The organism is Paenibacillus residui (genome assembly GCF_042677205.1).
GTDB classification, from domain to species: Bacteria; Bacillota; Bacilli; order Paenibacillales; family NBRC-103111; genus Paenibacillus_L; species Paenibacillus_L residui.
Genome location: NZ_JBHTIU010000048.1, coordinates 27,665 through 85,335 on the forward strand (window position 1 = coordinate 27,665; position 57,671 = coordinate 85,335).

The 57,671-nt window shown below is 47.5% G+C and carries 53 protein-coding genes (1 of these 53 cut by a window edge); 42 read left to right on the forward strand and 11 right to left on the reverse strand.

Annotation, left to right across the window (positions count from 1 at the left end; genetic code table 11):
* The first annotated feature begins 139 nt into the window (after positions 1–139).
* The 34 genes from ACFQ03_RS15045 to argH all read left to right on the forward strand — a co-directional run bounded on the left by ACFQ03_RS15045 (position 140) and on the right by argH (position 35,039).
* Positions 140–865 (forward strand): response regulator, encoded by a 726-nt coding sequence (locus ACFQ03_RS15045; RefSeq protein ID WP_144934292.1) that lies wholly within the window; start codon positions 140–142, stop codon positions 863–865.
* 53 nt (positions 866–918) lie between these two features.
* Positions 919–1,317: a glycosyltransferase family A protein gene (locus tag ACFQ03_RS15050; RefSeq protein ID WP_379289148.1), complete on the forward strand. Its 399-nt coding sequence runs from the start codon at positions 919–921 to the stop codon at positions 1,315–1,317.
* A 27-nt stretch (positions 1,318–1,344) separates the two neighbouring features.
* Positions 1,345–3,198, forward strand: coding sequence for a DEAD/DEAH box helicase (locus ACFQ03_RS15055; RefSeq protein ID WP_379289150.1), 1,854 nt, complete (start codon positions 1,345–1,347; stop codon positions 3,196–3,198).
* A 252-nt stretch (positions 3,199–3,450) separates the two neighbouring features.
* Complete coding sequence (locus ACFQ03_RS15060) at positions 3,451–3,984, forward strand: ComF family protein (protein WP_379289152.1); 534 nt, start codon at positions 3,451–3,453, stop codon at positions 3,982–3,984.
* 214 nt (positions 3,985–4,198) lie between these two features.
* Positions 4,199–4,615, forward strand: coding sequence for a TIGR03826 family flagellar region protein (locus ACFQ03_RS15065; protein WP_379289154.1), 417 nt, complete (start codon positions 4,199–4,201; stop codon positions 4,613–4,615).
* A gap of 81 nt (positions 4,616–4,696) precedes the next feature.
* Positions 4,697–4,981 (forward strand): flagellar biosynthesis anti-sigma factor FlgM, encoded by a 285-nt coding sequence (flgM, locus tag ACFQ03_RS15070; RefSeq protein ID WP_379289156.1) that lies wholly within the window; start codon positions 4,697–4,699, stop codon positions 4,979–4,981.
* A 26-nt stretch (positions 4,982–5,007) separates the two neighbouring features.
* On the forward strand, positions 5,008–5,505 hold the full coding sequence (locus ACFQ03_RS15075; RefSeq protein WP_379289158.1) for a flagellar protein FlgN: 498 nt from the start codon (positions 5,008–5,010) through the stop codon (positions 5,503–5,505).
* Positions 5,506–5,522: 17 nt separating this feature from the next.
* Positions 5,523–7,106: a flagellar hook-associated protein FlgK gene (flgK, locus tag ACFQ03_RS15080; protein ID WP_379289160.1), complete on the forward strand. Its 1,584-nt coding sequence runs from the start codon at positions 5,523–5,525 to the stop codon at positions 7,104–7,106.
* Positions 7,107–7,132: 26 nt separating this feature from the next.
* A complete protein-coding gene (flgL, locus tag ACFQ03_RS15085) occupies positions 7,133–8,029 on the forward strand; it encodes a flagellar hook-associated protein FlgL (protein ID WP_379289162.1) in 897 nt (298 codons plus the stop codon).
* Between the two features lie 16 nt (positions 8,030–8,045).
* Positions 8,046–8,615, forward strand: a complete 570-nt coding sequence (locus ACFQ03_RS15090; RefSeq protein WP_379289164.1) for a DUF6470 family protein — start codon at positions 8,046–8,048, stop codon at positions 8,613–8,615.
* 71 nt (positions 8,616–8,686) lie between these two features.
* A complete protein-coding gene (gene fliW / locus ACFQ03_RS15095) occupies positions 8,687–9,136 on the forward strand; it encodes a flagellar assembly protein FliW (protein WP_379289166.1) in 450 nt (149 codons plus the stop codon).
* 2 nt (positions 9,137–9,138) lie between these two features.
* On the forward strand, positions 9,139–9,375 hold the full coding sequence (gene csrA / locus ACFQ03_RS15100; RefSeq protein WP_379289168.1) for a carbon storage regulator CsrA: 237 nt from the start codon (positions 9,139–9,141) through the stop codon (positions 9,373–9,375).
* Positions 9,376–9,579: 204 nt separating this feature from the next.
* Entirely contained in the window at positions 9,580–10,383 is an 804-nt protein-coding gene (locus ACFQ03_RS15105) for a flagellin N-terminal helical domain-containing protein (protein WP_379289170.1), read from the forward strand.
* A gap of 75 nt (positions 10,384–10,458) precedes the next feature.
* The gene (locus ACFQ03_RS15110; protein WP_379289172.1) at positions 10,459–12,330 is read left to right on the forward strand and encodes a glycosyltransferase; all 1,872 of its coding nucleotides are present in this window, start codon (positions 10,459–10,461) and stop codon (positions 12,328–12,330) included.
* 21 nt (positions 12,331–12,351) lie between these two features.
* A complete protein-coding gene (locus ACFQ03_RS15115) occupies positions 12,352–13,413 on the forward strand; it encodes a glycosyltransferase (protein ID WP_379289174.1) in 1,062 nt (353 codons plus the stop codon).
* Positions 13,414–13,434: 21 nt separating this feature from the next.
* Positions 13,435–15,768: a CDP-glycerol glycerophosphotransferase family protein gene (locus tag ACFQ03_RS15120; RefSeq protein ID WP_379289176.1), complete on the forward strand. Its 2,334-nt coding sequence runs from the start codon at positions 13,435–13,437 to the stop codon at positions 15,766–15,768.
* Between the two features lie 9 nt (positions 15,769–15,777).
* On the forward strand, positions 15,778–16,167 hold the full coding sequence (gene tagD / locus ACFQ03_RS15125) for a glycerol-3-phosphate cytidylyltransferase (protein ID WP_379289178.1): 390 nt from the start codon (positions 15,778–15,780) through the stop codon (positions 16,165–16,167).
* A 134-nt stretch (positions 16,168–16,301) separates the two neighbouring features.
* Positions 16,302–17,414, forward strand: a complete 1,113-nt coding sequence (locus ACFQ03_RS15130) for a glycosyltransferase (protein ID WP_379289180.1) — start codon at positions 16,302–16,304, stop codon at positions 17,412–17,414.
* A 101-nt stretch (positions 17,415–17,515) separates the two neighbouring features.
* Positions 17,516–17,905 (forward strand): flagellar protein FlaG, encoded by a 390-nt coding sequence (locus tag ACFQ03_RS15135; protein WP_379289182.1) that lies wholly within the window; start codon positions 17,516–17,518, stop codon positions 17,903–17,905.
* Between the two features lie 29 nt (positions 17,906–17,934).
* Entirely contained in the window at positions 17,935–19,449 is a 1,515-nt protein-coding gene (fliD, locus tag ACFQ03_RS15140; protein ID WP_379289184.1) for a flagellar filament capping protein FliD, read from the forward strand.
* A gap of 20 nt (positions 19,450–19,469) precedes the next feature.
* Complete coding sequence (gene fliS, locus ACFQ03_RS15145; protein WP_379289186.1) at positions 19,470–19,868, forward strand: flagellar export chaperone FliS; 399 nt, start codon at positions 19,470–19,472, stop codon at positions 19,866–19,868.
* On the forward strand, positions 19,861–20,202 hold the full coding sequence (locus ACFQ03_RS15150; RefSeq protein WP_379289188.1) for a hypothetical protein: 342 nt from the start codon (positions 19,861–19,863) through the stop codon (positions 20,200–20,202). Before fliS ends, ACFQ03_RS15150 begins: the two co-directional genes overlap by 8 nt.
* 300 nt (positions 20,203–20,502) lie before the next feature.
* A complete protein-coding gene (locus tag ACFQ03_RS15155; protein ID WP_144934259.1) occupies positions 20,503–20,700 on the forward strand; it encodes a cold shock domain-containing protein in 198 nt (65 codons plus the stop codon).
* A gap of 150 nt (positions 20,701–20,850) precedes the next feature.
* Positions 20,851–21,402 (forward strand): ribosome hibernation-promoting factor, HPF/YfiA family, encoded by a 552-nt coding sequence (gene hpf, locus ACFQ03_RS15160; protein WP_144934257.1) that lies wholly within the window; start codon positions 20,851–20,853, stop codon positions 21,400–21,402.
* 225 nt (positions 21,403–21,627) lie between these two features.
* Positions 21,628–24,135 carry a preprotein translocase subunit SecA gene (gene secA / locus ACFQ03_RS15165; RefSeq protein WP_150959398.1) on the forward strand — a complete coding sequence of 836 codons (2,508 nt, stop codon included), beginning with the start codon at positions 21,628–21,630 and terminating at the stop codon, positions 24,133–24,135.
* A 103-nt stretch (positions 24,136–24,238) separates the two neighbouring features.
* A protein-coding gene (gene prfB / locus ACFQ03_RS15170) for a peptide chain release factor 2 (RefSeq protein WP_144934253.1) occupies positions 24,239–25,364 on the forward strand; the annotation gives its coding sequence in 2 pieces (ribosomal slippage) (positions 24,239–24,310 and positions 24,312–25,364; 1,125 coding nt in all).
* A gap of 151 nt (positions 25,365–25,515) precedes the next feature.
* Positions 25,516–26,409 (forward strand): YitT family protein, encoded by an 894-nt coding sequence (locus ACFQ03_RS15175; protein WP_144934352.1) that lies wholly within the window; start codon positions 25,516–25,518, stop codon positions 26,407–26,409.
* 205 nt (positions 26,410–26,614) lie between these two features.
* The gene (argC, locus tag ACFQ03_RS15180; RefSeq protein WP_379289192.1) at positions 26,615–27,664 is read left to right on the forward strand and encodes an N-acetyl-gamma-glutamyl-phosphate reductase; all 1,050 of its coding nucleotides are present in this window, start codon (positions 26,615–26,617) and stop codon (positions 27,662–27,664) included.
* A gap of 22 nt (positions 27,665–27,686) precedes the next feature.
* The gene (gene argJ / locus ACFQ03_RS15185; protein WP_379289194.1) at positions 27,687–28,913 is read left to right on the forward strand and encodes a bifunctional glutamate N-acetyltransferase/amino-acid acetyltransferase ArgJ; all 1,227 of its coding nucleotides are present in this window, start codon (positions 27,687–27,689) and stop codon (positions 28,911–28,913) included.
* Positions 28,914–29,109: 196 nt separating this feature from the next.
* A complete protein-coding gene (argB, locus tag ACFQ03_RS15190) occupies positions 29,110–29,907 on the forward strand; it encodes an acetylglutamate kinase (RefSeq protein ID WP_144934247.1) in 798 nt (265 codons plus the stop codon).
* 84 nt (positions 29,908–29,991) lie between these two features.
* Positions 29,992–31,188: an acetylornithine transaminase gene (locus tag ACFQ03_RS15195; protein ID WP_379289197.1), complete on the forward strand. Its 1,197-nt coding sequence runs from the start codon at positions 29,992–29,994 to the stop codon at positions 31,186–31,188.
* A 117-nt stretch (positions 31,189–31,305) separates the two neighbouring features.
* Positions 31,306–32,262 carry an ornithine carbamoyltransferase gene (gene argF / locus ACFQ03_RS15200; RefSeq protein ID WP_144934243.1) on the forward strand — a complete coding sequence of 319 codons (957 nt, stop codon included), beginning with the start codon at positions 31,306–31,308 and terminating at the stop codon, positions 32,260–32,262.
* A gap of 74 nt (positions 32,263–32,336) precedes the next feature.
* A complete protein-coding gene (locus ACFQ03_RS15205) occupies positions 32,337–33,575 on the forward strand; it encodes an argininosuccinate synthase (RefSeq protein ID WP_144934241.1) in 1,239 nt (412 codons plus the stop codon).
* Positions 33,576–33,629: 54 nt separating this feature from the next.
* The gene (gene argH / locus ACFQ03_RS15210) at positions 33,630–35,039 is read left to right on the forward strand and encodes an argininosuccinate lyase (protein ID WP_144934239.1); all 1,410 of its coding nucleotides are present in this window, start codon (positions 33,630–33,632) and stop codon (positions 35,037–35,039) included.
* A gap of 86 nt (positions 35,040–35,125) precedes the next feature.
* Here the strand turns inward: argH and ACFQ03_RS15215 are convergent, their stop codons facing one another.
* The 3 genes from ACFQ03_RS15215 to ACFQ03_RS15225 form a co-directional block, all read right to left on the reverse strand.
* Entirely contained in the window at positions 35,126–36,064 is a 939-nt protein-coding gene (locus tag ACFQ03_RS15215; protein ID WP_379289200.1) for a DUF4097 family beta strand repeat-containing protein, read from the reverse strand.
* A 3-nt stretch (positions 36,065–36,067) separates the two neighbouring features.
* A complete protein-coding gene (locus ACFQ03_RS15220) occupies positions 36,068–36,604 on the reverse strand; it encodes an HAAS signaling domain-containing protein (protein WP_186328264.1) in 537 nt (178 codons plus the stop codon).
* A gap of 149 nt (positions 36,605–36,753) precedes the next feature.
* Entirely contained in the window at positions 36,754–38,172 is a 1,419-nt protein-coding gene (locus ACFQ03_RS15225; protein WP_144934233.1) for a VanW family protein, read from the reverse strand.
* A gap of 226 nt (positions 38,173–38,398) precedes the next feature.
* On the opposite strand from ACFQ03_RS15225, the gene ftsE reads away from it, so the two are divergent.
* The 5 genes from ftsE to ACFQ03_RS15250 all read left to right on the forward strand — a co-directional run bounded on the left by ftsE (position 38,399) and on the right by ACFQ03_RS15250 (position 44,185).
* The gene (gene ftsE / locus ACFQ03_RS15230; protein ID WP_144934231.1) at positions 38,399–39,085 is read left to right on the forward strand and encodes a cell division ATP-binding protein FtsE; all 687 of its coding nucleotides are present in this window, start codon (positions 38,399–38,401) and stop codon (positions 39,083–39,085) included.
* Positions 39,075–39,992, forward strand: a complete 918-nt coding sequence (ftsX, locus tag ACFQ03_RS15235; RefSeq protein WP_379289203.1) for a permease-like cell division protein FtsX — start codon at positions 39,075–39,077, stop codon at positions 39,990–39,992. Before ftsE ends, ftsX begins: the two co-directional genes overlap by 11 nt.
* A gap of 12 nt (positions 39,993–40,004) precedes the next feature.
* A complete protein-coding gene (locus ACFQ03_RS15240; RefSeq protein ID WP_144934227.1) occupies positions 40,005–41,219 on the forward strand; it encodes a murein hydrolase activator EnvC family protein in 1,215 nt (404 codons plus the stop codon).
* An 86-nt stretch (positions 41,220–41,305) separates the two neighbouring features.
* Complete coding sequence (locus ACFQ03_RS15245) at positions 41,306–42,745, forward strand: S41 family peptidase (RefSeq protein ID WP_379289206.1); 1,440 nt, start codon at positions 41,306–41,308, stop codon at positions 42,743–42,745.
* A gap of 159 nt (positions 42,746–42,904) precedes the next feature.
* Positions 42,905–44,185, forward strand: coding sequence for a PDZ domain-containing protein (locus ACFQ03_RS15250; RefSeq protein ID WP_144934223.1), 1,281 nt, complete (start codon positions 42,905–42,907; stop codon positions 44,183–44,185).
* 84 nt (positions 44,186–44,269) lie between these two features.
* Here ACFQ03_RS15250 and ACFQ03_RS15255 read toward each other — a convergent pair whose 3' ends face one another.
* Both ACFQ03_RS15255 and ACFQ03_RS15260 read right to left on the reverse strand, forming a co-directional pair.
* Complete coding sequence (locus ACFQ03_RS15255) at positions 44,270–45,019, reverse strand: OmpA/MotB family protein (RefSeq protein WP_144934221.1); 750 nt, start codon at positions 45,017–45,019, stop codon at positions 44,270–44,272.
* Positions 45,003–45,794: a flagellar motor protein gene (locus tag ACFQ03_RS15260; RefSeq protein ID WP_144934219.1), complete on the reverse strand. Its 792-nt coding sequence runs from the start codon at positions 45,792–45,794 to the stop codon at positions 45,003–45,005. Before ACFQ03_RS15260 ends, ACFQ03_RS15255 begins: the two co-directional genes overlap by 17 nt.
* A gap of 217 nt (positions 45,795–46,011) precedes the next feature.
* Between ACFQ03_RS15260 and uvrB the strand changes: the two genes are divergently transcribed.
* From uvrB to ACFQ03_RS15275, 3 genes are all read left to right on the forward strand, one after another.
* Positions 46,012–48,009: an excinuclease ABC subunit UvrB gene (uvrB, locus tag ACFQ03_RS15265; protein WP_144934217.1), complete on the forward strand. Its 1,998-nt coding sequence runs from the start codon at positions 46,012–46,014 to the stop codon at positions 48,007–48,009.
* 87 nt (positions 48,010–48,096) lie between these two features.
* Complete coding sequence (gene uvrA / locus ACFQ03_RS15270; protein WP_379289209.1) at positions 48,097–50,982, forward strand: excinuclease ABC subunit UvrA; 2,886 nt, start codon at positions 48,097–48,099, stop codon at positions 50,980–50,982.
* Between the two features lie 190 nt (positions 50,983–51,172).
* Positions 51,173–51,391 carry a hypothetical protein gene (locus tag ACFQ03_RS15275; protein ID WP_144934213.1) on the forward strand — a complete coding sequence of 73 codons (219 nt, stop codon included), beginning with the start codon at positions 51,173–51,175 and terminating at the stop codon, positions 51,389–51,391.
* Between the two features lie 255 nt (positions 51,392–51,646).
* On the opposite strand, the gene ACFQ03_RS15280 is transcribed toward ACFQ03_RS15275, so the two are convergent.
* From ACFQ03_RS15280 to ACFQ03_RS15305, 6 genes are all read right to left on the reverse strand, one after another.
* Positions 51,647–52,615 (reverse strand): sugar phosphate isomerase/epimerase family protein, encoded by a 969-nt coding sequence (locus ACFQ03_RS15280; RefSeq protein WP_379289211.1) that lies wholly within the window; start codon positions 52,613–52,615, stop codon positions 51,647–51,649.
* Positions 52,616–52,766: 151 nt separating this feature from the next.
* Positions 52,767–53,921 (reverse strand): MBOAT family O-acyltransferase, encoded by a 1,155-nt coding sequence (locus ACFQ03_RS15285; RefSeq protein ID WP_379289213.1) that lies wholly within the window; start codon positions 53,919–53,921, stop codon positions 52,767–52,769.
* Positions 53,922–54,019: 98 nt separating this feature from the next.
* Positions 54,020–54,952 (reverse strand): hypothetical protein, encoded by a 933-nt coding sequence (locus ACFQ03_RS15290; protein ID WP_379289215.1) that lies wholly within the window; start codon positions 54,950–54,952, stop codon positions 54,020–54,022.
* A gap of 14 nt (positions 54,953–54,966) precedes the next feature.
* Positions 54,967–56,166, reverse strand: a complete 1,200-nt coding sequence (locus ACFQ03_RS15295; protein WP_144934205.1) for an aminoacyl--tRNA ligase-related protein — start codon at positions 56,164–56,166, stop codon at positions 54,967–54,969.
* A 5-nt stretch (positions 56,167–56,171) separates the two neighbouring features.
* Entirely contained in the window at positions 56,172–56,423 is a 252-nt protein-coding gene (locus ACFQ03_RS15300) for an acyl carrier protein (RefSeq protein ID WP_144934203.1), read from the reverse strand.
* Positions 56,424–56,455: 32 nt separating this feature from the next.
* Positions 56,456–57,671: the 3' end of an FG-GAP repeat domain-containing protein gene (locus ACFQ03_RS15305; RefSeq protein WP_379289217.1), read on the reverse strand. The gene runs 1,934 nt beyond the window's last position; the window shows 1,216 of its 3,150 coding nt (coding positions 1,935–3,150); its start codon lies off the right edge, out of view; its stop codon occupies positions 56,456–56,458.

Here is a 57,671-nt window from a genome sequence, read left to right on the forward strand (position 1 = left end):
GCCACTACGGTCTGATAGGGATGCAGGAACGGATCGACTTGCTGGAAGGGAAAATCGACATTGAGTCGAAAAAAGGCGAAGGCACCAAAATTACAATGCTGATTCCGATTAATCCTGAGCAAAGGGAGGAATGAAATGGATGGTCATTACCGAAAACCCTAAGAAAACCGTTAAGCTGCTGCTTGCTGACGACCATCAGCTATTTCGTGAAGGTGTCAAAAGAATTATCAATATGGAAAGCGATCTCGAAGTCATTGGAGAATGCGGGGACGGTATTCAGGTCATCGAGCTGTGCAATTCGTTAAATCCGGATATTGTTCTAATGGACATTAATATGCCGGTAGAGAACGGAGTCACCGCGACCCAAAGATTGAAGGAAATTTTTCCATCGATTAAAGTAATTATCCTTTCGATTCATGATGATGAAAGCTATGTTTTTGAAACTTTGCGGAAAGGGGCTTCCGGTTATCTGCTGAAGGATATGGAAGCTGAATCTCTAATCAATGCAATCCGATCCGTCGTTTCTGGACATGCCTATATTCATCCTAAAGTAACCGGTAAACTGATTAATCAGTTGCGGCGCATGACCTACCTGGAAGATAGCGGGAATTCCTCGGACGGTTCCGTAGTTAATGAAGCAGGGGTCAAATATATTCATTCACCTAATAGTCCGCTGACGCGGAGAGAAGCGGAAGTGCTTCGATTAATGGCGGAAGGCAAGAGCAACAAGGCAATAGGGGAATTTTTATTCATTAGCGAGAAAACAGTAAAGAACCATGTGAGCAGCATTTTGCAGAAATTGGAAGTGGACGATCGTACCCAAGCGGTAATCATTGCGATTAAGAATGGCTGGGTAACGTTGTAGGAACCCGATTGCTCATGGCGGCATATACTATCTCCATAAGGAGGGTAGCCGCTATGGGGATTGGGTTGCTTTTTATAGGCGGAGTTTATGGGGCCGCTGTTTTGGTTGTCCACCTGGTCTGCTATTTCCAACAACAACGAGGAACGTCGAAGGTTACGAGGTTTATTTTCACTACGAAAAATAATGCGAACTTAATAGAGTGGTACTTATATTCCTTAGTATTTACTTCCTGGTTGAGGGGACGCCAAATTAAGGTTGCCGTATTCGACGATGGTTCGACGGATGAAACGCTGGAGATTGCCCGCAGGGTAAGAAGGAGCCGGGAGGATTTAGAAATCTATGAATCTGTCGCCGGTTTTGAGGAGTACATTCGGGCTCACCAGGAAGAGACGCTTCATATCGTATCGTTGCAGCAAAGTACGCAGAAACCATTAACAACCTTGCGTTGGTAAACGCTTACGTGGAAAAGGAAGGAATTCATGAAAGTAACTGTATACTCGGTTCAAATCCAGGGAGAATGGAGATGGAAGCTCTCGCTGGATTTTCAAATGGATGTCTCTTATTGGTTAGGCGGGCAAGGCCGTAGGGCAAATCGTTTGATTCGAATAGAGCCGGAGCTATCTGTTGGACAGGCTGCCTGGTTGATAGAGAATTTGTCGAATCAGCCGATTTCCCTTCATCAGCTTTCCTCCGCTAAGGAGGAGTTGGAGCGCCGAATCCGCAAGGAACCTGTAGGCTTGCAAATAAACCCTATTCAATTTCAGCTAATAGAAAGCGAAGAAAATGACGAAATAATAGATACGGAGATTCTTCAAATAACCAAGAAAGCGGCAGGACGGTTGCAGGGCCGGTCTCTTTTGTATGAAGAGATTCAGTCGTTGCTTGGCTACGATAATCTATTATTGGGAAAGAGGGAGCTCCGCCGCGCTATTCAGTTGGCTTATTTGCAGGGATGGATCTTGTTGGGAAATGGGATGGATAAAGTCGTTCGAAGGAAAGGCTGGAAAAAAACGCTGGGCTACCGGTGCAGAAGATGCGGAACCGATGAAAGCCGGATGTTCTGGTCCGAATGTCTCAACTGCGGACAGCCCTGTCCGTACTGCGAAGAATGTCTCAACATGGGACGAGTCCGGTTCTGTTCTTTATTTGTTCAGGGTATCCGGGTGCAAGGCAGCCCATCTGCATCGGATGATACGGTGCCTCTGGGAGATCAATTGAAGAAACACCTCCAGGAACGGTGGGGTCTAAGCCCGGCTCAAACGGAAGCCTCCTATGCCGGATTAGATTTTCTAGCATCACGATCAAGTGCTAGAAAGCATTCCAGACAACCGGAGGACAATACGTTCCTGATTTGGGCCGTCACGGGAGCCGGGAAGACGGAGATGATTTTTCCATTAATAGAATATGAGCTCCATCGAGGCCACCGGGTGCTGATAGCTACTCCGCGCAAGGATGTTGTATTGGAATTGATGCCAAGAATCCAAGCTGCCTTTCCCGAGTATTCCCTCGTCACGCTGTACGGTGGGAGCCCGCAGAAGTGGGAGCAAGGAGATATTACTTTGGCAACCACCCATCAACTTCTTCGCTTTCACGGATATTTTGACATGGCCATTATCGATGAACTCGATGCTTTTCCGTATCATAACAATCCCATGCTACAGTACGCGGCGCGCAAAGCCTTGGCTGAGCAAGGAAGAACGATATTCCTCTCAGCAACCCCTCCTCCACCGATGCAAAAGGCCGCAGCCCGCAAAAAGCTTCCACATGTCAAAGTACCTGTTCGATATCACAGACACCCGCTTCCTGTCCCGAACCTTATTCGAATGAAATCGGTGGCTTCTTGTGTTCAGAAGCAGTCGCTGCCCGCAAATTTGCTGAAGGAACTGCAATTATCCGTAGAAAGAGGGGCTCAGCTGTTTATCTTCATCTCGAAGATTAAATGGGTCGAGCCGCTAGTGAAGCTGTTGAGAGAAGCTTTCCCGAACATTGTGATCGAGGGGACCTCCTCCATGGATCCTTTTAGAGCGGAGAAGGTCATCCTCTTCCGTCAGAGCAAGATCAGAATGCTGGTGACAACGACCATTCTGGAGAGGGGAGTAACGGTTCCGCGGACCGATGTATTTATTCTGAATGCGGATGCCGAATTATTCGATGAAGCTTCCCTTGTGCAGATGGCCGGACGAGCTGGAAGATCGAAGGATGACCCAGACGGAAGGGTATTCTTCGCGGCGGAAGACAGAACCCGCTCCCAGATCGGGGCAATTCGCCAGATAAAGCAGATGAACCGATTAGCCATGTCCAAAGGGTATCTTCTTCAAACGAAAGGGGAATGAACGATGCCGCAAACTCCCGTTTCATCCTTCCGCAGCAAGCTAAAGGAGTGGATCCACAAAGCCGGAGGAATTTTGGCGCCTCCATTTGAGGTATGTTCTTATTGCAGGTCTCATACTCGTGCACAACCTAATGAGCTGGGGTTGTGTGAAGCTTGTTTTAGTCAAATCCCATGGATCATCAATGTTGAATGTGATCGTTGTGGAAGGGCGGAACAGTGTCCGGATTGTACTCGGCGTCAACAGACTTATTTTGTGAGAAATCGAAGTGCTGTAAAGTATGACACCGTGATGAAGGACTTGCTGGCGCTGTACAAATACCGGGGAGATGAACGGCTTCAAACCATTTTTTCTACGATGCTGGTTCATGCATTTCGCCTTCTTCTCCAGAGCGAGAAGCTGTCGAGTGAAGATTTCCATTGCATTACATATGTTCCGGTGAATGAGGAGCGTCTGGAGGAACGGGGATTTAATCAAGCGGAGAGGTTTGCGACCGGGCTGGCGGACAAGCTTCGGCTTCCCGTCCGGTGTACGCTTATACGTACCCGCAACACTCCCAAGCAAAGCTTTAAATCGAGGCAAGAACGGTTATCCGATCTGCAGGATGCTTTCGCCCTTCATCCGTCCGTGTACAATGATCCGTTATGGCTGGACAGTCCTTCCCAGAGGCCAATTAAAATTATATTGGTAGATGATGTGTATACAACCGGAAGCACCTTGAATCAATGCAGCCGGCTATTAGCTTCCTATAGGAACGCACAAGTATATGGTTTGACCTGGGCCAGATAGCATCGGGAGTTTGAGGGGAATCGGCAGATGGCCTAATCTGCAAATCTTTATCATAGTATATACGAACAGCTATACAAAGACGATAAAAACCGATAAACTATTTAAAAAGCGAAATTAGACTAAGTTAAAGCTGATTTAAAGAAACCTTGATCCGATAGATGGTTATCAGGACGAGAGTTAAGGGAAGGGTCGTTAAGGATGGGAGGTTGCTTCAATGGGATTGAACGTTGATAATTGTCCCCGCTGCGGCAAAATCTATGTGAAAAATTATAAAGACGTATGTCCGTCATGCATCAAAGAAATTGAAAAGCAGTATGAGACTTGCTATAACTATTTAAGGGAGAACCGGAAGGCCAATTTACAGGAGCTGCATGAGGCTACGGAAGTCCCCTATAAGCAAATTATCAGGTTTATTAAAGAAGGCCGGATATCGATTCATAATATGCCTAACATGTCTTATCCTTGCGAGGTATGCGGAACGATGATCCGCGAACATACGATGTGCGACTCCTGCCGTAGAAGGCTGGTGAAGGACATTCAGCATACACTGGCGGAAGAGAAGGAGAACGAAGACAAGGAGGCAGGGATGGGATTTAACATACAGGATCGGCTCAAGAACCGTTTTAAATAAATCTAAACTATGAAGTATTTCGTGCCGATAAAGAGGGTGAAGGGTTTATCGGCTTTTTTTATTTGCAAATGAGGTGAGATTATGAAAATTAACGATATACAGCGCATAGGAGCGATCAATCCTTATCAGAGGAATCAGAACGCCTATGCCCAAATACAAGCGGGCAAGAAGGGCAAGCCGAAGGATGAAGTTCAGATTTCACCTGAAGCGAAGGAGCTCTTAAGCTCCAGGACCGAGCCGGCCTCATCGGAGGTCAGCGAAGCCAGGAAGAAGAAGGTGGAGGATCTTAAGAACGCCGTATCTACCGGGACGTACCATGTGGATGCAGGCAAGATAGCGGAGAAGCTCTATCCTTATATTAAATAAAGCTTTATGGAGATCAGGTGAACCTTATGGCAATAAAGCAGTTAGTTCATGTATTGAACAAGCTGGACGAAATTCATGCCCTGCTTCTGGAATCCGGTGAACAGAAGAAGCAAGCCCTCATTCGGAATGATGTCGCCGCCCTCAACCAATTGGTTCATAACGAGAACAAGTTGATTAAACAGATCGGTCAGCTTGAACAGCAGAGAGCGGTTGTAACGAACGATTTTCTGTTGTCCAAAGGATATAAGCTTAATGATCGGATTACGGTAACCGAAATAGCCAAGCTCATATTTAATGCGGAGGAGAAAGGGATCCTGTTGGAAGCCCAGGAGCGGCTTGTGAATACACTGCATCAGCTTAAGCGGCTTAATGAAGTGAACCAGGAGCTGGTGAAGCAATCTTTGGCCTTCGTTGAATTCTCCATCGATGTTATGTCGGGCTCCGAGGAAGACTGGTCCTATCGGCATCCCGATCAAACAGCGTCTAAAATACAGAGATCAGGACTTTTTGACACAAGAGCGTAAAGGAGGTTGCCATCAACATGAGATCTACATTTCATAATCTGGAGACGATTCGCAGAAGTTTGTTTACCCACCAGACCGCATTGTCCACAACCGGGCATAATGTGGCGAACGTAAATACCCCGGGATATTCCAGACAAGTTGTCAATATGAGGACGTCCTTGCCGTTGGAACCGGTAGGAATGCAGCGTACGAACATTCCGGGACAATTGGGGACCGGGGTAGAGTTTGATTCAATTACCCGGGTGCGTAACCAGTTTCTGGACGACCAATTCCGCAATGAAGTCAAGCACTATGGAAGCTGGTACATACGGGCAGACGCACTAAGTAAACTTGAGGGGATCGTTAACGAGCCATCCGATACCGGATTAAGAACGGTTATCGATAAGTTCTGGAAATCATGGAACGACCTGGCCAAGGATCCCGAGAATCCGACAGGACGCAAGCTGGTTAAGGAATCGGCGATTGCGCTCGCGGATGCCTTTAACTTTGCCAGCAAGCAGCTCAAGGATCTTCATGCGGATTTAACGAGCAGCATTGAAGTAAGGGTAACCGAGATCAATTCTCTGGCTGAGGGCATTGCCAGTTTGAACCGGGAAATTCAGAGGGTTGAGGGGCTAGGTCATAATGCCAATGACTTACGGGATCAGAGAGATTTTCTGACGGACCAATTGGCGCAAATCGCCAACATCCAGGTTCAGGACGGCCCTCAAGGGTATACCATTGATTTGGCCGGGGCTAATTTGGTTCAATACAACAATGTGACTCCGACGACTGCTGCTAATTTGGAAGCGGCTTTCGCTTCCGGAGCGCTGAACGGCGGAGAGGTTCACGGGATGATTGTTTCCCGCGACCGGTATGTTGCTGACTATCTGAATCAATTGGACCAGCTTGCCAATACGATCGCAAACGGAGAAGTTACGATCACCCTTCCCGAAGGATCCGTGCTTCCGAATAATACGACCGTTAATCGAGTAATGCCGGACGGTTCAGTGCAGCCGGTTACTCTGACAGGTGCCAACAGAGAGATCGGTCCGGGCGGGATGAAGATTGTCGTCAATGGGCTTAACGGCTTGCACAAGCTTGGCTATACGCTAGGTGACCCGATTCAGACAGGTGGAGATTTCTTCACCTCCAAGGATGGCGGGCCGATTACAGCGGAGAGCTTCCAGCTCAATCCGGATATTGCCGCTAACCCCGAGAAAATTGCCTCCTCCCTACGGACGGATACATCAGGCGGAAGCGAGAAAGTGATCAAAGGGAACAATACTCTGGCTCTGCTGATGAGCGGCTTGCGAGAAGCCTCTTTTCAATTCGGGACGGGGGCCAATGCCTCTTCCGGTTCGATAGACGAACATTATCGCTCCATTGTAGGGCAATTGGGTGTTCAAGCCCAGGAAGCGAACCGTTACCTGGATAACCAGATTTCGAAGGTGGCCCAGATTGATGGGGGCCGGCAATCTGTCAGCGGGGTATCCATTGATGAAGAACTGGGCGACATGATTCGTTTCCAGCATGCTTATACGGCCGCAGCGCGGATGATGACGGCTTTCGACGAGATGTTGGACAAGGTGATCAACGGCATGGGAGTCGTTGGCAGATAACAGTTTAAGATGAAGGAGGGAATGGAATGTCCTTGAGAATTACACAAGGCATGATGAATACTCAGCTCATGCGCGACCTGAATCGGAACCTGGGCCGGATGCAGAAGCTGCAGGAACAAATGAACAGCGGCATGAAAATCAACCGACCGTCTGACGACCCGGTAGGAATTACCTACGGCTTGAGATACCGGAGTGAGCTGTCCACCAATGAGCAGTATAAGGAAAATGTCAATATGGCAAACTCCTGGCTTGAATTTTCCGACAAGATGCTAACTCAGACCGAGAACGTATTTCACAGATTAAAGGAATTAACCATTAAAGCATCGACAGGAACTAATAATGAGGGAGCACTGGATGCGATCAAAGTAGAGGTAGAGGAGCTTAGAGAGCAATTATTAGATATCGCAAACAGTAAATTAAACGGGAAATATGTGTTTAACGGGCAGCTTACCGATCAGCCGCCATATACGTCAGCCAACGCAGCCAACGATATAACAGATGACCGTCGAATCCCGTTAACGCTAGGTGCTGAGGTCCAAGTTCCGATTAATATTTCCGGAAATGAGATTTTTGGCCAACCCGGAGCGGATGATAACGCCTTTAAAATCTTTGACGATTTGATCACTGCACTAGGTGACAAGGATTTCGCCGCGATCTCTGCAACGCTGGACAAACAGGAGCAGAGGATGGATGAAGTTCTGGCGATGCACGCCGAGATCGGAGCCAGAACCAACCGTGTAGATTTAATTGAAAACCGGCTTAAGGATTTAGGTCTGAATTTGGAGTCCATGCAGTCTAAAGTTGAGGATGCCGATTACGCAGAGTTGATCATCAAATCAAAGATTAACGAAAGCATCTACAACGCCTCATTGTCTGTGGGGGCAAAGATTATTACCCCCAGCCTGGTGGATTTCCTGAGATAGGAAGGGCTGATTCATTTTGATTCCTTTTCCATCTATACAAATACGCCAACAGTTTGGCAAAATCGGAATAGATGCTGATTTGGGCCAGTATACGATCCGACAGCCTAAAGCCACTATGGAGATTCAAACAACTCCGTCACGCTTGGACATTGAGAGCCCACCTATAGAGTTTGGGGTCGATCAGAACCGAGCTTGGGATGCCATCAATGGAGGAAAATTTGAGAGGTTCAATAATCGGATTTATTCCCAGATGCAGGATATTTGGCTTGAAGGGATCGCCTTGATGGTGGAGAAGGGCAACCGGATGGCAGCCATTCATATGAATACGAATGCGATAGCGGATACGGCAGCTGCTGCTCAAGAGAATCACGCAAAGATCCAATATTTTGGTCCGGCATCCTTTGATAATGTTGATGTTTATATCACAACACATAAACCTGTCATACGTGTAATAGAAGGTGGAATTGATGTTTACTCCCATCCGAACCCTCCTGAAATTGAGTACGAACGTGGAAAGCTGGACATTTACATGCAGCAATATGCCCATTTGGAGATTATCCCTCCGCAATTGGATACCAGGGTGTAATGAAGCTATAGTATAAGCTATAGCTTCTTCTTGTTTAGAAGAGTACAATCATGAACGAGAGGAGATCAATAATGAAGATCACAACCAGCCGATTTGGAGAATTGGAAATTGAAGAGAATAGCATTATTCATTTTTCCCAAGGAATTCCCGGATTTGAAGACTTGACGGAATATGTGTTGATTTACCCCGAGGATTCTCAGCCCTTTGCTTATTTGCAATCGTTGGAATGGGGCGAATTGGCGTTTATTGTTACAGACCCTTTTCTATTTTATCCTCAATACCAATTCGAGATTTCGGATAGTCTGAAGGAAGAACTGCAAATAGCAAGCAAGGAAGACATTAGTGTGTGGTCTATCGTAACCGTTACGGACCAACTCCAGGAGGCCACGATTAATTTGTTGGCACCCTTGATCATTAACGAAAGAGTGAAGAGTGCAAAGCAATTCGTCCTTCATAATACCCTATATAAAACAAAACATCCGCTGCTGCCAGCTGAGGAAACGGATGGAGGGGAGAAATAGCCATGCTCGTTCTAACCCGTAAAAAAGGCGAGTCCATTATGGTGGGCGATCAGATAGAAATCGTAATTCTGGGAATGGAAGGCGATTCGGTGAAAGTCGGAATTGTTGCCCCCAAAGAAGTGGAAGTTTATCGCAAGGAAGTCTATCAGGCCATTCGTCAGGCTAATACGGAAGCTTCCTCCAGCCAAATCGATTTATCCGAGTTGAAGAAAATGTGGAATGGGAAGCGGAGCAATTAGGAGGTAAATACAGAAAAACGCCAGGTAAAAGGCGGATATCGGGTGTTATATTCCAAAAATGGCCGAATTAGGCGTTATATCCTCTTTACAAAGAGGCCTAAATAACTCGATATATGTTATAGAGCCTGTTACCGGGGCGGCCGACCTGGTAATCGGAAATCCACAAGGACGTGGATAAACAACACTTCAAGGAGGAAGTATACAATGATTATCAACCACAATATTACTGCATTGAACACCCATCGCCAAATGGGCATGAACAACCTGAGCGCTGGTAAGAACATGGAGAAGCTGTCTTCCGGTCTTCGCATCAACCGTGCGGCTGACGATGCGGCTGGACTGTCGATTTCCGAGAAGATGAGAGGCCAAATCCGTGGTATGGAGCAAGCTCAACGCAACTCCCAAGACGGAATCTCTCTTATCCAAACCGCTGAAGGTGCTATGAACGAAGTATCCGCTATGCTTACCCGTATGAAAGAGCTTGCGGTTCAGAGGGAAAACGGTACTTACAATGCCCAGGATAAGGCTAACATCGATAAAGAGTTGACAAACCTAATCGAGGAAATTTCCAACATTCAAGATAAAACGTCTTTCAACGATATTAAGCTGTTGAATGGTTCCGCAACTACTATTGATATCCAAATTAACCATGCTAATGGCGATAAAATGACTATGACAATGGTTAATCTTGCAAATGCAATGGGTTCGATTAGCCTTGGAACAATCAGTGTCGGTGAAGCTACAATTTCCAATATTGACGCGGCTATCGACAATATCAGCGCCGCACGCGCACAGCTTGGTGCATATCAAAACCGTTTGGAACACACGGTTAATAACCTTGGAACTACCTCTGAGAACCTGTCTGCCGCTGAATCCCGGATTCGCGATACGGACATGGCTAAAGAAATGGTGGCTCTGTCGAAGAACAACATTCTTCTGCAAGCTTCCCAAGCTATGCTGGCTCAAGCGAATCAGCAGCCGCAAGGCGTTCTGCAATTGCTTCGTTAATCCGATTTTCAATTATAGAGACCTTAGCTTTCTAAGGTCTCTTTTTTCAATCAATAGACGAATGAGGTATCAATAATGAGCAGGCCTAGTATTTCTTTATGTATGATTGTCAAAAACGAAGAAAGCTGTTTAGAGAGTTGTTTGGAAAGTGTTCAAGGTCATGTAGATGAAATCATCATAGTAGACACGGGGTCAACAGATAGAACGGTGGAGATTGCCGAGTCTTTTAATGCCCGTGTTATATATCATGATTGGAAACAGGATTTTGCTTCCGCGAGAAATGAGTCTATAAAGTACGCTACAAAGGAGTACATTCTGCAATTGGATGCGGACGAATACCTTGATGATCGAACGGATTTTGTAAAAGCGCTAGCCAGTGAACTTGATTTTTATTATGTAAATATTCGCAATTATAAAACCGACGGACTATCCGTTGCTCATAAAAGCGTCAGGCTTTTCAAAAGGAGACCTGATTTTATTTTTGTAGGTAGGATTCATGAACAAATAGATGTTAATCAACCAAATGTCCGCGGTGGAAGTGCAGATGTATTAATTCATCACACAGGTTACACCGAGGACGTATATAAAGAGAAGAATAAACACAAACGTAACATGGATATTCTCATCCAAGAGGTTCAACAGAATCGAACTGGATTCAATCTATATAATTTGGGAAACCAATACGCTCAGGAAGGAAGCTATGGGAAAGCCCTTTCAGCGTTTCAAGAAGCATTTGGTTTGGGAAAGGACCGTACATATATACCTGATTTGCTATCTCAAATGGTGATCTGTTTAACACATTTGAAACGATATGCAGAGGGAATTCGTTTAGCTAATGATGCCATTGCAGTATATCCGTCACATGCTGATCTTTATGCCGTTCAGGGAAATTTGTATAAGCAAATGGAGCATTATGAAGATGCATTAATATGCTACAAACATTTTTTGGAGATAGATGAAAGTCAACCATCTGCCTATACCAAAAGGGTAGAGTCTTTCTTGGTAGAGTATTTAGCAGCACAGGTACATATGGAATTAGGAGAGGAAGAAGAAGCGTATCAAGCCATCTTAAGGTCCTTGTCGCTAAATAGAAATTACTTACCTTCTAAGATGATGCTGGTTAAATGGCTGCAATGTCGACATAAGTCGGGCATAGAGATTATTTCAACCATAAATTCTTCTAATTCAAGTGATTATAACACCGTGTTTTCTTTGCTATATAACACGAGACATCCTGATTTATTGCAAATTATTAAGTCAGGCAGTTTTAATCTGGAACCTTATGTGAAAGCAGTTGCTTGCCTATATGCGGGTGAATATGAAGAGGCACGAAAGCTATGGAATCAAATCGGAGAAGTTAATAAAGATAACGGCAAAGATGTTTTATTACTAGGCGTCTTGACACAGGATCTTCGATTATTACAGATGTCCAGAGATGTAATCAATCTTAGTGATAAAGAATTTAAAGCTGTTAAGTCTATTATGTACAAAGAACCGCTTCAAGGTTTGGTTCCATCCTCTTCATTGCAGGCGTATTTGCTGGAGCTTGGCCGAGGATTCATTTTGGTGCAAGAATATGACTGGTTTGAATACTTGTCTACCCAGCTGAGCGGAATATCGATCAGGTATAGGTACCTCTTCTCAAAGCTTATGCACGAATATGGCTTCTCGGAGGCAGCTGTAGATTTAATCCTTCCTGGATTGCGTACAGAACCTCATAACCCTGATTTGCTGCAATTGCTTGGAGATATTTGCAGGAAGTACGGGAACGACGAGGACGCACTAGATTGTTACAAAGATCTCGTTAGGGCAAGGCCGGATATGGGTTCTTATACGAGGCTGATTCGATTATTGAAACGTCGAGGCGATAAAGAGAATGTACATAAATATAAGCGGGAAATGAAAATGATGTATCCTTTGTCCAATTGGGCGGCTATGGGGGATTAAGAAGGAAGGGGAAATCGTGTTGTGAAAAAGCTCTCGCTAGTCATGATTGTTAGAAATGAAGAGAAAAAGCTGGAGCGTTGTCTGAAGAGTGTACAAGGGTCAGTGGATGATATCGTCATTGTGGACACCGGTTCAGATGATCGCACGTTAGAAATAGCGAGAACTTATCATGCTAAGTTGTTTCAATATCCATGGAACAATCATTTTGCCGAAGTGCGAAATTATGCTTTAAGCAAATCGACGGGAGACTGGAATTTAGTCTTGGATGCGGATGAATGGGTAACTAAAGGAAATCGTCAGCAGCTAAATAATTTTATGGACAATCAACAAGCCATTGGCCAAATCCGAATTACCAGCTCATTTTTTGATGGAGCTGATAGCTTCGCTCACTGCTACACTTCCCGTCTCATTCCCAGAAACGTTTTTTATAAAGGAAAGATCCACGAACAGATTGATTCTACTCTCCCCCGTATAAATTGTGATCTGGAAGTGGCACATGACGGGTATTACAGGACCGACAAATCGGAAAGAAATTTATCTCTTCTGCTGAGTGAAATTCAGGATTATCCAAGGGATCCTTATTTACACTACCAAACTGCCAAAGAATACTACCGAATATCGGACTATGAAAATGCAAATAAACATTATGCCCTTTCGTACTCCTTCTTAAGTGGAACGGAAAGTTATTACCCTAATGTGGTGGTAGATTATTTATATAATATTATGAAGTATGGAAACATGCAGAAGGGATTGGAAATAGTTCAATCGGAAGAATCAAGGATAGGGGATTTTCCGGACTTTTATTTTGTATGCGGTCTGTTCTATATGAACCTGGTATCCAGCGATATAACCAAGTACATTTATCTGTTCCCCCAAATTGAAACCAGTTATTTGAAGGCACTTGAGATAGGCGAAACCTCCGAATATCTCACCGTAGAAGGAACGGGCAGCTATGCGGCAGCCTACAATTTAGGAGTATTTTATGAAACAACGGGGAATAGGGAAAAAGCATTCAGGTATTACAAAGAAGCTGAGAAATATAATTATGAACCTGCAAAAAGGCGGTTAGCAGACATTTCTTAATACGGATTAGGTGGTGGGATGATGATGACAAAAAAGCAACGTATAGTGTTAGTTAGTCAAACGTACTCTGGATGTAATTCGAGGGCTTTATACCAGTCATGCCCGAGAAATATTCAAGAGAAATATGAAGTCAGATTAATAAATGAACCGCCGTATCTAGAATACGATCAGGATGTCAGAGACAGCCATGTAGTCATAACTACACATGCAAATTATCCCTTTAATAAGGAACAAATAAATATAGACTTGTGGCATGGATTTCCTTTGAAAGGAATGGCAAATATGGACAGTGGGGATCCCCGGAGTCCAGAACAGCTATTAAAGCATTGGAATGACGTGGATATTATTACATCCTATTCTGCAATGTTTAATACTCTTTTTAATGCTTGTATTGGAACTAAGGTTAATAAATATCAAATAACGGGTGCTCCTCGTAATGACTATTTGTACACAGATGTGGGAAAAAGGAATTTGAGTACAATTTTTAAAGAAGATTTTGAAAATAGCAAAGTAATCTTTTATATGCCAACTTTTCGAAGCGTCTCATTTAATAGCATGAAAAAAGAAGGGAATCGTCATTGGGATAATTTATTCAGTTTCAATACATTTATTATGGAAGAATTCCTTAATTTTCTGGAGAAGAACAATTTGCGGCTTGTTGTAAAGCTGCATCCTGTTGAAGAAGGTGTTGTACGGGAACATTTATTGAAAATCGGTTGTGAACGTATTCATGTTTTAACTGATAGCGTATTGCAGCACAATAATATGGATTTATATCAATTACTAAATGGTTGTGATTTACTAATAACAGACTATTCCTCCGTTTATTTTGATTTCTTACTCTTAAATAGACCTATAATCTTTGCCCCCATTGATTTAAACGAGTACAAACAAAGCCGAGGGTTCTTATTAGAACCATACGAGTCGTGGACCCCGGGTCCTAAAGTTTATGCGCAACATGAATTGGAAGCAGAAATACTAAGAAGTCTAGGTGATAAAGATTACTATATTAATGAACGGGAACAATTAACGAAAATTGTACATCATTATCAAGACGGCCAAGCAAGTAAAAGAATATGGTCGATGATTGAGAATCTAGTTGATTCAGTCGCATCCTCATCCAACAAGCAAGAAGAAATTCAAATTGAATTGGACACAATAAAGAAAAGACTGAAAGAGGAAATTAAACTGCTTATTGAAAAAGGACAGACAACAGAAGCGAACAAAATATTGGAAGAGTGTGAACAAACGATTGGCCTCGACCTCGAAATGATAACTATGAAAGCCTCAGTTTTATTTATTGAAAATAAGCTTGATGAGGCCTTGAATGTATTGGAAAAAGGATATTTTATCGATAAAGAACATTTCGATATTCTATACAATCTTGGATATATAAATCATTTTATGCAGAGAAACGATTGGGCGATTTATTACTATAGTAAGGCATTAAAATATTGTAAAGATACAAATTTGCAGAAAGATATTGAAAAAAGTATCCATGCCCTTAAGTCTGCATTTCCCCGTTCGCAGGCATTAAAAAAAGTCCTTATTGGAAGCCCGGTACACCAAAAGCCTGAAATACTGCAGAATTATTTGGAGTCCCTAGAAGAGTTGAACAAAGAAGGGGTAGCCGTAGACTATTTCTTTGTGGATGACAATAACGATCATCTATCGTCGGGCAAACTACAGACTTTTGCTGAGAGCAATAATGTATTTATACTAAGTTCTTTCCACAAAGATCAATATATTTGCGATAATAACACGCATCATTGGAACACGGACCTTGTCTGGAAGGTAGCGGAATTTAAAAACGACATCATTGAATTTGCCATTTTTAATGACTATGATTATTTGTTTTTAATCGATTCCGATTTGGTCTTGCACCCAAAAACTTTGAACAAGCTGATATCGGCAGAAAAAGATATAATATCCAATATCTTTTGGACAAAATGGACGGATGATGTCCAGATAGAATTGCCTCAGGTTTGGCTGAAAGATAACTACACCTTATACTCTTTTAATGCGAAAGAAAAATTAACTCAGTCCGAAATCAATCAAAGGACGGCGGAATTTATTGGGAAATTGAGGAGGCCGGGAATATATAAAGTTGGAGGGCTAGGCGCCTGCACGTTGATTTCGAGGAAAGCACTTGAGGCGGGAGTTAATTTTAGTGAAATACCAAACATATCGTTTTGGGGTGAAGACAGGCATTTTTGTATTCGAGCTGAAGTCCTTGGATTTGAATTATTTGTAGATACCCATTATCCGGCGTTCCATATCTATAGGGAAAGTGATTTGGAAAAGGTGCCAGCTTTTAAGAAGAATAACAAATTAGAGGAAAGTACTGAGAAGTGAGAAGAAAATATGATCAGAGTTATTACTTATGGTACTTTTGATTTGTTTCACTATGGACATATTAACCTTTTGAGAAGAGCTAAAGAATTGGGAGATCATCTTACCGTTGGCCTTTCCACCGATCATTTTAACAAAGTCAAAGGGAAGCTATCCCACTTCAACTATGAAGAAAGAAAACAACTTTTGGAATCAATTAAATATGTAGACCGGATTATACCGGAAAATTCATGGGAGCAGAAGATAGAAGATATAAAAAAGTACCAAATTGATCTTTTTGTGATGGGAAGCGATTGGAGCGGCAAATTTGATATTCTTGAGAAATATTGCAAGGTACGCTATTTGCCAAGAACGAACGATATTTCCTCATCATTGTTAAAAGAGATTTTTAATAAAGCATAACGCTCGATTTTGTAACTATAACTAAAGCTGTACAAATAGTACTTTAGCAACACACCGAAACAAGACTACATTGATCGGCCCTGCCGCTTAATACTTTTGTTGACGGGATGTACAAGGCATTAAGGAGAGACTAAATGATGATTAGCGTGATAATGCCAGTATATAATTCACAGCCGTTTTTACATAAAGCAATTAATAGTATTCTGAATCAAACAATGGGGAATTTCCAGCCAATTATTATAAATGATGGTTCAACCGATAATAGTGAAGAGATCATTTTAGCTTATAATGATTCAAGAATTCAGTATTACAAACAGGAAAATCAGGGAGTGGCCGCGGCTAGAAATAAGGGGCTTGAGCTTGCCGAGGGTGATTTTGTAATCTTTCAGGATTCAGATGATATTTCCCTTCCTATGAGGTTTGAACGATTGATGAGTGGCGTTGGAAATGAAAATATCGGAATTGTTCATTCCGATGCAATGTTAATTAATCAGGATGACATGTCTATTGGTTATTGGCATGCTCATAATATAGACAGATCAAGCCTTTTGCGATTTTTCATTAAAATTGGTTCCCCTATTATCGGTCCAACGATAATGGTTAGACGTCAGGCACTTACTGATTTTAGTTATGACACCTCTCTTTCTATAGGAGAGGACAATAATATGATCTACCAGATATTAAAAAATTGGGAAGATAAACATATTTCCGAGCCTCTATATTTATATCGAAGACATACAAGCAATACTACAAAAACCCAAATAAGTTCATTACATTTAATCAAGCTTATTAACTCACACTCCCTTATTGAATTAGTACCCGAATTAGATTGGGAGAACGCAGATCATGCTGAAAATGAGATTGCTGCATGTGCAATCATCTCCACTTTTTTATTTAAAAGAGGAGCGGTAGTTGAAGCGAAGGAACTGTTAAATAATGCACTGTTAGCAAGCAAAGGAAAGAATGTTCAAATATTCGTAAGCGCTCTTGCCAAATTAGTATTGGGACAATATCAAGATGCCTTGGATTTACTTGAAAGGTATAAAGAAAAGGACCATATTATAGTGAATTATATAGGCGAGTGCTTGGCCTATATGGGACAAATAGATTTGGCAAAAGAGCATTTTATTGAATCCTTGCATTTAAAGCCTGACTACACTGAACCGATAGATAATTTAAAAAGCGTGGGCGGGATAAGAAACATGAACCTGCTTGACAGATCTTGGGAGAAATTCAGAAGAAAATAAATTATAGCTGTTGTGACTGCGTTTTTTGCAAACCCCTAACACATTAACCTCATTTAACCGATATATTCAGTAAAATGTATATCTTTCAGGAGGTAAACTTCATGGCCTCTAACATGCAAATTAATCCGGTCGGGTCTGTTAAGGGGACATCCTATTCCCAAGAAAGAAACTTGGAATCGGATCCATCCACAAGGGCTAACTCGGATCAGTTGAGGAGAATTAAGAGTTTACATCAGGCGGAGCTTCAGGGGGAGAAGATCTCCATTAGTGACGCTCAATTAATGAGAGCGATTGAACGGGCGATCAAAGCGATGGAAGGCCCCCATACGATGTTTGAAGTATCCGTCCATGAGAAGACGAATGCTGTAATGGTTAAAGTGCTGGACCGGGATTCCGGAGATCTCATTCGGGAGATTCCACCGGAGAAAACGTTGGATCTGGTAGCGAAAATGATGGAGTTTGCGGGCATCCTGATTGACGAGCGCCGCTAATGCTAACGATGAAATGGAGGGAATAAAGCATGCGAATTAGTGGTTTTGCGTCCGGAATGGACATAGACGCTATGGTCAAAGAATTGATGCAGGCTCATCGGAAGCCGCTGGATAAATTGACTCAACAGAAACAAACCATAGAATGGCAGAGAGAAAAGTATAGGGAGATAAACTCGAAGTTAGTCGATTTTCGTAACAACAAGCTGTTTAATCTCAATATGAACAGCACATTAGGTGCCTTAAAATCTACGGTAAGTGGCAATACAGCAGCCGTGTCTGCTAAGGCAGTATCTGGTTCCATGGCAGGCTCTTTAGAGATTAGGGTGGGCAGTCTTGCTACTGCGGCAAGAATATCAGGTGGTAGTATGGATGCCGATGTAACGGCTGAAACTGTAATTGGCGATAAAGCTGGAAAATTAATCGTAAATGATGTGGAGATAGAGATTAGCTCTGAAGATACCATTCAATCTGTCGTCAATAAAATAAATAGCAATAAGGATGCAAAGGTGACGGCATTTTTTGATTCTCAAACGGGGCGCATGTCTTTAGTTTCTAAGGAAACGGGAGCCATCAACGACGATGGCAAAATTAAGCTGTCTGATGATAATAATAAATTGGTGGATTTCTTTAAATTAAACGCAGGCTCATCCGACTCTGTTGCAGGTACGGATGCCTCCGTAACGATAAACGGCATAGAAACTACTCGTTCCAGCAATACCTTTATGGTTAATGGCGTAGAAATTACACTTCATGCGCCAACACCTGATGGGGCACAATCTTCCATAGTAACCACTTCCATGGATACTGATAAAGTAGTGGATACTATCAAATCTTTCATTGATGACTACAACTCTCTGCTAAAATTATTGAACGATACGGTGGAAGAGAAGAAGTATCGCGACTTTCAACCATTAACCAGCGATCAGAAAAAAGAATTGAAGGAAGATGACATTAAACGCTGGGAAGAGAAGGCCAAGAGCGGCTTACTTCGAAACGACACCATTCTGAAAAAGATGATCACTGATTTGCGGCTGGATATTATGTCCCCGGTAACCATCGGTAAGGATGCTGAGGGCAATGACATCAAGATGATCCTGGACGACATTGGGATAACGACGGGCAGATGGGAAGATAAAGGAAAGCTGGTACTTAAGGACGAAGCTAAATTAAGAGAGATGCTCGAGAAGAATCCGGAGGATGTCATTGCCTTATTTACTTCAAAAGGAACACCGGATGCGGAAGGCAATACGCCCAAGAACACACAGGGAATATTCCAAAAAATGTACGATGATGTAAAGGTGACACTCGATTCTTTATTTGATAAAGCGGGGACCTCCAGATTTTCCAATACACTGGATGATCCACTGAATGAGGAAAGCATTATCGGTAAAGAGTTAAAAAACCTGGATAAACGAATTTCCGATACCAATCGTAAATTATTGAACCTAGAGAACCGATACTATAGACAGTTCACAGCAATGGAAGTAGCCATAAACAAATTCAATGCCCAGTCCGGTTTCCTGATGAATGCCTTCGGTGGATAATAATTGAAGGAGTGACAACCATGATTTCTACGCCTCAGAATAAGTATTTGAATCATACCGTTCAGACGGCGACTCCTGCACAGCTTCTGATCATGCTGTATGATGGCTGCATCCGCTTCTGCAAGCTGGCTATACATGGTCTGGAACAAAATGACCTCCAGATTGTCAACACCAATCTGGTCAAGGCGCAAGCCATTATTAATGAATTAATTGTTACTTTAGATATGAACATTGCCCTATCCCACGATTTACGGCAGATTTATGACTACTGGAATCGTCGTCTAATCGAGGCAAATATGAAAAAGCAAAAGGAGCCCGTTGAAGAAGTGCTCGGGTTTCTTAATGAAATGAAAGAGGCTTGGGTTCAAGCGGCCAAAAGTATAAATGCGACTAAAACTACAGGCGGTTCATATGGATAAACTTATTAATGAACTAGATGCCCTAACGATGCGATTTGTGGACAGAATGGATCAGGCAACCTATGAAGAGGTCGAGGAATTTGTTGAAAATAGAGAAAAGCTGGTTTTAAGCATTCAGCAAAAGTGGAGTGCGGGAGAGAATCCTGATGTCGAACCTTATAAGAATAAAGTGGCGCGCATATTAAGCTACGACTCGGCGATTACCGCGGTTATTCACAGGCTAAAGCAAGAAGCGGAGCAGCATTTGGGGAAAACAGCACAAGCCAAGATGCAAAGGACTGCTTACGAACCTCATTTTACTCCGGATGCTTATATGTTCGACCAGAAAAAATAACCATTTCAAGCGTACCGTTGGAGAAAATCCGGCGGTTATTTTTTTTGCATATACTCCCAATCCAAGCCGAGATATACACACAACAGGTTATCCTCAGCCTGTGGATAATGTGTATAACTTTGTGAATAACTAATGAAAATAAGTTTTCAGTCTGTGTATAAAACCGTTAACGAAATGTGAATTGTGTATTTTCTGATAATTGTGCTCAATTGTATATTATTGACAATCTCTTGAAGCGAGTGGTATAGTCAAGGTGTGAATGCGTTTCACATTCAATTGAATAAGAAGGGAATGTTTCGAATGCAAGGTAAAGTAAAATGGTTTAACGCAGAAAAAGGATACGGTTTCATTGAAACAGAAGAGGGCGGGGACGTATTCGTACATTTCTCAGCAATTCAACAAGAAGGCTTCAAATCCTTGGACGAAGGACAAGCCGTAGAATTTGATATTGTAGAAGGCGCTCGTGGGCCTCAAGCAGCTAACGTAACCAAACTGTAATTTATCCGGCTGCTTGCCGATATCTCATAAAGAAGGTTACTTTGGTAGCAATTTCTACCCCGGACATCCCGGGGTTTTTTCGTGTTCTTATGCTTTGAAGTATGGCGTAAAATGGATTATAATAGGAATTAGAAGGGAGGAGTTGTTACCATGAAATATAACATTCGCGGCAAGAATATTGAAGTGACCAATGCATTAAGGGAATATGTTCAGAAGAAGCTGGACAGGCTCGAAAGGTATTTTGAGCAACCCGTCGCTTCTGAGGCCAATGTGACCTTGAGTGTGGTCAAAGACAAGCAAAACGTGGAAGTAACGATCCCTCTAACCGGCGTATTGTTAAGGGCTGAGGTCCGGGGAAGTGACATGTATGCTTCCATCGACCTGGTCGTGGACAAGCTGGAACGACAAATCCGCAAGTATAAAACAAGAGTAAACCGTAAGCTCCGCCAAGAAAGCGGAATGAAGAACTATTTTATCGAGGATTCCGAAACTCAAGCTGTTGCACAGGAAGAAGAGGAATTTGAACTCGTTCGTACTAAGCGTTTTACTTTGAAGCCGATGAATGTGGAGGAAGCCATTCTCCAGATGAACATGATTGGCCACAGCTTCTTCGTCTTCTCCAACTCGGACGACTCCGAGAATGTAAATGTAGTCTATCGGCGCCAAGACGGCACCTACGGGTTGATCGAACCTGCCAGATAACCGTTTTCCCAATGCCTGGTCCTCTTATGACGGATCGGGCTTTTTTTGATATACCATATCCAGGAAATATTCAGGACAAGGGCCTTATTACATCCGGTCTTCCTATGCAGTCATTATGTAATGGCGGCCCCTTTTCTTTCCTGTTCTTGCGGCTTTAAGAGCAAACTGTTACAATTTCTGTATACTTGTCTTTTGTGAATTTTCACTGTTGAAAGGGGCAAACCCATGCTAGGACTTGTTAAGAAAATATTTGGCGATTCAAACGAACGTGAAATAAAAAGAATGCTCAAGACCGTAGAACAGATTAATCAGATGGAGCCTAAGTTCGAGGTGCTGTCCGATGAACAGCTGCGGGCTAAGACCGACGAGTTCAAAGAGCGGCTGGACAAAGGGGAAACGCTGGATGACCTGCTACCTGAAGCTTATGCGACCGTGCGGGAGGCTTCCAAGAGAACTTTGGGCAAGCGGCATTTTGACGTCCAGTTAATTGGAGGCATGGTTCTGCACGAAGGACGCATAGCGGAGATGAAGACCGGGGAAGGGAAGACATTGGTGGCTACCCTGCCGGTTTATCTTAATGCTCTGTCCGGTAAAGGAGTCCATCTGGTCACCGTCAACGATTATTTGGCGACCGTTGGTTGTGAGGAAATGGGTAAAATTTATACCTTCCTGGGTATGACCGTCGGGCTTAACCTCAATAATATGGACCATGCTCAGAAGCAGGCGGCTTATGCCTGTGATATTACTTACGGGACGAACAACGAATTCGGCTTCGATTATCTCCGCGATAACATGGTTCTGTATAAGGAACAGATGGTCCAGCGTCCATTGAATTTTGCCATCATCGATGAGGTCGATTCAATCTTGATTGACGAAGCCCGGACCCCTCTGATCATCTCGGGGCAGGCGGCCAAATCGACAGATCTGTATTATGCAGCTGACCGGTTTGTAAGCGGACTGAAGGCGGAAGAGGACTACACCGTAGATATCAAGATGCGTTCCGTTACTTTGACCGAAGAGGGCGTAGCCAAGGCGGAAAGAGCCTTCGGCATCGAAAACCTGTTTGACCATCAGAATGTCACGCTCAACCACCATGTCACGCAAGCTTTGAAAGCACATGTAATAATGAAGAGAGATATCGACTACGTCGTTCAAGACGATGAAGTCGTTATTGTCGATGAGTTTACGGGGCGCCTTATGACTGGCCGACGCTATAGCGAAGGACTCCACCAGGCTATTGAAGCGAAGGAGAAGCTTAAGGTTCAGAATGAAAGCATGACCCTGGCGACTATAACCTTCCAGAACTATTTCCGCATGTATCAGAAGCTGGCGGGAATGACCGGTACGGCCAAGACGGAAGAAGAGGAATTCAAGAAAATTTACGGCCTTGATGTTATTGTCGTCCCGACAAATCGTCCGATGATTCGTAAAGATATGCCGGACGTAGTCTATAAATCCATCAACAGCAAATTTAGGGCAGTGGTGGATCAAATAGTAGAGCGGCACAAGAATAAGCAGCCTGTGCTCGTAGGTACCGTATCGATCGAGAATTCCGAGCGCCTGTCGGATATGCTTAAGAAGAAGGGCGTGCCTCATAAGGTTCTGAACGCGAAATATCATGCGGAAGAAGCGGAAATCGTCTCTCGGGCTGGTCAACCCGGTGCCGTAACGATTGCCACCAACATGGCGGGACGCGGAACCGACATCTTGCTCGGGGAAGGAGTAGCCGAGCTTGGCGGTCTGCATATTATAGGTACGGAAAGACACGAGAGCCGCAGGATTGATAACCAGCTTCGTGGACGTTCCGGACGTCAGGGAGACCCAGGCTCCTCTCAGTTCTTCCTGTCACTCGAGGATGAATTGATGCGCCGTTTCGGTGCAGAGAATATTATGGGAATGATGGACCGGCTCGGGTTCGAGGAAGATCAGGAAATCGAAAGCCGCCTCATTACGAAGGCTATCGAATCTGCGCAGAAACGCGTGGAAGGCAACAACTTCGATGTGCGCAAGATCGTCCTGCAGTATGACGACGTCATGAACCAACAGCGGAATATTATCTATAAGCAGCGCCGGGAAGTGCTCGAATCGGAGAATATCCGTGAGATCACTCTTAATATGATCTACCCGGTCATCGAGAGAATAGTCGAAGCACATTGTCCGGGCGACCAGGTTCCCGAAGAATGGGATTTGCAGGCCGTTGCCGATTATGCCAACGCCACCTTCCTCAAAGAAGGAACGCTTACTTCAGATGAGCTGTGGGGCAAAGAGAAGGAAGAAATCATTGAGTATATTAAAGCCAAGGTTCTCGAGCAGTACGAGGAAAGAGAACAGGAAATTGGCCAAGAATATATGCGCGAGTTTGAGAAGGTCGTTGTGCTTCGGGCAGTGGATAGCAAGTGGATGGACCATATCGACGCGATGGACCAGCTTCGCCAAGGAATTCACCTCAGAGCCTACGGCGGAACAGACCCGCTGAGAGAGTATCAATTCGAAGGGTTCGAAATGTTCCAACAAATGATCGAGAGCATTCAGGAAGAAGTTGCTACTTATATAATGAAAGCTCACGTCGAGACGAACCTCGAAAGAAAGGCCGTGGCTGAAGGTCAGGCGGTCAATCCGAGCGGTGAGCCTCAAGCTAAGCGGCCTGTGGTTAAGAAAGAGGATAAAATTGGCCGCAACGACGCTTGTCCTTGCGGAAGCGGGAAGAAATATAAGCAATGCTGCGGCAAGTAAGCGAATTTCGTCAGCATAAACTATCCAGACACTGAACAGCCCGGTATCAGCCCCATGGATACCCCAATAACAACGATGACTAATTATGAAAGAGGTGTATGCTATGATCGACAGCAGTTGGAAGCATAGCTTGAAAGAAATGGCAAGGCGAATACTTGAATTACGGGGGTCTCTTTGACTTAGATTACAAGCATGAACAGATTGCCGATTTCGAGGAAAAGATGAGCGCCCCCGATTTCTGGGACGATAATGAGCGTGCTCAGAAGCTGATCGCCGAGCTCAATGCGGTCAAGGATGTGGTGGCCGAATTCGAAGCTCTGTCCAAAGAATACGAAGACCTGGAAGTTATGATGATGCTGGCCGAAGAGGAAAACGATGAGGGCATGCTCGAAGAACTCGAGGCAGGCGTTGCTCAACTTGAGGAGAAGCTTCAGAACTATGAGCTTCAGCTTCTGCTCAATGAGCCTTACGACCGGATGAACGCTATTCTCGAGCTTCATCCGGGGGCCGGCGGCACCGAATCCCAGGATTGGGCGGAGCTGCTGCTCCGGATGTATAGGAGATGGGCGGAGAAGCACAACTTTAAGGTCGAGGTACTGGATTATCTGCCTGGAGACGAGGCTGGGGTGAAGAGCGTCACTCTGCTGATTAAGGGCTACAATGCTTATGGGTATCTGAAGGCCGAGAAGGGAGTTCACCGTCTGGTCCGGATTTCGCCTTTTGACGCGTCGGGAAGAAGGCATACTTCTTTCGTATCCTGCGACGTCGTTCCGGAAATCGATGATGATGTGGAGGTGGGGATCCGCCCAGAGGAGCTGAAGATCGATACGTACCGCTCCAGCGGGGCCGGAGGCCAGCACGTCAATACAACCGATTCCGCGGTCCGGATTACCCACTTGCCTACTGGAATCGTGGTAACCTGCCAGACGGAACGGTCCCAGATCAAGAATAGGGAACGTGCGATGAAAATTCTTCGCTCCAAGCTTTACGAGAAGAAAATTGAGGAACAACGTCAGCATTTGGCGGAAATTCGTGGAGAGCAGCGGGAGATCGGCTGGGGAAGCCAGATTCGTTCCTACGTTTTCCACCCATACAGTATGGTTAAGGATCACAGGACCCAAGCGGAATCCGGAAACATTGGAGCAGTCATGGACGGAGAAATCGATTTTCTGATCGATGCCTATCTTCGCCACCAGATTGACAAGAAACCGGATCGGGAATCGACATAAACCTAACATCTATGTAACATCCTACACATAAATGAAATGTGTAGGATGTTTTTATGCAGATGCGAAAGAGCTGTCTTAAGCGATTTATAAAGAGGTGGGACTGTTGAGCAGGGACAATGACAACAACAGAGAAGGAAATCAGGGGAGAGGGATGGAAAGAAGCGGGGGGTCAAATAAAAATAGAGACAGATTCAAATCCCCGGCTCTTTCCGCTCCTTCGCTGATAACAGAATACGTACTGCTGTTCATCGGTGCTTTCATTATGGCTCTTAGCTTTAATGTGTTTCTGAACCCGAATCAGGTCGCTTCCGGCGGGGTTGCGGGAATATCGACTATCGTTCAGCATGTAACGGGTATCAAGCCAGCTTTCATCCAATGGACCCTTAATGTCCTGCTTTTTGTCGCGGGCTTTAAATTTCTGGGTCGGGATTTCGCCATTAAAACCGCAATCGGCACGGTAGCGTTTCCCTTATTCGTGCTTCTGACGGAAGGAATGCCTTCTCCGACAGATAACGTGCTGCTGGCGTCCTTATACGGAGGGATTCTGACGGGGATCGGATTGGGGGTCGTCTTCAGGGCCAGGGGATCGACAGGAGGATTGGCGCTGGCTTCCCAACTAATTCACCGTTATACAGGCCTCAGCCTGGGAGTAGCCGTGGCTTTGCTGGATGGACTGGTAATATTGACGGCCGGCCTTGTTTTTTCTCCCGAGAAGGCTCTGTATGCCTTGATCGGACTGTACGTCACGAGTAAAACGATCGACCTTATCCAATCGGGCTTTAATTTCTCTAAAGTAGCCTTCATTATATCTAAGGAAGTCGACAGTCTATCCCAGGCGGTGCTGGTCGACCTAGACCGTGGCTTGACCAAGCTGCAGGGGCTGGGGGGCTATACGGGTGATGAGAGAATGGTCCTCATGGTCGTCTTGAATCAATCTGAAGTCTCGCGGTTAAAGACCATTGTCAAGACGGTAGACCCGAATGCATTTGTCATCATCAGCGATACTAAGGAAGTTTTGGGAGAAGGGTTTAAAGTGAACGGCTAAATATGTAAAATAGAAGGGTCGATAAAATAGCTGATTGAATTTTTATACCACAGGACGTATAATGATACATAAGTTTTTTTATTCAAATATAAGAAAGTATAAGTTTCACCTTATACTTGTTCTTATAATTTCATCGGTAAACGCGATTGTCCAAAGGACGGCAGTAGCCGTTTATCCTTGGTTGCATGGAGGAGGGGCTTAGATTATGAATTCATCGATAAGAGCGGCCATTATTGGTTCCACCGGATATGGCGGGGTGGAGCTGATTCGTTTTTTGTTAAGGCATCCCAATGTGGAGATTACATCGGTTATATCTTCATCGAGTGTGGGAAAACCGCTGTCTGACGGGTTTCCCCATTTAAGAGAAATTATAGTAGATCATTTGGATGCCGTTGATATTCCTTTAATCAAGCAGAAGGCGGATGTTGTGTTCGCGGCGACACCGCACGGAGTAAGTGCCGAGCTTGTTCCCCAGCTGCTGGATGCAGGGTTGAAGGTTATTGACCTGTCCGGGGATTTCCGTTTGAAGTCGCCGGCTGTGTATGAAAAATATTATAAGCGCAAAGCGGCGGATGAGGTCTACTTGGCGAAGGCGGTTTACGGTCTGGCCGAAGTGTTCGGTGAACAATGCCGCGATGCCGATTTTATTTCGAACCCGGGCTGCTACCCGACGGCCACCCTGTTGGGTCTGATCCCGGCCGTGAATGCCGGCTGGATTGATCCTTCGACGATTATAGTTGACGCTAAATCGGGTGTATCCGGTGCAGGCAGGGGGTTAAGCCAATCGTTCCATTATTCGGAAATGAACGAGAATTTCCTGGCCTACAAGGTGAACCGGCACCAGCATACGCCTGAGATTGAGCAGGTGTTAAGCCAGATTGCCGGCAAGGAAGTGCTGACGACATTCACTACCCACCTGGTTCCAATGACTAGAGGGATTCTCAGCACGATGTATGCCCAGTTGACGGATTCCAAAAGCGATGAGGAGTTCATCGACTTGTATCGCGAATATTATAAAGGCCGGCCGTTTGTCCGAATTCGTCCATCCGGCCAATGGCCCGCAACTAAAGAGGTATGGGGCTCCAATTATTGCGATATCGGATTTTCCGTAGACGAGCGTACGGGCCGGGTGACGATCGTTTCTGTCATTGACAACCTGGTTAAGGGCGCTGCCGGGCAAGCGATTCAAAATTTGAATCTGATGATGGGTTGGGATGAGACTACCGGTTTGGAATTTACTCCGGTCTACCCGTAATGATGAGGAAAGGTGAACCAGAATGAATGATCATGAGCAATTTACTGTCGTGCCCGACGGCGGCCTGACGACGCCCGCGGGTTTTCGGGCAGGCGGCCTTCATTGCGGGCTGAAGAAGGTGGAACGCTACGACTTGGGTGCGGTCGTTTGCGAGGTACCGGCGGCTGCGGCCGCGGTTTACACGCTTAACGCTTTTCAGGCGGCACCGCTTAAGGTAACCCGGGAGAGCCTGGCTGCCGGAGGCAAGCTGCAGGCTGTCGTTGTCAACAGCGGTAACGCTAACGCATGCACGGGCAAGCAAGGAGAAGAGGATGCCCGAACTATGCGTGCGGCCGCGGCCCAAGCGTTCGGCGTGGAGGAGCATCTTGTCGGGGTCGCCTCCACCGGCGTTATCGGCGAGCTGCTGCCGATGGATAAATTGGGTGCGGGCATCGCCCGACTTCCGGAGCGGGTAAAGCTTGACGGCAGCGACGATTTCTGCCAGGCCATTCTGACGACCGATCTGGTTCAGAAGATGATCTGCGTCAAGGTTACAGTGGATGGACGTCCGGTTTATATCGCCGGAGCGGCTAAAGGTTCGGGGATGATACATCCGAACATGGCCACGATGCTCGGGTTTATTACGACCGATGCGAATATCGATGCGGATCCATTGCAGAAGCTGCTCAGCGGGGTGACGGATTCTACGTTCAACATGATTACGGTGGACGGGGATACGAGCACGAACGACATGGTCGTGGCCATGGCAAGCGGATTGTCCGGCAGTGCAAAGCTGGCGCCGGGCCATCCGGACTGGGAAGCCTTCGCGGCAGGCTTCCGGCATGTGAGCGAATATTTGGCGAAGGCAATTGCCCGGGACGGAGAAGGAGCGACCAAGCTGGTCGAGGTGCAGGTGAACGGAGCGGCCTCGATAGAGGCGGCGCGGGCTATCGCCAAGACCATCGTGGGATCGAGCCTCGTCAAGTCTGCCTGTTTCGGGGCCGATGCGAACTGGGGACGGATTATTGCAGCCGCCGGCCGAGCCGGTCAGCCGATCAACACGGAGACGGTCGATATACGCATTGGCGACATATCGGTGCTTGAGCAATCGCGACCCGTGAAATTCGATGAGGAGCGGGCTGCCGAGTATTTAAAGGGCGATCTGGTAGGGATCCATGTCGATCTTCATATGGGAACACATCAGGCTACGGCCTGGGGCTGTGATTTAACCTATGATTACGTGCGGATTAATGCGGCTTATCGGACTTAATAAGGCATTTATTAACTTTAATAGATATATAGGCAAGAAAGCAGTCTGGACGCCAATATTCAATGAAGTCAAGAACGTGAGGGATAGGTGTCCACTGCTCCTGCAAGGGTCGTTTTCATCCTGAAGGATGAAGGATTCAGAATAACGCTACGACATAACTTGTGTTGATAGCAGCGTGAGGAAAGCAGGTGGAGTTATGAGTTACCATTGTTTTGTTATTAAATGCGGAGGCAGCACTCTGGCGGCTCTTCCGTCTTCTTTCTTTGACGACATGAGGAAGCTGCAGCAGGAAGGAGCTATCCCGGTCATCGTACACGGCGGCGGACCGGCTATTTCCAGCACACTTGAGCAATTGGGCATTGAATCCGTGTTCGTTAACGGTCTGCGCAAAACAAGCGAAGAGGTGCTGGATGTCGTTGAGATGGTGCTTGCCGGACGGATTAATAAAGAAATTGTACGTAAAATCCAAGAATCGGGGGCTAAAGCCCTTGGTTTGTCCGGAGTCGATGGCCAACTGATTCAAGCCAAACCGGTGGATAACACGGAAGAGGTCGGCTGGGTCGGGGACGTTACGGCCGTCAATGCTGAATTGATCCAGGGGATTGTCTCCATGGGGTATATTCCGGTCATTGCTCCGATAGGAATCGGCGAGGACGGAAGCCAGCGGTTTAATATTAATGCGGATACGGCTGCAGGGGCGGTCGCTTCCCGAGTCGGAGTGGAGCGTATGATCGTTGTTACCGACGTGCCGGGGGTTATGAAAACCGTTGACGGAGAAAAGAAGGTTCTGCCATCTGTAACCGTGCAGGAAATCGATCAAATGATCGAGAGCGGGGAAATCTACGGCGGAATGATTCCGAAGGTTCGGGCGGCTGTGCAGTGCATACAGGGGCAGGTACGGGAAGTCGTCATTGTCGACGGCACGGTGCCGGAAGTGCTGAGCAAAGTCATACAAGGCGAAGCCATCGGGACGAGGATTGTTAAGGAAGCATGATCGTTATTTAACTAAAAATGGGAAATCCAGACTAAGTTCTGGATGAACATAATATATGCATTTTTAGACGGGAGGGAACAAACGATGGGGGAAGCAAGCAATAAGAGCTCTTTATTTCCAACCTATGCCCGGTATCCGATAACCTTGGTTAAGGGAGAGGGCAGCCGGCTTTGGGATGATACGGGCAAATGTTATTTGGATTTGATGAGCGGTTTAGCCGTCACCAGCCTGGGGCATTCTCCCGCCCAAGTGAAGAAGAAGCTTGTAGCGCAGTTGGATGACTTATGGCATGTCAGTAATTTATTTCATATTCCTAATCAGGAGAAGCTTGCTAAGCTGCTGACAGATGTAAGCTGTGCGGATGCCGTCTTCTTCTGCAACAGCGGAGCGGAAGCTAATGAAGCGGCGATCAAGCTGGCGCGCAGATATCATCAGAAGGTGCTCGGAACCGGACGGTACGAGATCATCACCTTCAGACAGTCCTTTCATGGCCGGACCTTGGCTACATTGACCGCAACCGGTCAGGAGAAAGTGCAGGAGGGGTTCCAGCCTCTTCCTCAAGGCTTTGTTTATGCACCGTTTAACGATGCATCTGCGCTATCCGGTTACATTACCGACAAGACGTGTGCTATCATGCTGGAGATGGTTCAGGCTGAGGGCGGGGTACGGATAGCGGAGCCCGAATTTGTTCAAGAAGTGGCCAGATTGTGCAAGGAGCACAACCTGCTGCTCATCGTTGATGAGATCCAAACCGGAATGGGCCGCACAGGGAAATGGTTCGCCCATGAGCATTACGGAATTGAACCGGATATCTTTACCTTAGCGAAGGCTCTGGGCAGCGGCTTCCCAATAGGGGCCATGCTCGGCAAGGAGAAGCTGAAGGAGGCCTTCGGCGCAGGAAGCCATGGATCTACCTTCGGAGGAACGCCTATAGCTACGGCCGCAGGGATAGCTACCGTAGAGACGCTTCTGGAAGGCAAGCTGTCCGAGCGGGCAGCGGAAATGGGACAATACGCCATGAACCGGCTGAGGGAAGAGTTGAACGGTCATCCTTTGGTTAAGGAAGTCCGCGGTCTCGGGCTGTTGATCGGTATCGAATGTCACGAGCCGGTAGCCGACATCTTGGCGAAGATTCATGAGCAAGGGGTACTGGTAGTATCGGCGGGCCCCAATGTTATTCGTCTGCTTCCGAGCCTGCTGGTTACGAAGGAAGAGCTCGATGAAGGCATTGCCGTCATCAGCAAGGTGATGGCCGGCTATTCGCTCGCCGTTAAAGAGTGAGAAACGATTACTAAATAATTATTTGTGCTTTGAGGCGCTGTCAATAGATCGGCATGAACATTTCCTTTTGAACTGCCGAAACTATTTTGAAGGAATCAACTTGAAAGGAGCGATGACATGACAAATTTAACATCATCCGAAAATGGGCTGAATTTGAAGGGAAGAGACTTTCTCGGGTTAGCCGATTACACCACAGAAGAAATCCAATACTTGATCGACTTGGCCGTAGAGCTGAAACGGAAAAATAAAGAGGGAGAAGTTTATCAGCCGCTCAAAGGAAAAACTTTGGGCATGATCTTCGAAAAATCCTCGACCCGTACGCGGGTATCGTTCGAGGTGGGGATGTACCAGCTTGGCGGGCACGCACTATTCCTGAGCCGCAATGATTTGCAGATCGGCCGCGGGGAAACAATCTGGGACACGGCTCAGACCCTGTCCCGTTATCTGGACGGCATTATGTTCCGCACGTTTGCACACCGGACTGTTATTGAGTTGGCTAGAGGGGCTACCATCCCGGTTATTAACGGTTTGTCCGATCTGTCCCATCCTTGCCAGGCGCTGGCTGACTACCAGACCATCTTCGAGAAGAAGGGCAAGCTTCAGGGGCTTAAGCTGGCTTATATCGGCGATGGCAACAATATGGCCCACTCTCTGATGGTGGGAGGCTGTAAACTGGGACTGGACGTCTCTGTGGCTTCTCCGGAAGGCTATGGACCCGATCGCGAAATGGTTGATGTCTCCAGGGAAATCGCTGCGCAAACCGGCTCCAAGCTGGAAATTGTGACCGATCCGAAAGAAGCGGTAGCGGATGCGGACATCATATATACAGATGTATGGGCGAGCATGGGGCAAGAAGAGGAGCAGGCTCAACGAGTCGCCGCTTTCAGCCAATATCAGGTTAATGAGGAACTGGTTAAGTACGCGAAGCCGGATTACCTATTCATGCATTGCCTGCCGGCTCATCGTGGCGAAGAGGTTAGTGAAGGCATCATAGACGGAAATCATTCCATCGTATTCGATCAGGCGGAAAACCGGCTGCATGCGCAGAAGGCAATTATGGCCGCCATTATGTAGCTCACGGACCCATGTGCTTAAGGCAGCAAAGCTTAGGCACCATGCGAACAAGTATAGAGAAGGGTGAAATAGTCATGGCAAAAGATAAAATTGTTCTCGCCTATTCCGGCGGATTGGATACTTCTGTAATTCTGGCATGGTTGAAGGAAACCTATGATGCGGAGATTATCGCGTTCACGGCGGATATCGGACAGAAGGACGAGTTGGACGGACTGGAGGAAAAAGCACTGCGGACCGGGGCATCGAAAGTGTATATCGATGATTTGCGCGACGAGTTTGCCCGTGACTTTATCTTCCCGATGTTTCAGGCAGGTGCTTTGTACGAAGGTCAGTATTTGCTGGGCACCAGCATCGCACGCCCCCTTATCGCTAAGCGGATGGTGGAGATCGCCAGAGCGGAAGGAGCGACGGCTATCGCTCATGGTGCTACGGGCAAGGGGAATGACCAGGTCCGCTTCGAGCTGGCAGCCGCGGCGTTGGCTCCTGAAATTTCCGTGATCGCTCCGTGGCGTCTTGAGTCGTTCCGTGAGCAATTCCCGGGACGCGCCGAAATGATCGCGTATGCGGAGAAGCACGGCATTCCGGTGCAGGCGACGGCTTCCAAGCCTTATTCAACGGATCGCAATTTGCTTCATATCAGCTTTGAGAGCGGCATGCTGGAAGACCCTTGGTTTGACGCAAGCGCCGATTCTTGCAAAGATATGTACGTATTAAGCGTATCTCCGGAGGACGCTCCCGACACCCCGGAATACCTGGAGCTGGAGTTTGAACAGGGGAACTGCGTCGCTCTGAACGGGAAGAAAATGACTCCGCTTGAAGTTATGGATACCTTGAACGAGCTCGGCGGCAAGCATGGAATTGGCCGCGTCGATATGGTCGAGAACCGGTTCGTCGGCATGAAAAGCCGCGGCGTTTACGAGACCCCGGGCGGAACGATCTTATTCCATGCCCACCGCAAAATGGAGTCTCTGACAATGGACCGGGACGTTATGCATCTGCGTGATTCCTTGATTTCCAAGTACAGCACTTTGGTCTATAACGGATTCTGGTTTGCTCCGGAGCGGCTTGCGCTTCAGGCATTGGTGACGGAAAGCCAGAAGAATGTAACGGGTACCGTGCGCATCAAGCTGTATAAAGGCAACGTCATTGCCGCTGGAGTGAAGAGCCCGGTGAGCCTGTACAATCCGGATATTGCAACGATGGAGGCGGATCCGACCCAAGCCTACAATCAGTCGGATGCCACCGGATTTATTCACCTGAACGCACTGCGTTTGAAGGTAGGTTCGGGTGTCGAGCAGAGCAAGCAGAAATAGGAAAACAGCGGGCCGCCTGGTGCGGCTCGCTTGTTGATGGAAAGGGGAAGTACAGTGTCAAAATTATGGGGTGGCCGGTTCACCAAAAAAACGGATCAGCTCGTCGAAGAGTATACCGCTTCGATTCTATTTGATAAAGAGCTTGCGGAAGAAGACATTCAAGGCAGCCTTGCCCATATTGCCATGCTGGCCAAGTGCGGCATCGTTCCGGAGGCCGATGCCGAGCGGATCAAGGAAGGACTGCTCAAGGTTCAGGAGCGGATTCAGCGCGGTGAGATGGAATTTTCGGTGAGTGACGAAGATATCCATATGAACATTGAGAAGGCCTTGATCGAGGAAATCGGTCCTGTAGGAGGCAAGCTGCATACAGGCCGCAGCCGGAACGATCAGGTAGCTACGGATATGCATCTGTACCTGCGCAGAAGAGTAGTGGAATTTGTCGGCATGCTGCATAAGCTTCAATTAGCCTTATTGGAACAGGCCAAGGCCAACCTGGACACAATCATTCCGGGCTATACCCATTTGCAAAGGGCCCAGCCGATCCTGTTCGCCCATCATCTGATGGCTTATGTGTCCATGTTTCAACGGGATATCGAACGGCTTCAGGACAGCTACAAACGGATTAATGTTCTCCCGCTCGGGGCAGGAGCATTAGCCGGTACGACTTTCCCGATCGACCGCCATTTCGTGGCCGAACAGCTTGGCTTTGACCGCGTATATGAAAACAGCCTGGATGCGGTCAGCGACCGGGATTTCATTATCGAATTTCTGTCCAATGCTTCTATGATAATGATGCACTTGTCCCGTCTGTGCGAGGAGATGGTGATGTGGTCCAGCACCGAGTTTGCCTTTATCGAGCTGGATGATGCCTTCTGCACCGGCAGCAGCATCATGCCGCAGAAGAAGAATCCGGACGTGGCCGAATTGGTAAGGGGCAAGACCGGACGGGTCTACGGCAATCTTGTCGGCTTGCTGACGGTCCTCAAGGCGCTTCCGTTAGCCTATAACAAGGACATGCAGGAAGATAAGGAAGGAATGTTCGATACCGTCAAGACGCTGCAGGGGGCCTTGCAATTATTCGCCCCTATGGTTTCGACCATGAAGGTAAACCGGGACCGAATGAGACAAGCAGTCAATCAGGATTTCTCCAATGCGACCGATATTGCCGATTACCTGGTGAATAAAGGGATTCCATTCCGTCAAGCCCATGAAATTATCGGGAAGACAGTGCTTTACTGCATTCAGAACAAAAAATATTTGCTTGACCTGACTTTGGACGAGTTCAAGCAGTTTTCCGAGCTGTTCGACGACAATATTTATCAGGTGCTGCAGCCGGAACAGGTGGTCAATGCCCGCAACGTCTACGGAGGAACAGCCTCCGAGCAAGTAGCGCAAGCGATTGGCCGGGCGGAGGAAGCCGTCGGGAAGACGGAAGAATGGGTTCAGACCCATCTGGATAAATAGCAAGCAACCATTCATAAACAAGCCCCCCTGCTGTGAACAGCAAGGGGGCTTGTTAGGTAAGTATTCGAACGGCGCGCAAGATTCCATTACTTGGATAGAACGCTTATACTGCCGATCTCCGTATTTATTTTCACGGATGGACCATTATTCCCGTAGGATCCTTTCCAGTAGGTGCGGCGGCGTTCTTCCTCTGTCATCCCAGGGAGGTTGGTATGGATACTGCCCATACTGGTTGTAAGCTCCATCGTCATAGGTGCCACTTCGCTGACGATTAACTCGACCTTGCCAATTTCGTTTTTGATGTTCAACGGATGGAGAATGGAGGACTGTTCAACGGAGATACTTCCTATATCGCTGCTAACGTTAATCTCCGCATCAATTTCCTTTAACTGAATGCTGCCTATATTGGTATTAACCTCCAACTTCTTTCCAACATAATCATTCAGGTGAACGGAGCCTGCATCGCTTCGGATATGAAGCTTATCAGCTTTCATTCCTCCCAAAGCAATACTCCCCATATCGGACTGCAGTCTGACTTCGGAGAAAACTTTATCAGGCAGCGCTACCTCCACGGTCATCGTCAGAGACTGATTATTATTGTTCTGAAGCAAATCCTGAATCCGATCGAGGCCAAACCCTGTCTGTTCGGGATGGAGGACCTCTACACTTAAATGATCACCCCGCTGCTCAGCTTTGATTTCAGGCTTATATTTATCGGAAGACTGGCTGGTCAAACGGACAGTAATCGTATCGGACGGGCTGGTAACAAACTGAAGCTTGGCCAAATCGGTCCTTAGGGAAAAGCGGGAAATGTCAGACGAATCGAACGTCTGCTCCTCCTCGGAGCTCTCGGACGTTAACGGTTTCCAGCCATCAGCCGAATCCCGGGTCTGGCCAAATTCCGTACTAATGGCATGGGTGCTTGCTCCCCGCTTCCAGACATAGGTAGCGGCAAAGCCGATGGAACCAATCAGGAAGCATGCAAATGAAAAGAGGGCGAGAAAGGCGATTGCTTTACGTTTCAAGACTTATTCCCCCTTTATCAGATTAACGTTAATTTGGATATATTTCCGTACGGCAATGAAGTACCACTTGACGGAATACCATGACGCGATGCCCGTAAGCATGCCCAGACCGAACACGGCCATAGTTAAGAACAGCTTGTGAATAAAAAGAATATCCCCATAGGGGAACCACCAAATGAACAGCGGCAGAGCCAGCAGGACGAACGTCATGATGCAGAAGGCTAACAGTAATGCGCTAATGGCCAGAAACGGCGGCAGAACAATAATCAGATTAAATAATCCGAGAGCTACGCTGGCTATCAACGGCCGAATCCCTTGGTGCGAGCTATCGATAGCTGGATGCGGATAAACAGCTAGATGGTCATGGGGGGGATGATCCGAAGCGAATCCCAGATAAGCGGTTACCTCGCGTTCATCCTTGCCATTCTCGGCGGCCGTCCGAAACAGGTCTTCATACACTTGCAGAATTTGTCGCCGTTCCTGTTCCGGCAAGCCCTTCAGCTTATATTCAAGGTCTCGGAAGAAATCTTCCTTGGACATCGGTTGCTCACCTCTTTGTTCCATTTCACTAAACTTAGATTACTAGAAGAAGATAGCGCTGCCAAGTCACCGAAGTCATATGACTTGTCATAAATAAAAGACCCTGGTCCAATGTAATTGGACCAGGGCCAGCTTTGCCTTCCTGGATATCAGCGTCCCCTTACCCCGTCTTCTACCATGGGTGCCGGCTGGGAAGGGTTCTCGGCTTTGGCGTCATGAGGAGTAGCGATGAGAGTTGGCTGGGCGGCATAGGTGTCTTTGGAAATGAGTTGGGAATCCGTCCGTTGCCCATTTTCAATCTTATGCCGATAAGTTTCGACAATATAGCCGGGCTTGCCTTTTTGAATCTGCTGCTCTCTGGTCAGGCCGGGATTATACACGTATTTCACCGAAGGCTCCACTTCTTTCACTATAACCGATTCTACATCGTAAGTAATATGACTTGGAGTATGACCGAACAATTTGATGGTCAGCCGGTTTTCGATCAAGGTTGTCTTAATCAGCAAATGACGGCCGGTATTGTTGCGGAACTTGAAATTAATATATCCGTCCGCATAAGTGGCGTCCTGACCCAATTCGACATAGCTGACGGGAAGGGTATGATTCCTTCTTTCCACAATTTCCAGGCCGCCACGCAGAGCGGCATTATACAACGTGCTGGACACCTGGCAAATCCCGCCGCCGATTCCGGTTACAAGCTGCCCGTTCACAATAACGGGGGCTTCCTTAAAGCCGAATTCCGTTTCAGCCCTATGGACGATTTGGCCGTAGTCGAAGACCTCCTGCGGACCCAGCAGCATGTTATCCATTATGCGGGCGGCGGATTGAATATTGTGCATTCGGCCTTCCTCATTAGTCATGAATACTGTGGTAAATTCACTAAACTTGCGGTCAATGCCTTGGGCATTCAGATCTGCAGCCGTCACTTGCGGGTTCTCGGCAAGCAGGGGCAGATGGATGGAAGCCTGGGCGATCTCGCCGTTTAGGCCATTCCACTCTTTATCAAACCATTCCATAATTCTGCGCTTAAGCTCCTGTTCATCTATACGGTATGCCGTTTGCTCGGGTATGATTTCAATCCGGTCATCTTCCGTAATCATTCTTCGGGCATCCTGGGGAGTTTGGCTGTACATATCCGACCATACAGATTTCAACATATTGTGCATTGCATTGTCATTAAAAAATAAGGTAAGCTTTAAGGATGACCCGGAAAGTCTCCAGCGGTTCCCTACTTGTTCGAAACGGTTTCCAGAGCGAAGCTGCTGCAGGACAGTGAAGAAGGGATCCATATCGATTCTGATTCCAAGCTGCTCCATAGTTAACGTATTCGGAGGGGCCTCCGGGCGGTCCGATGTCAAAGCGATCTTGGTTTGGGAGAACTCCCGGGCCGCTTGTTCCAGCTTGGCGACGGTTGAATAATAGGGGGCTCCGGCAATGGACCAGCCGTGCAGACTCATTCCCCTGGGAAATCGGTTCTGAGAGGCATAGCCTATAAGCGCCAAAAAAATTAAAAGTAGAGCCGATAATGCCGAAACAATGATTAATAGGCTCCTCCTTGACCATGGCATGAGAATGACCTCCTTAGATGATGCAACAACCTTTCTTCAATTGTATGAAGAGAATGGACGAGATATTTCGCCTCCTTCTTCATTCGGCGTTATTCGTCACATGTCGGGATAAACTGTTAATTTGGTGAAAATAACGGGGATTTGTTACGTTTTTGATACCAATCTAAAGGAATTTAAAGATTTATGTCGAAGTTTAAGAAGGTTACTACAAACAGGATGTGATAGCATGATTGAAATGCAGGACGTCTGGAAGACTTATCCGGACGGGACACATGCGATAAGGGGCATAAATCTTAAGGTTAATGCTAATGAATTTGTTTATGTTGTAGGCCCCTCCGGAGCGGGGAAATCTACTTTTATGAAAATGATATATAGGGAAGAGCGGCCTACCAAAGGTCAAATTTTTGTTAACGGCTTTAATCTGGAGAAGCTGAAGCCGCGTAAGATTCCTTATGTCCGGCGCAATATCGGAGTGATTTTCCAGGACTTCCGGCTTCTGCCCAAGTTAACGGTCTATGAGAATATTGCCTTTGCCATGGAAGCTATTGAAGCTCCCAAGAAGTTAATCAAGAAAAGAACGATGGAAGTATTGGAACTGGTCAAGCTGAAGGACAAAGCGGCCTCTTTCCCGACGCAGCTGTCCGGCGGGGAGCAGCAGAGAATTGCTATAGCCCGGGCGATTGTCAACAATCCGGCTGTCATTATAGCGGACGAGCCTACGGGAAATCTGGATCCTGAGACCTCATGGGGAATTATGAACTTGCTGGAGGAAATCAATTACCGGGGAACGACGATCATCATGGCTACGCATAACAAAGAAATTGTTAATACCATCCGAAAGAGAGTAATTGCTATCGAACACGGCCAGATTGCCCGCGACCAAGCGAGAGGAGATTACGGCTATGACGATTAGTACACTTGGCCGGCACTTCAGAGAGGGTGGCAAGAACATTATCCGCAATGGGTGGATGACGTTCGCTTCGATCAGTTCGATATCTATATCGCTATTTATACTAGGGTTGTTCCTGATTTTATCATTGAATGTCAATTATTTGACGGAACAAATAGAGAAGCAGGTGGAAATCAAGGTCTTCCTGGAGCTGGAAACGCCGCAGGAGGAAATAGAAGCGATTGAAGCCGGCATTACCGGCATGCCCGAAGTAGAGAAGAACACTTTTGTTTCCAAAGAAGAAGGTTTAGAGATTCTGCGGGAAAAGATGGGGGAATCCGGTGAAGCCTATCTGGAAGGGCTGGATGGCGAGAACAATCCATTGAATGATTCCTTCACGGTAGAAGTCAAGGAACCGAGCCAGGTAGGAATGGTGGCTCAGAAGATTGAAGCCTTGAATACAGGGAAGGACCCGGCTCCGATCGTCAGCGTTAATTATGGTAAGGGGACCGTCGATACTCTGTTTAAAGTAACCTCCATTATTCGCAACGTTGGGTTGGTGTTGGTCGTTTGCCTAGCGTTGACGGCGATGTTCCTGATATCCAATACGATCAAGCTGACCATCATGGCCCGTAACCGGGAAATTAAGATCATGAAGCTTGTAGGAGCTACCAACAGTTTTATCAATTGGCCTTTCTTCATAGAGGGGGCGCTGCTTGGATTGATAGGATCGATCATTCCGATCGGTATCCTGTCCTACGGATACTTTGAACTTCTAAAGTCGACCCAGGCCGATATCAGCGTTTTTATGGTGCATTTTAAACCGCTTCTGGAAGTCATATATCCGGTCGGCATTTTATTGCTTTCCATCGGATTAGTTATCGGAATATGGGGCAGCACGATTTCGGTTCGCAAGTATTTAAAAGTGTAGGAGGTATTTCTTTTGAAAAAGTTGTCGTTGTCTCTCACCGCCGTAGTCGTGGCCTTATGCCTGGTAGTGCAGCCCTATACAGGATTTGCCGGTCCTTTGGACGATATTAACCGCAAGCTGGAGAATTTGCAGAAGCAGGAGCAGGAAGCGGCCAAGAAACGGAAGGAAGCCGAAGAGCTTAAGGCTTCCCTACAGGAGCAAAAAAGAGTAGAAATCATTACCCTGCAAGAGATTCAGGAAGAGATTGAGCGGCAGGTAGCCAAGCTGAACGAGCTGAATGAGCAGGTTAATGTGGTAACGGCTACGCTTCATGAAACGACCCAACAGCTAGTAGATGCGGAGGAACGGGTAGAAGAAAGGGACAAGCAGTTGAAATCGAGAGTTCGGGCCATGTATATGAACGGTACGGTGTCCTATCTTGATGTTATACTTAGCGCGACCAGTTTCTCGGATTTTATCGAAAGATTTAATACGTTGAAGCTGATATCCGGTAATGACAAGCGGTTACTGGAAGCTAACAAAAAGGACCGCGACCTGATCGCGGAGAAAAAGATAGAGGTCGAAATTCAGCTGCAGGAAGCCGAGAGATTGTATGCTGAAGCGGAGGATGTGCGTCAGCAGCTGCTGGCACGCGAGAAGCAGAAGGAAGTGGCCATTGCCAGTCTGTCCGCCCAAGAGGCAGAAGCTGAGGGCATCAGTGAGGAGCAGGAACAGAGTCTGGTCGCTCTGGCCAAGGAGAAAGCCCAACTGTACAATGAAAAAAATAAATTGATTCAGCAGCAAAAGGCTAAAGAAGCGAAGATGAAGACATCCAATGTAAGCCGAGCTGGCGGGCAGCTGGCCTGGCCGGTTCCGGACAGCGGGATCATTACCTCCGAATTCGGTTATCGGATAGATCCCATTGCCAAGAAGAGAAAGCTGCATGCGGGCATGGATATCGCCGCCCCTAACGGAACTACAATTGTGGCTGCGGACGATGGAGTGGTCTTGATCGCTTCCTGGGTAAGAGGATATGGCAATACGGTTGTGATCGACCACGGCGGTGGAATGTGGACCTGGTATGGCCACATCCGGCAGAATGGAATCAAAGTTAGCGAGGGAGACTCGGTTACAAGAGGACAGAAGATTGCTGAAGTAGGATCAACGGGAGATTCCACCGGCAACCATCTTCATTTCGAGGTCAGAATTGACGAGAAGCCCGTTAACCCAAGGCCGTATGTGGAGTAGAAAATTAATAGCTTGTCTATTATAAACCGCACGTGCTTGTCATATACTAGCAGGTAAGTCAGGGTAGCAAAGGTGGTGCAAGGTTTATGGTTTTTAAAGGCCGTACGGTTTTGGCATTTATTGTGCTGGCTATGTTCGCCAGCAGCATTCTTACTTTAACGATAGTGAGTCCTTCCTTTGCAACCGTCGAAGCTCCGCAAGGAGAAGTAACCCGCAAGGATCTGGACAAGGTCACGAAAGCTTATGAGATTATTCGTCAGAGGTACTTGGAACAAGTCGATCATGATAAGATCATCGACGGTGCCATTCAAGGCATGCTTGCCTCCCTGGAGGATCCGTTCTCTACGTATATGACGACCAAGGAAGCCAAGGATTTCGAGGAGCATATCAGTTCGTCCTTTCAAGGCATCGGGGCAGAGGTATCGTTGGATAACGGCAGAGTGACGATCGTCTCGCCTATTAAAGGCTCTCCCGCAGAGAAATCCGGCTTGCGGGCCAAGGACGTCATATTAAGTGTAGACGGAGAATTGCTGGATGGGCTGACTTTGAATGAAGCCGTAGCCAAGATCCGCGGGCCCAAAGGAACCGAAGCAAAATTATCCGTCTTGCGGAGCGGTACCTCGGAACCGGTGGAGATTGTCATCGTTCGCGACGACATCCCCATAGAGACGGTCTACGCAGAGATGCTGGAGGATTCCATAGGCAAGATCGAGATTACTCAATTCTCTTTCCAGACAAGTAAAAGATTTGAGGAGGAATTGAGCAAGCTGGAAGCCCAAGGAATGAAAGGCCTGATTATCGATGTACGGAATGATCCCGGAGGTCTGTTGGATCAGGTGATTCATATCGTTCAGCCGTTTATCGAGAAGGGCAAGCCTATTGTCCAAATCGAAGACCGCAATGGGAAGCGGCAGCCGACGCTCTCCAAGAATCCTAACCCGGCCAAAGCGTATCCGGTCGCGGTTCTTATAAACCAAGGAAGTGCGAGCGCCTCGGAAATTCTGGCCGGTGCTTTGAAGGAATCGGCCGGCAGCCAATTAATCGGCGAGAAGACCTATGGCAAGGGAACGGTACAGGTCACTTTCGAGAAGGAAATGGGGGACGGCAGCAATATCAAATTGACAACCTCCAAATGGCTGACTCCGGACGGGAACTGGATTAACAAGACCGGAATCGAGCCGGATATGAAGGTTGAGCAGCCGGAAATCTTTACAGTCAGACCTTTCAGTAAACAGGTGACGCTAACCTATGACATGGCTAATGAGGATGTAAAAGTACTGCAGACGATGCTTCCTGCCCTAGGCTATTCCGTCAGCCGTAACGACGGATATTTCGATCAGCAGACGGTGGATGCCGTCAAAGCCTTCCAGACGGATAACAGCCTGACGGTCAACGGGGAAGTGGACGAACAGATGATGGGCCTGTTAGAAAGTAAAGTGATAGAGGCGATTCGCGATCCGAACAACGATAATCAGCTGAAGGCCGCTGTTCAATACTTGCGGGAAAAGCTGGCTAACGGTAATTAAAGGTTGCAGCATCGCTGCAGTGCTCTTTTACTGAATACATGCTGAAGACTTATTAACTACCTTTTAGAGAAGCGGCAGGAAATTGAATAGAAACGTAGAATTTGTGAAGAAGGTCGGTTTGCACCGCCTTCTTATTCTTTTCTATTAAGGAGAAATGGAATGAATCCTTGGGTTGATTGGGGAGAGCAGATTGTCCGTGCAGTGGCTCAGCTTCTGCTGAATCCTCTGTATTATATAGGAATCGCCTTTATTATCCTTCAATACCGCCGGCAAATTTCGTTGGAGCGCAAACTATTTCATTCCCGCCTGCATTCCTTAATAGGCGAAACTTGGCGGACGCTGCTATGGGGTTGGCTGGCGGGCATAATGGCATCGGTTCTAATGCTCCTGTTCGGAGTGACGCTATCCCTCCAAGCAATGCTGCTGATTTGGGGGATATCGCTCCTGCTGATGCTGGTGCGGGTCCGTTATTTTTGTATTGCCTATTCTGTCGGGATCATAGGTCTTCTTCATTCCCTGGCACTGTTCGTCCCAAGCGCCGTTGACTGGCCTTGGGCAGGCTGGATATTTGCTACCGCATTATCGGTCAATATCCCATCGCTGCTAGCGTTGGCCGCGATTCTGCATTTGACGGAAGGGCTGCTGGTGCGGTGGCAAGGCAGCCGGATGGCAACGCCTCTCTTTATGGAGAGCAAACGAGGAAAGCTGGTAGGAGCCTACCATCTGCATGGATTTTGGCCTGTCCCCCTGTTTCTGTTAGTTCCTTCCGAGACGGGAATAAGCCATCTGCCGTGGAATCCATGGTTTGTGGAGGGCGGAGCAGCCGGCTGGGGAATGGTCGCTTTTCCCGCGCTGATTGGATTTACGTCATCCACGATCAGCAAGCTTCCCTATCTGAAGGCGAGATTCGATTCGACATTATTATTGGGTTACTCGGTGCTTGTTCTCTGTGCTGCCATCGGAAGCTACTATTGGGAGCCGCTGATCCTGGCGGCCTCCTTGCTGACCTTGCTGCTGCATGAAGGGATGATTGCTTATTCCAACAGTCAGGAGGAAACGGCCCACCCGCTCTATGTGCATGATACCCGGGGCTTGAAAATATTGGCCGTCCTACCGAACAGTCCTGCAGCCGAATCAGGCATCCGGGCCGGAGAAATTATTCGTAAAGTAAATCAGCGGAAAGTGATAACGAAGGAAGGGCTTCATCTTGCGATGCAGTTGAATCCAGCTTTCTGCAAGCTGGAAATTATCAATTTGGATGGGCACTCCAAGTTTGTCAGCCGGGCTATGTTCGCAGGGGAGCATCATCAGTTAGGACTGATTCTCTGTCCGGATGATAAGGCCGTATATTATGTGGAACAGAAGCCGGCTTCGATTTTTGCATATTTCCGCAAGAGAGACAACAGGCTTCGCAGCAATCCTTCCTCCGCCTCCTCTTGAGGGCGGATTAAATAATGAAGCGGACAGGAAGACATTGTAACTTCAGCGTCTTCCTGTCCGCTTCTTTTCAATCGAGTAACGATATTATCTGAGTACGATGATCTCCACCCGCCGGTTCCTTTGTCTATTTTCATCGGATGTATTAGGAACGATAGGCTTGGTATCCGCATAGGCGGTAGAGAGAAACATGGATTCCGGCAGTCCGGCCTCATTCGTGAAGTACCGCAGTACGGACAGCGATCTTTCGGAGCTGAGTCTCCAGTTATCTTTATAATAAGCACCGGTCGCCAGCGGCAAGTCGTCGGTATGTCCTTCGATGCTTATTTTCGTATTCAAGGTCGGGAACAAGCTGGCCAACTTTTCGAGAATCGGATAGGCGTTTTCCCTGAGATCAGCCTTACCTAAATCAAATAGCAGCAAATCATTCAAGGTAATGGCAACGCCTCTTGGGGTGTCGCCTATGGACACGGTGTCTTGCAGCTGTTCTTCTTCAATGTATTCATTGACAATCTTCATCAAGTCCTGAAGGCCTTGCTCTTTCCGCTTATCCATTTCCTCCAGGAAAGCCTCGAAATCCTTAAGGTTGCCTTCTTTTCCTTTGCCTGAATCCATTCCGCCGATGACGCCGGATCCTTGTTGTAGAACCGAGTCCCCTTTGCTGCTGAACTGCAGATGCAAAGTTTGTGCCAGATCGTTATATTTGGTTTCATCGACCTTGCTCATAGCGTACATAATGACAAAGAAAATGAGCAGCAGCGTTATCAAGTCCGCATATGTGATCAACCATCGTTCATGATTTTCAGGAACCTCCGGCTTCTTACCTCTCCTCGCCAAATTCTCCACCTACTTCCGCTTTTGAGTTTTTCTTTTGATGAAGGAAGGAGGTCAGCTTTTTGCGAATTAACTGAGGATTCTCACCTGCCTGTAGTGCCAGGATGCCTTCCAGCATCAGCTCCATAGTGGAAATCTGCTCTTTGCTGCGAACTTTAATTTTGTTGGCTATCGGCAGATAGGCAACGTTTGCCGTGGCTACCCCATATAGAGTGGCGGCGAATGCAACGGCAATCGCGGGACCTAGGGAATCCGGATCGCTGAGGCTGCCGAGAACGTGAATAAGGCCCATAACGGTACCGACAATCCCCATTGTCGGAGCGAATCCTCCGGCCGATTCGAATATTTTCGCGTATCCTTCGTGGCGGGCTTCGAGCGCATCCATCTCCAGTTCCAGAATTTGGCGGGTCAATTCCGGATCCGTTCCATCGATAACCATCATTAATCCGTCTTTGAGGAATGGATCATGGTATTCGACAGCTCTTTGCTCCAGGGCAAGAACACCTTCTCTTCGAGCAATAGTCGCCATCTCCACAATGTCGTCGATAATGACTCCTGCTTCTTGCTTCTGTTCTTTAAAAGCCATCCCCATCGCCTTGGGCAGTTCCTTGAGCTTGGACCAGGGGAAGCTGACGATGACCGCGCCGACGGTTCCGCCAACGACTATTAATAAGGCACTGGGAACGAACAAGGCGCTTAAATGACCGCCATCCCATATATAACCCATAATCAGTGCAAACAAGCCCACAATTAGCCCAATAATTGTTGTCAAATCCACGATAGATACCACTCCTAGTTCAGCTTATAATAGTTGGGAGGATAAGGAACCAATCTTGATTTGCAACTCGGTTGCAAACAAGGTATAATAGTAGGAACAAACATTCCTATATTTCAACACATGATAAACGGCAGTTGCCGTTTTCTATCCTTTTTATCGACCGCCAATGTGTAAAAGTTTAGAGGAAATCGCATTCCGAATTTAACGGAGGATTCTTATGAGCGATCTCATATTAAGCAATAAGAAATTTGAGCTGGTCTCCGACTTCCAGCCGCAGGGGGACCAGCCGCAGGCCATTGAGAAGATTGTGCAAAGCATTCAGAGCGGGAGAAGACATCAGACCCTGCTCGGAGCGACCGGAACCGGTAAGACGTTTACCGCGGCTCAGGTTATTGCGCGGTTGAACCGGCCGACTCTGGTCATTGCCCATAACAAGACTTTAGCGGCACAGCTTTGCAGTGAATTCAAGGAATTCTTCCCGAACAATGCCGTAGAATATTTCGTAAGCTACTACGATTACTATCAACCAGAGGCTTATATTCCCTCTTCCGATACTTATATTGAGAAGGATTCGAGCATCAACGACGAAATTGATAAGCTTCGGCACTCTGCTACAAGTGCGCTGTTCGAACGGCGTGACGTCATTATCGTGGCGAGCGTGTCGTGTATTTATGGACTCGGTTCTCCAATGGAGTACCGGGATCTTTTGCTTTCCTTAAGAGTAGGAATGGAGCTGCCGAGAAATCAGATATTGCACAGGCTGGTGGATATCCAGTATCAGCGCAACGATATCAATTTTGTCCGCGGCACCTTCCGGGTTCGCGGGGATGTGGTCGAGATTTTCCCGGCCTCGCGCAGCGAGCATGCGGTGCGGGTAGAGCTCTTCGGGGACGAGATTGAACGGATTACCGAGATTGATGTGCTTACGGGCGAAATTCTCGGCGAGAGAGAACATATCGCGATCTTCCCGGCTTCTCACTTTGTCACGCACGAGGACACGATGAAGCGGGCGCTAGTTGATATTGAACGGGAGCTGGAGGAGCGGCTGGCCGAGTTTCGTAGTCAAGGCAAGCTACTCGAGGCGCAGAGACTTGAACAAAGAACCCGCTACGATATCGAAATGATGCAGGAGATGGGCTTCTGCTCGGGAATCGAGAACTATTCCGGGCCGCTTACGTTCCGCGAGCGGGGAGCGACGCCGTATACGCTGTTTGATTATTTCCCGGAGGATATGCTGGTGGTAGTCGATGAGTCCCATGTCACCCTCCCGCAAATTCGTGGAATGTATAACGGAGACAGAGCCCGGAAGGAAGTACTGGTGGAGCACGGCTTTAGGCTGCCGTCGGCGCTGGACAACCGCCCGCTCCGTTTTGAGGAATTCGAGAGCAAGGTTAAACAGGCGCTGTACATTTCGGCGACTCCGGGTCCTTATGAGATCGAGCACTGCCCGGAAATGATCGAGCAAATTATCCGTCCTACCGGATTGCTCGACCCGATCATTGAGGTAAGGCCAACCGAGGGTCAAATTGACGATTTAATCGAAGAGATCCAGGAGAGAATTCGGAAGGACGAGAGAGTGCTCGTAACGACCTTGACCAAGAAAATGGCCGAGGATTTGACTGATTATTTGAAGGAAATCGGGATTAAGGTTCGCTATCTGCACTCCGACATCAAGACGCTTGAGCGGATGCAGATCTTGCGGGATCTGCGGGTCGGAACATTCCACGTGCTGGTAGGTATTAATCTGCTGAGGGAAGGCCTTGACTTGCCGGAGGTCTCGCTGGTTGCTATTCTGGATGCCGACAAGGAAGGGTTTCTGCGTGCGGAGCGTTCCCTGATCCAGACGATCGGCCGTGCTGCCCGGAACTCGGAAGGCAAGGTTATCATGTACGCGGATAAATATACGGACTCGATGACTAAAGCAATCCAGGAGACCGAACGCCGCCGCGCGATTCAGATCGCCTATAATGAGCGTCACGGAATCACTCCACAGACCATCCAGAAGAAGGTCCGCGAAGTGATTGAGGCAACGAAGGTAGCCGAGCAGAAAGCCGATTATCTGGCCGAGGTAAGGGCCGACAAGATGTCGAAGAAGGACCGCGCGGCACTGATTGAGCGGCTGGAAGCGGAAATGAAGGAAGCCGCCAAGAGTTTGCAGTTCGAACGGGCAGCAGAGCTGCGGGATGCCATTCTGGAACTGAAGGCTCAATCCTGATACGATTTACCCGCCTGAGGTTAGTGAAAGAAATAGCCAATGTGTTTTGATATAGTGGAGAGGGCATTCCTTAAGAGGAGGATTCACATGGCAAGTGATCATATCGTCATTAAAGGGGCGCGAGCCCATAATTTAAAAAATATCGATGTCACCATTCCGAGAGATCGGTTCGTAGTTCTGACCGGGTTAAGCGGCTCAGGCAAATCCTCTCTCGCCTTCGACACGATCTATGCGGAGGGACAGAGAAGATATGTCGAGTCTCTGTCCGCCTACGCCAGACAATTTCTCGGACAAATGGATAAGCCGGATGTCGATTCCATTGACGGACTATCTCCTGCGATTTCAATCGATCAGAAGACGACGAGCCGGAATCCTCGCTCTACCGTAGGGACCGTAACGGAGATTTATGACTATTTGCGTCTGTTGTTTGCCCGTATCGGCCGTCCACATTGCCCTGTGCATGGGGTTGAGATTACGGCGCAAACCATTGAGCACATGGTGGACCGGATTATGGACTATCCGGAACGGACCCGATTGCAAATCTTAGCCCCTCTCGTTTCCGGGAGAAAGGGAGAGCATGTAAAGCTGCTCTCGGATATTCAGAAGCAAGGATTCGTCCGTGTTCGTGTAAACGGAGAGATCAGGGAACTCTCCGAGAAGATCGAGCTGGAGAAGAACAAGAAGCATTCTATTGAAGTGGTGGTCGACCGCATTGTCGTCAAGGAGGGGGTAGAAACCCGCCTCGCTGACTCGTTGGAGACGGCACTTAAGTTGGCGGATGGCCGAGTGCTGGTCGATATTATAGACCAGGAGGAGCTGCTGTTCAGCCAGAACCTGGCCTGCCCCGAATGCGGGTTCAGCATGGAGGAGCTCGCTCCGCGCATGTTCTCCTTCAACAGTCCGTTCGGCGCTTGTCCGGAATGTGACGGTCTCGGCAACCAAATGATCGTAGACCCGGACCTGCTTGTCCCCGATCCTTCGAAATCGATTGAGGATGGGGCGTTTGCCGCATGGGCGGGGAGCACTTCGAATTATTACCCGCAATTTTTGGCCGCCGTATGCGAGCACTTTAATATACCAAGAGAGGTTCCGGTATCCGAATTAACCGATGAACAGATGAAGATCATTCTCCACGGCACGAATGGAGAGAGGGTTCGTTTTCGCTATGAGAATGAGTTTGGAAGGTCGAAGGAAGCGCTGGTTCCCTTCGAGGGGATTATACACAATCTGGAGAGAAGATATCGGGAAACCGCATCCGACGGAATCCGCGAGCATATAGAATCCTATATGAGCGCCAAGCCATGCAGCAAGTGTAAAGGGGACCGCCTTAAGCCGGAGTCTCTGGCGGTAACCATCAACGGCAAGAATATAGCTTATGCGACTCAACTCTCGGTCGGTGAAGCGCAGCAGTTTTTTAGCGATTTGAAATTAAGCGAGAAAGAACAGACGATCTCCAACTTGATTCTGAAGGAAATCAATTCCCGGTTGGGCTTTCTCGTTAATGTCGGGCTGGATTACCTGACATTAAGCCGGTCGGCAGGAACCTTGTCCGGCGGAGAAGCCCAACGGATCCGGCTGGCTACCCAAATCGGGTCCAGTCTTATGGGGGTGCTGTATATTCTGGATGAGCCTAGCATCGGTCTCCATCAACGGGATAACGACCGCCTCATTAAGACACTGGAGCATATGCGGAATCTGGGAAATACGTTAATTGTTGTCGAGCATGACGAGGATACTATGCTGGCCGCCGACTATATTATCGATATAGGTCCGGGAGCGGGTATTCATGGCGGACAGGTTGTGGCTCAAGGAACGCCTGAGGAAGTGATGAAGGATGCGAAGTCCCTGACGGGCCAATATTTAAGCGGCCGCAGATTCATTCCGGTACCTCTGGAACGCAGGAAGCCCAATGGCAAGTGGCTCGAGGTCAAAGGCGCTAAAGAGAACAATCTGCGAAGCGTTAACTTAAAGGTTCCGCTTGGTACTTTCACCTGCATAACAGGAGTTTCCGGCTCCGGGAAGAGCACTCTCATTAATGAAATTCTGTATAAAGCCTTAGCGAGAGATTTAAACGGCGCCAAAGTAAGGCCAGGTTTTTTTAAAGAGATCAAGGGACTTGAGCACGTCGAGAAGGTCATCGACATTGACCAATCTCCGATTGGCCGGACCCCCCGTTCCAATCCGGCGACATATACTGGTGTCTTTGACGATATTCGGGACGTATTCGCTGCAACAACGGAAGCTAAGGTTCGTGGATACAAGAAGGGGCGGTTCAGCTTTAACGTCAAGGGAGGACGCTGTGAAGCCTGCCGTGGAGACGGGATAATCAAGATTGAAATGCACTTCCTTCCGGATGTTTACGTTCCTTGTGAAGTGTGCAAAGGCAAGAGATACAACCGGGAAACCCTGGAGATTAAATATAAGGGGAAGAATATTGCCGAGATTCTGGAATTGACTATCGAGGATGCCTGCGAGTTCTTCAGAAATATTCCCCGAATTCATCGCAAGATTCAAACCTTGCTTGATGTAGGACTGGGCTATATGAAATTAGGCCAGCCTGCGACAACCTTGTCGGGCGGAGAAGCCCAGCGGGTGAAGCTGGCTGCGGAGCTGTACCGGAGGAACACCGGCAAATCCATCTATATCTTGGACGAACCTACGACTGGCCTTCATATCCACGATATCGACCGTCTGCTCAAAGTCCTTCACCGATTGGTGGACAACGGGGAATCGGTCATTGTCATCGAGCATAATCTCGATGTCATCAAGACGGCGGACTATATTATTGACCTGGGGCCGGAGGGAGGTAACCGCGGAGGGACGATAATTGCTCAAGGGACGCCGGAGCAGGTTGTGAAATCAGAGCAGTCGTATACCGGGAAGTATTTGAAGCCTATTTTGGAGCGGGATAGAAAACGCACGGAGGAAGCTTCCACTGAACCTTATCTGGAAAAAGAGGATGCGATCGTATAATCCGACCTTCAAGAGACTAAACCGTAAAGCCTGTATGAGATCTGTGCACTTTTGGTTATAAAGGATAGGAGTGCCATAGATCGATTATAATAAAGGTGACAATGTTGTTACAGTTCAAATAAAGGACTTGCAACATTGCTTCTCAGAAGATAACATAAGATAAGATAAGGTATGATAAGGAGGACTATCGATGTTTCTGGCAGAAGGGGCGGAAGCGGCTGCACAATCCACCAGCACATTTACTTTTTTTGATATTTTTGTCTTGATCATAACGGTTATTATTGCTATCGGTCTTGTGAGACTGCTGGCAGCACCACGCAAGAATTTATTCGCTATCGGATTCACAGTTATCAGCTTAGGCGTGTTTGTATTCATGGACATCGTTATGATTAAAGGCTGGATGGGCTGATGCCCGCTTTTCATCCAGCGGCAATGAACACATAGAAGAACCCTTTAATCTTTACAGATTAGAGGGTTCTTTATTTAAATATAAGAAAGTATAAGTTTCACCTTATACCTGATCTTATATTTCATCGGTAAACGCGCCCGTCCAAAGGACGGCGATAGTCGTTTATCCTTGATAGACAATATGGGTTGCTTGCAAAAGTAGAGTAAGAGAGCCCGCTCGCTTTACCTCGAGAGCCTCATAATAGATCTGCTCTCTTTACACCCACCACATCTCCGTTAACGGCTCCTTGATAAGCACCTGTTGAAGGTTTTGCACAGCTTTGGTAAAGCCTTCATCGATCGACATCAGGCCATCCTCATGTTCGATGCTGACAACATAATCGTAGTTGACCAGACGAAGAGCGCTGATAATGTCTGCCCAGGTTTTCAGATCGTGGCCGAAACCGACGGTGCGGAATTGCCATGCCCGATCCAGCATCCGGGTATAGGATTGCATATCGGTAACTCCGTGCATATTGACGTTGTTCGTATCCATCGAAGTATCCTTCGCATGGAAATGGTGGATCGCTCCGGCTTTGCCGAGAATAAGAACGGCCTGCACCGGGTCAATTCCTTGCCACCACATATGGCTGGGGTCGAGGTTGGCTCCAATCGCTTCCCCTGCAGCCTCCCTAAGACGGAGCATCGTAGCCGGAGTATGTACGGAGAAACCGCCGTGCAGCTCCAAGCCGATCTTCACATTCCGTTCAGAGGCGAATTTACCAACCTCCGTCCAGTAAGGAATGACTTTATTTTCCCACTGCCACTTCAAAATTTCCTGATAATCGTTAGGCCAAGGGGCGACCGGCCAATTCGGGTATTTTGCATCCTCGTGGTCTCCCGGACAGCCGGAGAAGGTGTTGACTACGGGGACCTCCAGCTTTTCGGCAAGTTGAATCGTTTTCGTTATCAGTTCTTGGGCTTCCTTGGCCACCGGCTTCTGAGGATGAAGCGGATTCGAATGGCAGCTCAGGGCACTGATTATTAATCCCCGCGATTCTACGGCCTGCTTGAATTGCTTAAGCTTGGCTGCATCGTTAAGCAGAACATCAGGATCGCAGTGGCTGTTACCCGGATAGCCGCCGGTTCCGATCTCGACCGCATCCAATCCTTTGGACGCAATGTAATCCAGGGTTTCTTCCAATGGCTTCTGCGAAAATAGTACTGTAAAAACTCCCAATTTCATACTGGGCACCTCCCGTGATAATGTGAAGCTGAAACAAGGATTCCGCGGATACCATAAGTAGCTGGCGAAACTACCCGGTGCATAGAATCCTCTATCGTCTAAGGTGTTTACAGGTTGGGGCAAATCAAATTCATTATATCATCCTCCTCTGTCAAAAAGAAGGAAAGGAAAGAAGACCATTGTAGATTTTCATTACGATGTCGATGTTTCCGGAATAAACGATGACCGAGATGGCGACCAATATTTGAGTGCAGACCACACGGAAATAATAGTAGGTTTTCGAGGACTTCTTCTTGTTAACCAGGGACAAGCCGAACAGGTTTTCCAACGCCATCAGGCCGCCATGGTAGAGTCCGTATAGAAAGTAAGGCCAAGTATAACCGTGCCAAAGTCCGATCAGCGTCATAATTAACAGGGACAAGTAGGCGCCGGTCCACTTGGAGATCGCTTTGCGTGAGAAGAACATGAAGATATGCTCTCGAAACCAATCCCCCAAGGATGCGTGCCAGTTGCGCCAAAACTGCGTCATGGATGGAGACAGGAACGGCTTCTTGAAGTTTTCCGGAATTTGATAGCCGAGCAGTCGTCCGAAGCCGATGGCGATGTCCGAGTACCCCGAGAAGTCGACGTAGATCAACAGATAGAACCAGAACAGCAGGAAGATGGAATGGTAGAACAATAGTTCCTGTCCCGCTATATAATCAAAGACGGTTCTCATGTAAAAGGCGACGACGACCGCTTTGAACAAGCCGAGAATAATCCGCTTGACGGACGACTCGATTAACGCCGAATCCACCGTGTAAGGCTTCTTGCTGTCTGCAATAAAATCGCGGAATCGCAGAATCGGGCCGGAAGTGAAGGTGGGGATAAACAGAATAAAATTGGCGTAATCCAGAGCCGGAACTTGCCCATCCCTGCGGAAAAAATAGGCGAAGTAATAAGCGTCGATTACCTTCAGCACATTATAAACCAGTCCGATCGTGACAATCAGATTGGCTATCGGATGCTCCAGCCAACCATATTCCATAAACCGGGTCAGCGACACTATACCGATGTTGGCGGCAATGAATCCGATGAACCAGGCCAAACGGGCGAAGGTAACCCGGCACAGCAAAGAATAGCCCAGATAATTCAGAACCGTATAAGCGGCATAGAACAAAAAAAGCTTGTAGTTGAACACAAGCAAAAAGCCACAATTAAACAGAAGGAGCAAAATGCGTTTGTTATCCTTCCATAGGCGGGTCAGCAGCAGGGCAGCAATCATGCCGGCCAACCCCATCATCGAGTATATATTAAAGTAAAACATACTTTACGGCTCCCTCGCGATCAGCTAAAACCCTTCATAGATAAAGACGCCCTTCCCGCTAAAATGGATGATGACCAGGACGAGCATAGCCAGATAGATCAGGATTTCGGCGGTTTTTCGAAGGAAAGAAGCCATTGGTCCACCTCCTTGGTAAAGAGAGGAGCTCCCTGCTCACGGTTAATATGAACCAGATCATGGAAATACTGCGGCTCGAAGCTATTCAGCAGATCCAACACAGGAACTTGATGCTCGGCCAGAATCCGGTCCACTTCCTTCTTCAGCTCCGGCATATATCCGGGAAGGGGGTATTCGGGATTATACGGCATCCAGATGACCTTCAATTCTAGCTGTTGTTTATCGGCGTAATTCATTACCCATTCCAAAGCGTTAAGGTTTTGCTGGAAGTCAGGCATCCTCATATAATTAAATTTCTGCTCGTATTTCTCCCAATCCGCCTGCTTGCTGCCGGGCCCTTCTGCCGGCTTGATTCCGTAATACAGCATCTTGTCGTTCCAGGCCCAATACTCGAACATCTCCTCCGGCTTCCGCTCGCGGAGCGAGGTCACCATCTGCTTCAGCATGCCGATCCCGGCCTCCTTGAAATAGTCCCGGTACTCGTAAAGGTAGGGCTGATACTTCTTCGAATTCCAGGGATAGGTCGGATCGGTTTCCAGCCGGTCCAGCATCGTATGAACGTCGATACCGATGACAAGCTCGTCTTCGAAAGTATACAACGAACGCTCGATAATTTGCTGCAGATCGGTTATTTTTCCGTAAGACAGGCCCATCTCCACGAGGGGATAGCCGGCCTGATCCTCGATATAGGCTCCGGTCACCGCCGAATTGCCGAAGAAAACCCGGCCGGACGTTTCCCAGTTATGCTGGGACAAGGTTTTAGTAAAATCATTCTTGCGGAATCGAAGCGAATTCGTTAACGGATCCCAGCGAGCGACCAGCCAATCCGTCAGCAGGAAGGCGGCGAGCAGTCCAAGAATGAACCCGTTTTTTCTAAGGAACGAAAGGACTCTCACGTCAGTTCATCTCACTATAATGATTTTTCTTTCCAGGCTTCATATTGCTCGCGGAAGCGTGCCGGCCATCCGGATTCCTCAAGCCCGAACTGGGAGAGAAAGGCGAACACCCAGCGCTCTATGCCGAAACCGACGCATCCCGTTACCGCGTTGCGCTTGCCGACCTTAATATTAAAGGCGCTGCCGAAGGTATTGCTGTGGAAGTTGACCGAGCTGCATGCGATCGACTTGTTTAAATAAGGAATGGTGAGCCGAAGCTCATACTTCATTTCCTGATTGCGCTGGAAGGAGGCTTTCACTTGAAAATCGTTCGTGAAGAAAGGATCGTTAGCGACCTCGAGGTAGCTGTCAACCTCCCACTCCCGGGCCAAATCCTGAATATATTCCAGGGACTTCAAGCGATTCTCCTTGACGTAGTCCGGTTTGCCGACGAATACAATCTCCCTCATGCTGAAATCCAGAAGCCTTCCGAAATCGGTATGGTTCCTGGATTCGAACCGGTGACACTTCGATATGGCTGTAACCGCCAATCCGTCTCCTTCGATGGTTTCTCCTTGAAGCCCTTCATAGCAGTGATAGCAGGTGGACGGATTCATAGCGAACCTGGGCTTGGGCATATTAGCATCCAACGCGAGCGGGGCATCCTGCTTCCACCCGCCGGCTTCGCGAACCGATTGGGAGAAGCCTTCAATAACATCCAGGTCTTCACGCAGGTGGGTCAGAAAATGAATATGCTCCGGAAAGGAGGTAAAGTGGTTCGTCTTATTCAGAGTATCGCAATGAATAACGGCCGGGTAAGATTCCTCCGTGACACCGAACGGCTTCGCCACCTTCGTCACAAAGGCATAGTCCATAAATCTCATCAAACTGGAGAAGGGCTCGCGGAAGATAAACAAGCCGGGCTCCAGCACCTTGATCGTCTTGGCCTGGACAAGCTCTGCGATGATATCTCCGTTGTAAGGAAGAGGACCGCGGTTTTCGAACAGGCGGTTTTCCTTGAAGCCGAAGTCCCCTTTCGAGAAACGCTCGATCAACCGCTCCAGCCGCTCGGCAATCACATCATTACCAAGCGGAGAGTGGTGTACAAGAAGCAGCTCTTGACGAGCCTCGTCCAGACGAATTTCTTCAATATGCTCATCTACAAAAGCGGAAGCGTATTTTAGCTGTCCGTACTGGCCCGGGTCTAACCGTTTCAGTGATACGATGCATTCCATTTCGCTCACCCCGCTAGTTTATTGTGGATAAATTCGGCAATTTCATTAATGGTGTTCAAAGGGTACAGCATCAGGTCTTGATTGGTCACTTCGATTCCGTATTTTTTCTCAATATGGGCAATAAGAGCGGTAGCCCCGATCGAGTCGATGAACCCGTAGTCGAATAGATGAACATCAACCGTAAACTCATCGTCGTCCGGATCGATTTCATAGCGTTCGCGAATATGCTCTTCCAAGTGGCGGACGATTTCTTCCATATCAGTTCCTCCTGATTAATAAGAATGGGTTCTTACTCCCACCGAACGATGATCTCAGAGGCATCACCGTATCGGGTAATGGTATAAGTATGTGCTTCAGCATCTTCTTCCAGCTTCAAATCGTTTCCTTCGAACTGTACGGGCACAGGGCTGTACAGCTTGAATTGCTGCATTCCGGCCTCCAGCAGCTTGATGGTCCATTGCTTCTCTCCTTTGTCGATCTGAAGGGGAACATTGGCCCGAATCAGATGGACCGGGTCGCTCTCCCAACTGATCTGAAGCTTGGTCGGCCGGCTCAGCCCGGTGTAGAGGGTGCCGTCCTTGCTGTAGAAAATATCGGAATCGACCTTCAGCGGATGTCCCGCCAACGACGAGCCGGATTCAATCCGGACCCCGAGCGTATCCCGGTAAGCCCCGGCCTGAGACGGGATTCCGGAAGAATCGGCCGTGATTTGCAGCGTTCGGTGAACGCCCTTGCCGAGAGTATCCTTGATCCGGTCCAGCAGGTACATTCCCCACGATTGGCGAACCTCCACCCGGGCCGTCAACGTCGCGAGGAAGGAGCGGGCCATCTGCGGCTCGGAGACGAAATTATAATCGTGCTCGGTCCGAACCCGATCGAAATATTGGACGAATTTCTCGAAATTCGCTTTCTTTCCTTCGAAGTACTCAATATGCTCCATATAGTTGATCGGCATGTCCAACTGAATAATCGATTGATAGATATCCAGAGTAGAGGACGCCGAGCTGCTATCGTAGATGGGAGAAGGTGTATACAGCACCATCGGATGCTTCAGCTCCGGATCCATCAACAGGAAAGGCACTCCCCACATATAGTCGAGATACGAGCGGGGATCGCTGGGCACGAAGGAAGGCCTGAATCCGAAATTAAACCAGATGTCCTGATGGTTCTCGTTGCGCAGCGTCTGCAGCCTGTCCGGATGGTTAATTCTCCAGGTATGCTGGTTGGTCCCGGTATCTGTCCACGGAATGCCGAGCTTGTCGAAAGCTTTGCGGTGCAGCTCGAGCTCCAGCTTCTCCTGTTCATCGCTAATAAAATTATGAAAGAACACGTGCGGATACAGTTCTAAATGATTTTCCCGGGCATATTGTAAAAACTGCTGCAGCTCATCGGCGTATGGAAAATCGGGATCGTCGATGGTCACCGGAATACCGAATTCCACTTGGCCGACGAGCAGATCGTCTATGCCGTCTCCGTTAATATCATACCATAGTGGTACGGAATTA

Coding starts and splice junctions, on each gene's coding strand:
- ACFQ03_RS15045 (WP_144934292.1), top strand. CDS start 140: ATGGTCATTACCGAAAACCCTAAGAAAACCGTTAAGCTGCTGCTTGCT.
- ACFQ03_RS15050 (WP_379289148.1), top strand. CDS start 919: ATGGGGATTGGGTTGCTTTTTATAGGCGGAGTTTATGGGGCCGCTGTT.
- ACFQ03_RS15055 (WP_379289150.1), top strand. CDS start 1,345: ATGAAAGTAACTGTATACTCGGTTCAAATCCAGGGAGAATGGAGATGG.
- ACFQ03_RS15065 (WP_379289154.1), top strand. CDS start 4,199: ATGGGATTGAACGTTGATAATTGTCCCCGCTGCGGCAAAATCTATGTG.
- flgM (WP_379289156.1), top strand. CDS start 4,697: ATGAAAATTAACGATATACAGCGCATAGGAGCGATCAATCCTTATCAG.
- ACFQ03_RS15075 (WP_379289158.1), top strand. CDS start 5,008: ATGGCAATAAAGCAGTTAGTTCATGTATTGAACAAGCTGGACGAAATT.
- flgK (WP_379289160.1), top strand. CDS start 5,523: ATGAGATCTACATTTCATAATCTGGAGACGATTCGCAGAAGTTTGTTT.
- flgL (WP_379289162.1), top strand. CDS start 7,133: ATGTCCTTGAGAATTACACAAGGCATGATGAATACTCAGCTCATGCGC.
- fliW (WP_379289166.1), top strand. CDS start 8,687: ATGAAGATCACAACCAGCCGATTTGGAGAATTGGAAATTGAAGAGAAT.
- csrA (WP_379289168.1), top strand. CDS start 9,139: ATGCTCGTTCTAACCCGTAAAAAAGGCGAGTCCATTATGGTGGGCGAT.
- ACFQ03_RS15105 (WP_379289170.1), top strand. CDS start 9,580: ATGATTATCAACCACAATATTACTGCATTGAACACCCATCGCCAAATG.
- ACFQ03_RS15110 (WP_379289172.1), top strand. CDS start 10,459: ATGAGCAGGCCTAGTATTTCTTTATGTATGATTGTCAAAAACGAAGAA.
- ACFQ03_RS15120 (WP_379289176.1), top strand. CDS start 13,435: ATGATGACAAAAAAGCAACGTATAGTGTTAGTTAGTCAAACGTACTCT.
- tagD (WP_379289178.1), top strand. CDS start 15,778: ATGATCAGAGTTATTACTTATGGTACTTTTGATTTGTTTCACTATGGA.
- ACFQ03_RS15130 (WP_379289180.1), top strand. CDS start 16,302: ATGATGATTAGCGTGATAATGCCAGTATATAATTCACAGCCGTTTTTA.
- ACFQ03_RS15135 (WP_379289182.1), top strand. CDS start 17,516: ATGGCCTCTAACATGCAAATTAATCCGGTCGGGTCTGTTAAGGGGACA.
- fliD (WP_379289184.1), top strand. CDS start 17,935: ATGCGAATTAGTGGTTTTGCGTCCGGAATGGACATAGACGCTATGGTC.
- fliS (WP_379289186.1), top strand. CDS start 19,470: ATGATTTCTACGCCTCAGAATAAGTATTTGAATCATACCGTTCAGACG.
- ACFQ03_RS15150 (WP_379289188.1), top strand. CDS start 19,861: ATGGATAAACTTATTAATGAACTAGATGCCCTAACGATGCGATTTGTG.
- ACFQ03_RS15155 (WP_144934259.1), top strand. CDS start 20,503: ATGCAAGGTAAAGTAAAATGGTTTAACGCAGAAAAAGGATACGGTTTC.
- hpf (WP_144934257.1), top strand. CDS start 20,851: ATGAAATATAACATTCGCGGCAAGAATATTGAAGTGACCAATGCATTA.
- secA (WP_150959398.1), top strand. CDS start 21,628: ATGCTAGGACTTGTTAAGAAAATATTTGGCGATTCAAACGAACGTGAA.
- ACFQ03_RS15175 (WP_144934352.1), top strand. CDS start 25,516: ATGGAAAGAAGCGGGGGGTCAAATAAAAATAGAGACAGATTCAAATCC.
- argC (WP_379289192.1), top strand. CDS start 26,615: ATGAATTCATCGATAAGAGCGGCCATTATTGGTTCCACCGGATATGGC.
- argJ (WP_379289194.1), top strand. CDS start 27,687: ATGAATGATCATGAGCAATTTACTGTCGTGCCCGACGGCGGCCTGACG.
- argB (WP_144934247.1), top strand. CDS start 29,110: ATGAGTTACCATTGTTTTGTTATTAAATGCGGAGGCAGCACTCTGGCG.
- ACFQ03_RS15195 (WP_379289197.1), top strand. CDS start 29,992: ATGGGGGAAGCAAGCAATAAGAGCTCTTTATTTCCAACCTATGCCCGG.
- argF (WP_144934243.1), top strand. CDS start 31,306: ATGACAAATTTAACATCATCCGAAAATGGGCTGAATTTGAAGGGAAGA.
- ACFQ03_RS15205 (WP_144934241.1), top strand. CDS start 32,337: ATGGCAAAAGATAAAATTGTTCTCGCCTATTCCGGCGGATTGGATACT.
- ACFQ03_RS15220 (WP_186328264.1), bottom strand. CDS start 36,604: ATGTCCAAGGAAGATTTCTTCCGAGACCTTGAATATAAGCTGAAGGGC.
- ACFQ03_RS15225 (WP_144934233.1), bottom strand. CDS start 38,172: ATGCCATGGTCAAGGAGGAGCCTATTAATCATTGTTTCGGCATTATCG.
- ftsE (WP_144934231.1), top strand. CDS start 38,399: ATGATTGAAATGCAGGACGTCTGGAAGACTTATCCGGACGGGACACAT.
- ftsX (WP_379289203.1), top strand. CDS start 39,075: ATGACGATTAGTACACTTGGCCGGCACTTCAGAGAGGGTGGCAAGAAC.
- ACFQ03_RS15245 (WP_379289206.1), top strand. CDS start 41,306: ATGGTTTTTAAAGGCCGTACGGTTTTGGCATTTATTGTGCTGGCTATG.
- ACFQ03_RS15250 (WP_144934223.1), top strand. CDS start 42,905: ATGAATCCTTGGGTTGATTGGGGAGAGCAGATTGTCCGTGCAGTGGCT.
- uvrB (WP_144934217.1), top strand. CDS start 46,012: ATGAGCGATCTCATATTAAGCAATAAGAAATTTGAGCTGGTCTCCGAC.
- uvrA (WP_379289209.1), top strand. CDS start 48,097: ATGGCAAGTGATCATATCGTCATTAAAGGGGCGCGAGCCCATAATTTA.
- ACFQ03_RS15275 (WP_144934213.1), top strand. CDS start 51,173: ATGTTTCTGGCAGAAGGGGCGGAAGCGGCTGCACAATCCACCAGCACA.
- ACFQ03_RS15280 (WP_379289211.1), bottom strand. CDS start 52,615: ATGAAATTGGGAGTTTTTACAGTACTATTTTCGCAGAAGCCATTGGAA.
- ACFQ03_RS15285 (WP_379289213.1), bottom strand. CDS start 53,921: ATGTTTTACTTTAATATATACTCGATGATGGGGTTGGCCGGCATGATT.
- ACFQ03_RS15295 (WP_144934205.1), bottom strand. CDS start 56,166: ATGGAATGCATCGTATCACTGAAACGGTTAGACCCGGGCCAGTACGGA.
- ACFQ03_RS15300 (WP_144934203.1), bottom strand. CDS start 56,423: ATGGAAGAAATCGTCCGCCACTTGGAAGAGCATATTCGCGAACGCTAT.